The organism is Streptomyces odontomachicola (assembly GCF_039605595.1).
Lineage (GTDB): Bacteria > Actinomycetota > Actinomycetes > Streptomycetales > Streptomycetaceae > Streptomyces.
This window is the reverse complement of sequence record NZ_JBCFOK010000007.1, coordinates 282,962-339,902: the sequence shown is the minus strand read 5'-3', so window position 1 is coordinate 339,902 and position 56,941 is coordinate 282,962. Positions and strand designations below refer to the sequence as shown.

Sequence of the window (56,941 nt, the reverse complement as noted above, 5' to 3'; positions counted from 1 at the left end):
CCGGTCCCGGGAGGGGACGCCCGCAGCGCGCGCTGGGCGCCCGTCGGGGAGCTCCTCGAAAACGGCGAGACCGCAGGAGGCGGGCGTGAGGGCGAGCTCGCGCCGTCCCTCGCCTTCGACCACGGGCGGATCCTGGCCGACGGGGTGGACCGGGCGAGATCGAAGATCGAGTATTCCTCGCTGGCCACCGCCTTCTGTCCGCCGGAGTTCACGGTGGGGGAGCTGCGCAGGGTGTACGAGGCGGTGTGGGGAGTCGCCCTCGACCCGCGGAACTTCCATCGCAAGGTGACCGGGACACCGGGGTTCCTGGTGCCGACGGGAGGGACGACGACCCGTCAGGGAGGGCGCCCCGCACAGCTGTTCAGGGCCGGGGGCGCCACCCTCCTCAACCCCCCGATGCTGCGCCCCGAGGTGTGACGCGCCGGGGCGGGGCCGGGCGCCGTAATGCTCCGGGCCCTCCACCGGTGAGCTGCGACGCAGCGGAAGATCGCCAACGTGGCGCCGGGGAAAGGGAGATGGAGAGGCGGGGCTGCTGTCTTTCCGATAAGGCGTCAATCGCGCGGAAGGCAGCGATCACCCTTTCGTGTGCTTTTCACCAAAGCCCTCAAGGCCGCTCCGAGGCCCGCCGACAAAGGAGGGCGTGACTACCCTTGCGCACTCCATGATGACCACGGCTCGCTCGGCCGAAGCCGGCCTCACCGGCCCGAGCGAGCTCGACCGCTACGCGTACGCCGAGTCCACGGGCGCGGCACGCACGACCACCAACGCCCCAGCCTGGGAAGGCTCCGAGGCCGACATGAGCCGAGTAGGACGGCGTACAGCCGGCAGCCGCGGGCGCGGACTGCACGGTCAACTGGTCCAGCAGCTCGGCCAGATGATCGTCTCCGGCGATCTCGGGGCCGACCGTCCGCTCGTCCCCGAGGAGATCGGGCAGCGCTTCGAGGTGTCCCGCACCGTCGTCCGCGAGTCCCTCCGGGTTCTCGAGGCCAAGGGCCTGGTGAGCGCCCGCCCCAACGTCGGCACCCGCATCCGCCCCGTCAGCGACTGGAATCTGCTCGACCCCGACATCATCGAATGGCGCGCCTTCGGCCCCCAGCGCGAGGACCAGCGCCGCGAGCTGTGCGAACTGCGCAGCGCCATCGAGCCGCTGGCCGCCCGGCTCGCGGCGGAGGGCAGCCGGGACGAGGTTCCGCAGCGTCTCGTCGACATGGTCGAGATCATGACCCACGCGCTGTCCCAGGGCGACAGCCTCACGTTCTCGCGCGCGGACGCGGAGTTCCACGGGCTGCTGCTGCAGGCCGCGGGCAACCGCATGCTCGAGCACCTCGCCGGAATCGTTTCCGCAGCGCTCCAGGTGTCCGGCGGCCCCGCCTGCGGGTGCGAGCGGCCCACCGAGGCCTCGCTCGGCCACCACCGCAGGGTCGTCGAGGCGATCAGCGCGGGCGAGGCGGCCGCTGCGGAGACCGCCGTGCGGCAGCTGCTCGCACCGCACACCGAGGAGGAGCAGCGCGAGCCCCGGGAGACCAGGGCCGCGGCGTCCACCGCGTCCGGCGGGGCGGAGCACGTGGTCCCGCCCCCGCGCGAACACTGAAGCCGGGCGGCCTCGGGCCCCCGCCGCCCGTACCGGTCAACTCCCGTGTCAGCGAAGCCCCTGACAGCGGATACGGCCGCACCGCCCACCCGGCGGCGCGGCCGTATCCGTTTCGCCGTGCGCGTCACCGTCCGTGGCGCCGCGACGCCGCGTCCGGGCCGAAGATCCGTGAGTTCAGAGGGGATTCGTCCGGTTCTCGGTGCATACATTCCGGTACAGGGTGTGACTCGGGCCACGCGGATGGGGCGTAACGCTTCCCGTTCCCGCGCGATGACTCAAGAGGTGACAGCCGAGGAGGGAATACCGGGGCCGCGCGTGGCGCTCACGCAAAGCACCGTTTTTTCTCCAGTGCTCAGCCCGCGCCGTCGGTTCATCCCCGCCGACGGTCCGCCATTTCCATCGTTCCGAGAGGTTGTTCGTGTCGGCCAGCACATCCCGTACGCTCCCTGCGGAGATCGCCGAGTCCGAGTCTGTGATGGCGCTCATTGAGCGGGGAAAGGCTGAGGGGCAGATCGCCGGCGACGATGTGCGTCGGGCCTTCGAGGCTGACCAGATTCCGCCAACCCAGTGGAAGAATGTTCTGCGCAGCCTCAACCAGATCCTCGACGAGGAGGGTGTGACGCTGATGGTGAGTGCCGCAGAGGCGCCCAAGCGCACCCGGAAGAGCGTCGCGGCGAAGACCCCGGCCAAGCGCACCGCCACCAAGTCGGTCGCGGCCAAGAGCGCCCCGGCGAAGAAGGCCCCTGCCACCCCGACCGCCGCCCCGGCCACACCTGCCGCCCCGGTGGGCGCCGCCGCTCCGGCCCAGCCCGAGACCCCGCCAATGGTCACCCCCGAGGCCGCAGACATGGACGACTCCGCCACGTCTTCCGCCAAGAAGACGGCCGCCAAGAAGGCCGCGGCAAAGAAGGCCGCCCCGGCGAAGAAGGCCGCCGCCGCGAAGAAGACGGCGACCACCACCACCGCAGCCGCCAAGAAGACCACGACCAAGAAGTCCGTGGTCGAGGAGCTTCTCGAGGAGGAAGACCTCGTAGAGGAGCTCCCGGCGAAGCCGGCCACCAACAAGCCGGGCGCCGAGGACGGCCCCACGGCCGAGGCCAAGGAAGAGGGCTTCGTCCTCTCCGACGACGACGAGGACGACGCGCCGGCCCAGCAGGTCGCCGCCGCGGGCGCCACCGCCGACCCGGTCAAGGACTACCTCAAGCAGATCGGCAAGGTCCCGCTGCTCAACGCCGAGCAGGAGGTCGAGCTCGCCAAGCGCATCGAGGCCGGCCTGTTCGCCGAGGACAAGCTGGCCACCGAGGAGAAGCTCGCGCCGAAGCTGCACCGCGAGCTGGAGATCATCGCCGAGGACGGCCGCCGCGCCAAGAACCACCTGCTGGAGGCCAACCTCCGCCTCGTGGTCTCGCTGGCCAAGCGCTACACCGGCCGCGGCATGCTCTTCCTGGACCTGATCCAGGAGGGCAACCTGGGTCTGATCCGTGCGGTCGAGAAGTTCGACTACACCAAGGGCTACAAGTTCTCCACGTACGCGACCTGGTGGATCCGGCAGGCCATCACGCGTGCCATGGCCGACCAGGCGCGCACCATCCGTATCCCGGTGCACATGGTCGAGGTCATCAACAAGCTCGCCCGCGTGCAGCGCCAGATGCTCCAGGACCTGGGCCGCGAGCCCACCCCGGAGGAGCTGGCCAAGGAACTCGACATGACCCCGGAGAAGGTCGTCGAGGTGCAGAAGTACGGCCGCGAGCCGATCTCCCTGCACACCCCGCTCGGCGAGGACGGGGACAGCGAGTTCGGCGACCTGATCGAGGACTCCGAGGCGGTCGTCCCGGCCGACGCGGTCAGCTTCACGCTGCTCCAGGAGCAGCTGCACTCCGTTCTCGACACGCTCAGTGAGCGCGAGGCAGGCGTGGTCTCGATGCGCTTCGGCCTCACCGACGGTCAGCCGAAGACCCTCGATGAGATCGGCAAGGTCTACGGCGTGACCCGTGAGCGCATTCGCCAGATCGAGTCCAAGACGATGTCGAAGCTGCGCCACCCCTCCCGCTCCCAGGTCCTTCGCGACTACCTGGACTGAGCCGGACTGATCAACAGCGCGGCACAGCGCGGCGGTTACGGCGGCGGCCGACACCCTCTCCGGGTGCCGGCCGCCGCCGCGTATGTGCGCGACCGGTGCGCCGACAGACCGCCTGCGGATGCGGACGCGCCGGGCGGGGATCACGCTGGGTGGTCCCGGAGTCCCGTACGGTCAGGAGGCTGTATGCGTACCCTTCGTGCTCTCCGTGTCCTGGTCCCGCTCCTGCTGGGGGCCCTGCTCGCCGCGCTCATCGCGCCGCAGGCCGTCGCCCGTGAGCGGCGGATCGTCGGCGGACAGTCCGTGTCCTCGGCCGCCCATCCGTGGACGGTGGCGCTCTCCAGCCGGGACCGCTTCGGCAGTGGGCGGTCCGGACAGTTCTGCGGCGGCGCCCTGGTCGGCACGCGGACGGTCGCCACCGCGGCGCACTGTCTGAGCAGGGAGATCCTCGGAATGAGCCATAAACGGCTCAACGATCTGAAGGTGATCGTCGGCCGCGGCGACCTGAACGGCAAGACGGGCCGCGAGGTGCGGGTCGCCAAGATGTGGGTGAACCCGAAGTTCGACAGCAAGACGAACTCCGGCGACGTCGCCGTCCTGACCCTCGCCAAGGCGCAGCCGAAGCGCTCGGTGATCGGCATGGCGAACAAGGGCGACAGTGCGTACGCGGCAGGGACGCCGGCGCGGGTGTTCGGCTGGGGCGACACGAGCGGTAACGGCGACTACTCGGCCACATTGCGTGCCGCGAGCGTGCAGATGCAGAAGGACTCGGACTGCCAGCGCGCGTACCCGGGCAATGCCGACGGGAAGTTCGAGCGCGCCACGATGGTCTGCGCGGGGGTGCCCCAGGGTGGCAAGGACGCCTGTCAGGGCGACAGCGGCGGTCCGCTGGTGGCGAAGGGACGGCTGGTCGGCCTGGTGTCGTGGGGCACGGGCTGCGGCGAGAAGGGCCGGCCCGGGGTGTACACACGGGTGTCCGCCGTCGCCGATCTGATCCGGGCGCACGGCGCAGGCTGAGCGCCCCCAGAAGCCGAGGGGCCGCCAGGGCCGGATCCGGGGCGGGCAAGGGGAAATCCGGACAGGCAGAGAGCCGCACACAGGCGTGAGCAGGCGCCAGGCGGTAAGCGCACAAAACAGTGCACGCACAAGCAGGAAGCCGGACGAGGGGGAGAAGGCAGAACGGGCGGCCACCCGCTGGATCGGGTGGCCGCCCGTCGTGGTCCGGCTCCTGTCGCCGGTCCGAGCTCGTCTCGGACTTCCGCTAGCCGCGTCAGGTCAGCGGCTCTCTGCGGAGCGGCTCAGCGCTCTTCTTCCGCTGCCGATTGGGGAGTAGCGGTGAGCTTCTCCGTCTCGTCCTGTATCTCCGCGGCGATCTTCTTGAGCTCCGGCTCGAACTTGCGTCCGTGGTGGGCGCAGAACAGCAGCTCTCCGCCGCTCAGCAGAACGACGCGCAGGTAGGCCTGAGCGTTGCAGCGGTCGCATCGGTCGGCGGCCGTCAGCGGGGTCGCGGGGGTCAGAACTGTAGTCACGTCGCCTCTTCTCTAGCTCGACGAGCTGTCGTACCAGGGTCAACATCCAACCCGGCCGAAAACGTTCCCGCTCTCGGCGATTCCTCGGAAATTTTTCCGCGAGGCGGCCGGACGTTGCCGGGTGGCGGCGAATGAGCCGTATTGCGTCTGGTGATCGCGGTGGATCGGGTCGGGGACTCGGTGGCTTGGTGTGTTGTCCGTGTGTCCGTCTTCTGTTGTCTTCAACGTCTTCCGCTGTGTTGAGGAGGACGTGCCCGGAGCCTAAATGGTTCATGCCCCGATGTGAACGTGATGTACGCGTCACCGGACCGAGTTATCGAACAGGTGAGCGAGTATGGTTTACCATACCCCTCACGCTGGTGTCGCCGTGGTCACAGCCCGGGTGGCGCGAGACGCCCCGTTCAAAGGCTCGGTACCCTCTGATCCGGCAACACAGCCATCAGCGAGCCGAATTCAGCGAGGAGCGAACCGCGTGACCGCCGAGACGTCCGTGCCGTCCACCGCAGTGCTGACCGGGGCAGACCGGGACGGCGGGTCCAATTACACCGCGCGGCATCTGCTCGTCCTGGAGGGACTGGAGGCGGTGCGGAAGCGGCCCGGCATGTATATCGGGTCCACCGACAGCCGCGGGCTGATGCACTGCCTGTGGGAGATCATCGACAATTCCGTCGACGAGGCGCTGGGCGGCCACTGCGACGACATCGCGATTACGCTGCACGCGGACGGCTCGGTCGAGGTCGCCGACAACGGCCGCGGCATCCCGGTGGACGTGGAGCCCAAGACCGGCCTCTCGGGCATCGAGGTCGTGATGACCAAGCTGCACGCCGGCGGCAAGTTCGGCGGCGGCTCGTACGCGGCGTCGGGCGGCCTGCACGGCGTCGGCGCCTCCGTGGTCAACGCGCTCTCCGCGCGGCTGGACGTGGAGGTGGACCGCAACAGCCGTACGCACTCGATCAGCTTCCGGCGCGGTGTGCCCGGGATCTTCACCGAGTCCGGGCCCGACGCCCCGTTCGACCCGTCCACCGGCGTACTCAAGGGCAAGAAGATCCCCAAGACCCGCCAGGGCACCCGCATCCGGTACTGGGCTGACCGGCAGATCTTCCTCAAGGACGCGCGGCTGTCCCTGGAGACGCTGCACGCGCGGGCCCGCCAGACCGCCTTCCTGGTGCCGGGGCTGACCCTGACCGTGCGCGACGAGCGCGGCCTGGACGGCGCCGACGCCAGCCAGGAGGTCTTCCACTACGACGGCGGGATCAGCGAGTTCTGCGAGTACCTCGCGCAGGACCGGCCGGTCAGCGACGTGCTGCGGCTCCAGGGCAAGGGCAGCTTCAAGGAGACCGTGCCCGTGCTCGACGACCGCGGGCACATGATCCCGACCGAGGTGCAGCGGGAGCTGGGCGTGGACATCGCGCTGCGCTGGGGCACCGGCTACGACACGACCCTGAAGTCCTTCGTCAACATCATCGCCACCCCCAAGGGCGGCACCCACGTCTCCGGCTTCGAGCGCTCCATCGCCAAGACGGTGAACGAGGTGCTGCGCTCGACCAAGCTGCTGCGGGTCGCCGAGGACGACGTGTCCAAGGATGACGCGCTGGAGGGGCTGACCGCGGTCGTCACGGTGCGGCTGGCGGAACCGCAGTTCGAGGGCCAGACCAAGGAGGTGCTCGGCACCTCGGCGGCCTCGCGGATCGTGGCGCAGGTGGTGGCCAAGGAGCTCAAGGACTTCCTGACCTCCACCAAGCGGGACCACAAGGCGCAGGCCAGGGCCGTGCTGGAGAAGGTCGTCGCGGCCGCCCGCACGCGGATCGCGGCGCGGCAGCACAAGGAGGCGCAGCGCCGCAAGACCGCGCTGGAGTCCTCCGCGCTGCCCGCGAAGCTGGCGGACTGCCGCAGCGACGACGTGGACCGCAGCGAACTGTTCATCGTGGAGGGCGACTCCGCGCTGGGCACGGCGAAGCTCGCGCGGAATTCGGAGTTCCAGGCGCTGCTGCCGATCCGGGGCAAGATCCTCAACGTCCAGAAGTCCTCGGTCTCGGACATGCTGAAGAACGCCGAGTGCGGGTCGATCATCCAGGTCATAGGAGCCGGGTCCGGGCGGACCTTCGACATCGACCAGGCGCGGTACGGCAAGGTGATCTTCCTCGCCGACGCCGACGTGGACGGCGCGCACATCCGCACGCTGCTGCTGACGCTCTTCCAGCGCTACATGCGGCCCATGATCGAGGAGGGCCGGGTCTTCTCCGCTGTGCCGCCGCTGCACAGGATCGAGCTGGTCAACCCCAAGAAGGGGCAGGACAAGTACATCTACACCTACTCCGACAACGAGCTGCGGCAGACCCTGCTGGAGCTCGAGCGGACCAAGGTGCGCTACAAGGAGTCGATCCAGCGCTACAAGGGCCTGGGCGAGATGGACGCCGACCAGCTCGCGGAGACCACCATGGACCCGCGGCACCGCACGCTGCGGCGCATCAACATCAGCGACCTGGAGTCGGCCGAGCAGGCGTTCTCGCTGCTCATGGGCACCGAGGTGGCGCCGCGCCGCGAGTTCATCAGCTCCTCGGCCGCGACCCTGGACCGCTCGCGCATCGACATCTGACGGCCGCGGCCTGCGGCTGCCGACCGCCGCCGGCCACCGAAGCTGCCGCCAGGCACCCGTCGCCGCCGCCTGCCGTACGGGGATGCGTACGGGGACTGCGTGAGCCGTACGTGACGGTGCCCCGTACGGGGTTCCGCGAGCCGTAATTGATGAGGGCTCTCCACCCACGGGTGGAGAGCCCTCGCCGTTGTGGCCTCCGGTTTTCCACCCGGAACCAACCCGTGCTCCGATCCGGTGACCGGGTCCCGCTCCGTAGCGTCGGGTGCGTTGTCCGCATCCTCGTTCGTGGAGTCGCCGATGTCCGGTCCGGAATCCGTCCTGGTGCTTGTCGCGGTCCTCGCGCTGGTGCTCGTACGGCAGGTCAAGCCGCAGCAGATCAGCGCGGGCGCCCGGATCTGGGTGCTGCCCGCCGTGCTGGCGTACTGCGCGCTGAGGCAGCCGGGGCTGCTCGATCCCGCCCGCCCCGTGGCCTCGGGCTGGCTGCTCGCCGCCGAGTTCGCGGTTGGTCTCGGCACGGGGGCGCTGTGGGCATGGTCCATGCGGGTGTGGGCCGGCGACGACGGGACGGCCTGGGTGCGCGGCTCCATATCCACGGCGGCCGTCTGGATAGCCGGGATAGCCGTGCGCGGCGGTCTGGTCGCCCTCGGCGCGGTGCTCGGCATACGCCTGGGAGGCTCCGGCGGAGGGGCTCTCCTGCTGGGCTTCGCCGTCACGCTGCTGGTGCGCAGCGGGCTGCTGGCGTGGCGGGCCGGGCTTCTGGCCCCGGCGTACGGTGGTCCGGTCGGCGGCCGGAAAGCGGCCGCGGGAAAGGACTGCTGAGGGTGACGTCGGCCTGGACCCGGTGGCCCGGCAGGGAGGCGCTGGCCCACGAGGGGCGCAGCGGTGCCCGCCTCTGGCTGGGCCGGATCGTGCGAGTCCTGGGGCTGGTGCTGCTGGTCGTGGCCGTGCTGTCGGAGGTGCACGGCTGGTCGGGCGGCGTGTGGCGGGGGACCGCGGGGGTTGCCGGTATCGGTTTCTGCGCGGCGGCGTTCTGGGCCTATCACCGCACGACCTTCGAGCACCGGCTGTGGCCCTCGCTCGGTCTGCTGGGGCTGATGTTCGCGGGGGCGCTGGGGTATGCGGCAGTGGACCTGCGGGTTCCGGGGCTGGTGGTCTTCTGCGCCTGTGTGCTCATCGCGGTGGAGCGGCTGCCGCTGGCCGCAGCTCTGCCCGCCGCCGGTACGGCGCTCGTGGCGTACACGGTCTTCACCGCCGGCTCTTGGACGGCCACCGCCGCCACCACGGTGGGACTCGGACTGGCCGGCTATGTGTCGCGGCTGGACGCCGAGGCCCGGGGCAGCACGATCCGGTTGCTGGCGCAGGAGCGGGCGGCCCGTGCCGCTGAGGCGGAGTCGGCGGCGCTGGCCGAGCGGGCCAGGATCGCGCGGGAGATCCACGACGTGCTGGCGCACAGCCTCTCGGCGCAGCTGGTGCATCTGGAGGCGGCGAGGCTGCTGGCGGAGCGGGACGGGGACGGTTCGGAGCGGGCGCAGGTGCTCGAGCGGATCGTCGCCGCACGGCGGATGGCGAGGGAGGGGCTGGCGGAGACCCGGCAGGCACTGTCCGCGCTCCGGGGCGAACTGGTGCCGGTCGCGGAGTATCTGGAGGAGCTGGCGCGGGAGCACGGCGCCCGGCTCGACACCGGGGGCACGGCCAGGGCGCTGGGCCCCGAGGCAGGCCAGGCGGTGCGACGGGTCGCACAGGAGGCGCTCACCAATGTGCGCAGGCACGCGGCGGGAGCGGAGACCCGCGTCCGGCTGGTGTACGAGGAGGGGGAGACGGTCCTGGAGGTGCACAACGACGGGGTGCCGGAGGGTGCCGGGAGGAAGGGGGTTCAGGAGGGAGAGGCGGCGTCGGGCGGCGGTTATGGGCTGCTCGGCATGCGGGAACGGGCCGAACTCCTCGGTGGCACGCTGGAGGCCGGACCCGAAGGGGGAGGATTCACGGTGCGGTTGAGGGTGCCCGAGTGAGCGGTGGAGTGGGCCTCGGCGCGGGCGGCGCGGGTGGGGCGGAGGGCTCCGGGGGAGCGAGCCCGATCCGTGTGGTCGTGGCGGATGATCAGACGGTGGTGCGCGAGGGCATCGTGATGCTGCTCGGGCTGCTGCCGGGGATCGAGGTCGTCGGTTCGGCGGCGGACGGTGAGGAGGCCGTGCGGCTGGTGGCCGAGCTCGCCCCCGAGGTGGTGCTGATGGATCTGCGGATGCCTCGCTGTGACGGGGTCGAGGCGACGCGGCGCATTCGTTCGGGGCATCCCGGGACGGAGGTGGTCGCGCTCACGACGTATGCCGATGACGACTCGCTGTTCTCGGCGCTGCGGGCGGGGGCCCGGGGCTATCTCACCAAGGATGCGGGAGGGGAGGAGATCGCCAAGGCCGTCGCCGATGTGCGTTCGGGGGCCGCGGGGCTCTCGCCCGAGGTGCAGCGCAGGCTGCTCGACCGGGTGGTGGCCGAGCCCCAGGAGCCGGAGCCAGAGCCGGAGTTGGGATCGGAGGCGGAGAGCGGGGGCGAAGTAGACCCTGAGGCGGGGGAGTTGCCGGATGGGCTTACCTCGCGGGAGGCGGAGGTGATCTCGTTGATCGCCGGCGGGCTCAGCAACGCGGAGATCTGCCGGGTGCTGCATGTGAGTCCCGCGACGGTGAAGTCGCACATCAACAGCCTTTTCGCGAAGACCGGTTCGCGGGACAGGGCGCAGGCGGTGCGGTATGCGTTCCGGAACGGCCTCGCACGGCCGCGCGACGACGACGTCACCTGATGGGGTGGTCGGTCAGGAACGCCGCGTCCGGGCTCTTGTGCTCTGCCCATGCTGAGGCATGTCCACCGATTCCACCGACTCCTCAGGGACCCCGGGTTTCCCCTCCGTCGCCCCGGGTTCCTCCGGCGACCCCTGGTATGACGTCGTCGGCTCGGGACCGCCGCAGGCGGCCCGGGCGCCCCATGTGCCGCAGCAGGAACGATGGGTGACCGCTGAGGACGCGCGGTCGGCCGTGTATCTGACGGTTCACCGCAGTCCGGCCTTTCAGCAGGTGCGCAGCCGGTATCGGCGCTTCGTGCTGCCCGCCAGCGCCGCCGCGCTGGCCTGGTATCTCGCGTATGTGGTGACCGCGACGGCGGCGCCGGGGCTGATGGCGCGCCCGCTGGTGGGCGTGTTCAACGTGGCGATGGCGGCTGGGCTCGCTCAGTTCGCCACGGTCTTCCTGCTGACCTGGGCGTATGCGCGGCATGCGCGACTGCGCCGGGACCGGCTGGCGCTCGAACTGCGCTGGGAGGCGCAGGACATGGCGCGTACCGGCGTCGCCTCGGCCCTCGGCGAGCGGGAAGGCGCGCGGTGACCGGGAGCCATCAGACGCTGACGATGCTGCTGTTCACCGCGATCGTGGCGGTGTCGCTGGCGATCACGAGTTGGGCGGGGAGGCGGCGGCACGGTTCGCCGGAGGAGTTCTATGCGGGGGGACGGCTGTTCTCGCCCATGGAGAATGGTTTCGCCCTCGCCGGGGACTACATGTCGGCCGCCTCCTTCCTGGGCATCGCCGGGATGATCGCGCTGTTCGGCTACGACGGCATGCTCTACTCGGTGGGCTTCCTGGTCGCCTGGCTCGCCGTGCTGCTGCTCGTGGCCGAACTCGTGAGGAACTGCGGGCGGTTCACGCTCGCGGACGTGGTGGCCGCGCGGATGCGGGAGCGGCCCGTACGCATCGCCACCGGTGTTTCCTCGGTGACCGTTTCGGTGCTGTATCTGGTCGCCCAGATGGTCGGCGCGGGCAGTCTGGTCGCGTTGCTGCTCGGCGGCGGTACGGGGAGCGTGGCGCGTTCCTGGACCGTCGTCGGGGTCGGGGCGCTGATGGTGATCTACGTGTCCTTCGGCGGCATGCGGGCCACCACCTGGATCCAGATCGTGAAGGCCGTACTGCTCATGGGCGGGGCCGTGGCGCTGACCTGCATGGTGCTGGTGAGGTTCCACGGCGACGCGGGGGAGCTGCTGTCCAGCGCGGCCCAACGCAGCGGCCACGGGCGGGACTTCCTCGCACCGGGACTGCAGTACGGCGGCGGCTGGGCGCACCGGCTGGACTTCATCAGCCTCGGCCTCGCGCTGGTGCTGGGCACGGCCGGACTGCCGCACATCCTGTCCCGCTTCTACACGGTGCCGACCGCGCGCGCTGCCCGCCGTTCCGTGGTGTGGGCGATCGGGCTGATCGGCGCGTTCTACCTGATGACCATCGTGCTCGGCTTCGGCGCCGCGGCGCTGGTCGGTCCCGACGCCGTGCGGGCCTCGGACGCGGCGGGCAACACCTCGGTGCCGCTGCTCGCGATGGAGCTGGGCGGCGGTGGCGGTTCGGCGGGCGGGGCCGCGCTGTTCGCGCTGGTGGCAGCGGTGGCGTTCGCGACGATCCTGGCGGTGGTCGCGGGCATCACGCTCGCCTCTTCGGCCTCGGTGGCGCATGATCTGTACGCCTCGCTGAAGCGTTCCTCCACCGCTGGCGGCAAGGGCGGCAAGGTCCGTACGGAGGTCGGAGTCGCACGTGTCGCGGCCGTCGGCGTCGGGGCGGCGGCCATCGGACTCGGGCTGCTCGCGCAGGAGTTGAACGTAGCCTTCCTCGTCGGCCTCGCCTTCGCGGTGGCCGCCTCGGCGAATCTGCCGGTGCTGCTGTACGCGATGTTCTGGCGGCGCTTCACTACGCGGGGCGCGGTGTGGTCCGTGTACGGGGGCCTGGTGCCGGCGGTGTTGCTGGTGGTGTTCTCGCCCGTGGTGTCGGGGGTTCCCGGTGCGCTCTTCCCCGGGGTGGACTTCGCGGTGTTTCCGCTGGAGAACCCGGGGCTTGTGTCCATTCCGCTGGGGTTTCTCGCGGGGTGGGCCGGCACGGTGAGTTCGCGTGAGCGGGGGGATGAGGTGCGGTATGCGGAGACGGAGGTGCGGGCGCTTACGGGGGCGGGGGCGGTGTAGGTGCGCGCTGTGTGTGGGTGCTGTGCGCGTGCGTTGGGTGCGTGGGGCTGTGGCCTCGCGGCCGGCGGTTCCGGTGTGCCCACCCTCCCCCAAGCTCTCCGGCTTCGCTCCGAGCAGGGAGGTACCCCCCTCGCCCCTGCGGAACGACTGCCCACACCTCAGCGGGGGGGGCTTATCGGAGTGCGTGGGGCAAGTTCACTGTGAAGACTGCTCCGCCGGTCTCGGCGCCTGTCACCTGGGCCGTGCCGCCGTGGCGTTCTGCCAGGCGGCGTACCAGGGCCAGGCCCAGGCCGCGGCCGCGGTGTGCGGGGGCGTCCTTGGTGGACCAGCCCTCGGAGAAGACGCTTTCGCGCTGCTCAGGGGGTATGCCGGGGCCGCTGTCCCGTACCCGCAGCAGCACCTCCGTACCGGCATCGGAGCCCGGCGCCGACAGCTCGACCTCCACCCAGGCGTCCTGCGAACCGGCCGCCGCGTCCAGTGCGTTGTCCACCAGGTTGCCGACCACGGTGGCCAGTTCGCGCGGGTCGAGGAGGCGGTCGGGGAGCGCGCTGCCGGGCGCGATGCGCAGGGCCACGCCGCGCTCGGCGGCGACCGTCGCCTTGCCGACCAGCAGCGCGGCGAGCAGCGGGTCCTGCACCCTCTCGGTGATCTGTTCGGCGGTGTCCCTGCGTACCCCGACCACCTCGCTCAGGTAGTCCGCCGCCTCCTCGTACATCTCCAGCTCCAGCAGGCCGAGGAGGATGTGCATGCGGTTGGCGTGTTCGTGGTCCTGGGCGCGCAGGGCGTCGATCAGGCCGCGGGAACCGTCGAGTTCGCGGCCCAGCAGCTCGACCTCGGTGCGGTCGCGGAGGGTGGCCACGGTGCCGCCGTCGCCGGTGGGCATCCGGTTGGCGATCAGTACCCGCTCGCCGCTGACCGTCAGCAGGTCCGAGCCCGTGACCCGGCCGGAGAGCACGTCGGTGGTGCGGCCGGGGCCCAGGGCGTCCTCCAGCCCGCGCCCGGTGTCCTCGGGGCGCAGCCCGAGCAGCCGCTGGGCCTCGTCGTTGGCCAGCCGGATGCGGCCCTTGCGGTCGAGCGCGACGACGCCCTCGCGGATGCCGTGCAGGATCGCCTCGCGCTCGGACAGCAGCGCGGAGATATCGGAGAAGGCCAGGTCATGGGTGCGCCGCTGGAGCCTGCGGGACACCAGGTAGGCGGCCAGCGCGCCGAGCGCGAGCGCGCCGCCCGCGTACGTCAGCACCACCGGCACCTCGCCGAGCAGCCGGTCGCGGACGCTGTCGTACGCGATGCCCACGGACACCGCGCCGACCGTCCTGCCCTGCGCGTCGTGCACCGGGACCTTGCCCCGCGCGGAACGGCCCAGCGTGCCGTTGTCGATCTGCCGCACCTGGTGTCCGGCCAGCGCCTGGCTGGGATCGGTGGAGACGTGTTCGCCGATTCGCGCGGGGTTGGCGTGTGACCAGCGGATTCCCCGGTGATCCATGATCACGACGTAGGCCGCCCCGGTGGACTTCCTGATGCGCTCCGCCTCGCGCTGCACCGGTCCCGCGTGCTCCGGCGGCCCGTCGGAGGCCAGCCGTCCGGCGAGGCCCGGCTGCTGCGCGGTGGTCTGGGCGATGGCGAGGGCGCGGTCCATGGCCTGGTCGTCCAGTTCGTCGCTGAGCGGCGCGAGGAAGAGCCCGGTGGCCAGCACCGTGACCCCGGTCGTGATCACCAGCTGTACGAGGAGGACCTGCGAGAACACCCGCCGCGGCCAGTGCACCCAGCGGGGCAGCCAGCGCGGCCGGCGCAGGGAGCGGGGGCGGCGTACGCGGCCGGCGCGCGGCCCGGGCTGCGGCGCGGACCGCTCCGCGGCCTGGTCTGCGGCCTCTGCGCTCATGGGGTCCTCGGGCGGTACGGGGGAGGGGACTGGAGTGGTCCCGGTGCGGGTGCGAGGACGGTAACCGCTGACCGGCCCCGGGCGCTGTGACCTGAGGCGCTGAGAGCTGTGGCACCGTGACCTGTTCGTCCGGGGCCGCCGCCCGTTCGGCTACGATCGGCAGCCAGTCTCCGGCACCACGCGCGCAGCGCGCGCCCCGCACACCGGGCCGCGCGCCCCGCCGCACGGTGCCGTACCTCGTACGTACCGCAACCACATCTCCGGCAGGGGGCGCCTCCTTGGGCACGCGACGCATCCCGGTCATTGTTCTCGCGGGGTTCCTCGGCTCCGGCAAGACGACCCTGCTCAACTGGCTGCTGCGGCGCGGCAGAGGCACCCGCATCGGCGCCGTCGTGAACGACTTCGGCAGCATCGAGATCGACGCCATGACCGTGGCGGGACAGGTCGACTCGATGGTCTCGCTCGGCGACGGCTGCCTGTGCTGCGCCGTGGACACCAGCGATCTCGACGGGGTGCTGGAACGTCTCGCCGAGCCCTCCGCCGGCATGGACGTGATCGTCGTGGAGGCCAGCGGGCTCGCCGAGCCCGAGACGCTGTTCCGGATGATCCTGGCCAGCGGCAGCGAGCACATCGTGTACGGCGGCCTGGTGGAGGTCGTGGACGCGGCGGAGTTCCACGCGGTGCGCGAGCGCCATCCCGAGCTGGACCGCCATGTGCGGGCCGCCGACCTCGTGGTGCTCAACAAGACGGACCGGGTCGCCGACCAGCAGCGGGACGACCTGTACGCGGAGCTGTCCGCGCTCAGCCCCGGCACCCCGGTGGTCCCGGCCTCGTACGGGCGGGTCGATCCCGCGCTGCTCTTCGACCCGGCGGTGCGGGAGCGGCCCGCGGTCGAGCAGCTCTCCTTCGACGCGCTGCTGTACGAGGACGAGGAGGAGGAACACCAGGGCCACGGCGGAGAAGCGGACCACGGGGGCGCGTGCGGCGAGGAGTGCGCCCACTCGGCGCATCTGCACGCGGCGTACCAGAGCGTGGAGTTCACCTCGGAGCGGCCGATGGACCCGCGGCGGCTGCTGGAGTTCCTGGACGCCCGCCCGGACGGGCTCTACCGCATCAAGGGCTTCGTCGACTTCGGCGCCGTGGACCCGGAGCAGCGGTACGGGGTGCACGCGGTCGGCGGTTTCCTGCGCTTCGCGCCGGGCGCATGGGAGCGGGGGGAGGAGCGCCGTACGCAGCTTGTGCTGATCGGTACGGGGCTGGAGGCGGAGGCGCTGCGGGCCTCCCTGGCGGCGTGCGTGGCACCCGACGGCGCGGTGCCGGACGAGCGGGCGGAGCGCGCGCTGTGGAGCGTGCAGCGGTACGTGGACGCGGAGCGGCCCGAGGAGCCTGAGGAAGAGGACCGCGACGGGGACGAGCCCGGCGAGGGCGATCCCGACGGGCGCGACCCCGACGAGGGCCGTTACGGCGAGGACGACCTCGAACCGCTGGCCCCCGAAGACGACTTGGACCCCGTGCGATAGCGGGGCCCGGCGAAGGGTGCCCGCGGGAACCGTCCCGCGGACACCCCTCCAGCGTCACGCGCCTCCGGTGCCCGGCGCCTCCAGCGCCGGGCACCGGACTACACCGGCCCCGCCACCACCGAGACCTGCTTGGCCAGCGGCACCCCGGAGCCGTCGCGGCGCGGGTCGGGCTCGGGGAGCTCGACGGGGGCGCCGCTCTTGTTCGCCGCGCGGGCCGGTGTGGGGCCCGCCCAGGCGAGGGTCAGGCAGTCCTCGCCCTTCAGGAAGCGCTGGCAGCGCACGCCGCCGGTGGCCCGGCCCTTGCGCGGGTACTGGTCGAAGGGCGTGAGCTTCGCCGTGTGCTCGGCCATCCCGGACAGCGCGCCGCGCGAGCCCGCGACCGTGAACACCGCGGCGTCGGCCGAGGGATCGACGGCCGTGAAGCAGATGACCTTGGCCTCGCCGGTCAGCTTGACCCCGGCGACGCCGCCGGCCGCCCGGCCCTGCGGGCGCACCTGGGAGGCCTGATAGCGCAGGAGCTGGGCCTCGTCGGTGATGAAGACCAGGTCCTCCTCGCCGGTGCGCAGCTCGGCCGCGCCGACGATGCGGTCGCCGTCCTTGAGGGTGACGACCTCCAACTCGTCCTTGTTGGACGGATAGTCCGGCACGACGCGCTTGACCACGCCCTGCTCGGTGCCGAGCGCCAGCCCCGGCGAGGACTCGTCGAGCGTGGTCAGGCAGATCAGCTCCTCGCCCTCCTCCAGCGGCAGGAACTCCGAGACCGGCGCGCCGCCCGACAGGCTCGGCGCCGCCATCGACTCGGGGAGCTGCGGCAGGTCGACCACCTGGAGCCGGAGCAGACGGCCGGCCGAGGTGACCGCGCCGACCTCGCCCCGGGTCGTCGCGGGCACGGCGGAGACGATCACATCGTGCTTCACGCGCTTGGCCTCGGCGTCGAAGGTGGTCCCGCCGTTCGCCGTACGCGCCAGCAGGCCCGTGGAGGAGACCAGCACGCGGCACGGGTCGTCGGCGACCTCCAGCGGCACGGCCGCCGCCTGCACCTCGCCGTGCTGGAGGAGCTCGGTGCGGCGCGGGGTGGCGTACTTCTTGGCCACGGCGCCGAGTTCGGAGGAGACGAGCTTGCGCAGCTCGGAGTCCGATTCGAGGATGCGGGTCAGCTCCTCGATGTCGGCCGTGAGCCTGTCCCGCTCCTGCTCCAGCTCGATGCGGTCGAACTTGGTGAGCCGGCGCAGCGGTGTGTCCAGGATGTACTGCGTCTGGATCTCGCTCAGGCCGAAGCGCTCCATGAGCGCCGTCTTGGCCTCCGCCGCGTTCTCGCTGGAGCGGATGATGCGGATGACCTCGTCGATGTCGACCAGGGCCACCAGCAGGCCTTCGACCAGGTGCAGCCGGTCCTGGCGCTTCTTGCGGCGGAACTCGCTGCGCCGCCGCACCACGCGGAAGCGGTGGTCGACATAGACCTCCAGCAGCTCGCGCAGGCCCAGGGTGAGGGGCTGGCCGTCCACCAGCGCCACGTTGTTGATGCCGAAGGACTCCTCCATCGGCGTCAGCTTGTAGAGCTGCTCCAGCACGGCCTCGGGGTTGAAGCCGTTCTTGAGCTCGATCACCAGGCGGAGGCCGTGCTCGCGGTCGGTGAGGTCCTTGACGTCCGCGATGCCCTGGAGCTTCTTGGAGTTGACCAGGTCCTTGATCTTGGAGATGACCTTCTCGGGGCCGACCGTGAAGGGCAGCTCGGTCACGATCAGGCCCTTGCGGCGCGGGGTGACCTGCTCGACCACGGCGGTGGCGCGCATCTTGAAGCTGCCGCGGCCGCTGGTGTACGCGTCCTTCACGCCGTCCAGGCCGACGATCCGGCCGCCGGTGGGCAGGTCGGGGCCCGGCACGAAGCGCATCAGCGTCTCGAGGTCGGCGTTCGGATGCTTGATCAAGTGCCGTGCGGCGGCGATGACTTCGCCGAGATTGTGCGGCGGCATGTTGGTCGCCATGCCGACCGCGATGCCGGAGGCGCCGTTGACCAGCAGGTTCGGATAGGCGGCCGGGAGGGTGGCCGGCTCCTCCTCGCTGCCGTCGTAGTTGGGCCCGAAGTCGACGGTCTCCTCGTCGATGGACTCCACCATGAGACCGGCGGCGGGAGCGGCGCGGCACTCGGTGTACCGCATGGCGGCGGGCGGGTCGTCGTTGCCCAGCGAACCGAAGTTGCCGTGGCCGTCCACGAGGGGGAGGCGCATGGAGAAGGACTGCGCCATGCGCACCAGCGCGTCGTAGATGGCGCTGTCGCCGTGCGGGTGGAGCTTACCCATCACCTCGCCCACCACCCGGGCGCACTTGACGTACGAGCGCTCGGGCCGCAGCCCCATCTCGTGCATCTGGTAGAGGATGCGCCGGTGCACGGGCTTCATGCCGTCGCGGGCGTCCGGGAGTGCGCGCGAGTAGATGACCGAGTAGGCGTACTCCAGGAAGGAGCCCTGCATCTCGTCGACGACGTCGATGTCGAAGATGCGCTCTTCGAAGTCGTCGTCCGGCGGCGGGGTCTTCGTACTGCGGGGGGCCATCGCGGCTGCGGCTCCTTCGGTGCGTGTGCGGTGCGAACCTGCGGCTCTGCCTGACAGAGGAACGCGGACCATTGTGGACCGCGCCACCGACAGCGGGCGCCCCGACCCGGCGGAGCGCGGGCTGCCGACCGCTTCAGCGGCCTGGGAAGCCCGCTTCCGCCGTCCCGGGAGCCCGCTTCCGCCGGCCAGAACGGCGCCTCCGTGACCGGTGCCGTGACCGGCCCCGTGAACGGGCCGCTGCCCGGCGTCGGCGGCGGGACTCCGTAGACGGTACGGGAACTTCGCCCTTTGTCGGCGCGGTTGCATACAGTGACAGGATCGCCTGACGCCAGACGACCACCAACTCCCGCGAGCGAAGGGACTGCACGCCCATGGGTCACACGGCCACGCCCCCGCCTGCCACCGGCGGGCTGACAGCGACCGAGCACAGGCTGGCCAACGGACTGCGGGTGGTGCTCTCCGAGGACCACCTGACGCCCGTCGCCGCGGTCTGCCTGTGGTACGACGTCGGCTCCCGCCACGAGGCCGCGGGCCGCACCGGCCTGGCCCACCTCTTCGAGCACCTGATGTTCCAGGGCTCGGCGCAGGTCAAGGGCAACGGGCACTTCGAGCTGGTGCAGGGCGCCGGCGGCTCGCTGAACGGCACCACGAGCTTCGAGCGCACCAACTACTTCGAGACCATGCCGGCCCACGAGCTGGAGCTCGCGCTGTGGCTGGAGGCGGACCGGATGGGTTCGCTGCTGACCGCACTCGACGACGAGTCGCTGGAGAACCAGCGGGACGTGGTCAAGAACGAGCGCCGCCAGCGGTACGACAACGTGCCCTACGGCACCGCCTTCGAGAAGCTGGCCGCGATGGTCTACCCCGAGGGCCATCCGTACCACCACACGCCCATCGGCTCGATGGCCGACCTGGACGCCGCCTCGCTCGAGGACGCCCGCGCCTTCTTCCGTACGTATTACGCGCCCAACAACGCGGTGCTCTCCATCGTCGGCGACATCGACCCGGAGCAGACGCTCGCCTGGGCGGAGAAGTACTTCGGCAGCATCCCCGGCCACGAGGGCAAGCACCCGCCGCGGGACGGCTCGCTGCCCGAGACCCTGGGCGCCGAGCAGCGCGAGGTCGTCGAGGAGGACGTCCCGGCGCGCGCCCTGATGTCCGGTTACCGGCTGCCGCACGACGGCACCCGCGAGGGCGACGCGGCCGACCTGGCGCTCACGGTGCTCGGCGGCGGCGAGTCCTCCCGGCTGCACAACCGCCTGGTGCGCCGCGACCGGCTCGCGGTCGGCGCCGGGTTCGGGCTGCTGCGTCTTGCCGGCGCGCCCTCGCTCGGCTTCCTGGACGTGAAGGCGTCCGGCGGGGTCGAGGTGTCCGCGATCGAGGCGGCCGTCGACGACGAGCTGCGCCGGTTCGCGGAGGAGGGCCCGACCCCGGAGGAAATGGAGCGCGCCCAGGCCCAGTTGGAGCGCGAGTGGCTGGACAGGCTCGCGACCGTCGGCGGCCGCGCCGACGAACTGTGCCGGTACGCCGTCCTGTTCGGCGACCCGCAGCTCGCCCTCGGCGCGGTCTCCCGCGTCCTGGACATCACCGCAGACGAGGTGCAGGCGGTCGCCGCTGCCAGGCTGCGCCCCGACAACCGCGCCTCGCTGGTGTACGAACCGACCGCCGAAGCCGCCGACGAGGCCGAAGAGACCGAGGCCGACGAGAACGAGGAGCACGGCCAGTGAGCGACGCCGAAGCGCCCACCCCGGAGATGACCTTCCACCCGCAGCCGCGCGGCGGTCAGCCGAAGCCCTGGGCGTTCCCCGCCCCGGAGCGCGGCACGCTGCCCAACGGCCTGACCGTGCTCCGCTGCCACCGCCCTGGCCAGCAGGTCGTGGCCGTCGAGATCTGCCTCCAGGCGCCGCTGGACGCCGAGCCCGAGGGCCTGGACGGCGTCGCGACGATCATGGCGCGGGCCTTCTCCGAGGGCACGGACAAGCACGACGCCGAGGAGTTCGCCGCCGAGCTGGAGCGCTGCGGCGCCACCCTCGACGCGTACGCGGACCACCCCGGCGTCCGGGTCTCCCTGGAGGTCCCGGCCTCCCGGCTGCCCAAGGCGCTCGGGCTGCTCGCCGACGCGCTGCGCGCGCCCGCGTTCCCCGACGGCGAGGTCGAGCGCCTCGTCGCCAACCGCCTGGACGAGATCCCGCACGAGCTGGCCAACCCGGCGCGCCGCGCGGCCAAGGAGCTCTCCAAGGAGCTGTTCCCCGCCGAGTCCCGGATGTCCCGGCCCCGGCAGGGCACCGAGGAGACCGTCGCGCGGATCGACGCCGCCGCCGTGCGCGCCTTCTACGAGGCCCACGTACGCCCGGCCACCGCGACCGCCGTGGTCGTCGGCGACCTGGAGGGCACCGACCTGGACGCGGCGCTCGCCGACACCCTCGGCGCCTGGACCGGTTCCTCGGCCGAGCCGCTCCCTGTGCCCCCGGTGACGGCGGACGACAGGGGCCGTGTCGTCATCGTGGACCGGCCCGGCGCCGTGCAGACCCAGCTCAGGATCGGGCGCATCGGCCCGGACCGGCACGACAGCGCCTGGCCCGCGCAGGTGCTGGGCACCTACTGCCTGGGCGGCACGCTCACGTCGCGGCTCGACCGGGTGCTGCGCGAGGAGAAGGGCTACACCTACGGGGTGCGCGCCTCGGGCCTCGTGCTGCGCTCCACCGAGGACGGCGCGGGCGGCGCGGCGCTGCTGTCCGTCTCGGGCTCGGTGGCCACGGACGTGACGGGCCCGGCGCTCGCCGACCTGTGGAAGGTGCTGCGCACCCTCGCCGAGGGCGGGCTCACCGACGAGGAGCGCGACGTCGCCGTGCAGAATCTGGTGGGCGTCGCGCCGCTCAAGTACGAGACGGCGGCGGCCGTCGCCGACACCCTGGCCGACCAGGTCGAGCAGCACCTCCCCGACGACTACCAGGGGCAGCTTTACGCCCGCCTCGCCGAGACCGGCACGGTCGAGGCCACGGCGGCCGCGGTGAACGCCTTCCCGGCCGACCGCCTGGTCACGATCCTGGTCGGCGACGCGTCGCAGATCGCGGAGCCCGTGCGCGAGTTGGGCATCGGCGAGGTCACGGTGGTCACCGGGGGCTGAGGCCGTACGGGATCCCGTACGCGGCGCACCGAAAGGCGCATAGCGGGCAATTCGGATGGCTCGGCCAGAAGGGGCCGGGGGCGGAAGCAGTCGCCCCCGGCCCCTTCGCGTGCCGCGCCTGTGGTGATCCTGTGTTCGTTCACGGCCGCTTTCGTGCCTGGCCCCTGCCGTTCGCGTGCCGAAACCTGACCCCTCCTGAGCTGAATGTCCGCCATGTCCGGCGTTATGCCCGAAATGGCCCGTGGTGCCCGGGTGGTGGGTGTGGCAAGGCCAACAAAAACCCGGATCGGCTTGGTGGTCCGTTGATGGCCCGTTTAGCTTCGGTGCCGCTCCTCGTCAGAAGTGACCGCGCCCGCGGCCGACGGAGAGCCATCGCCGAGTCCCCGTACGGCGCGAGCCAGGGGAGCCGGGGACCCACACGTCCCTTGGGGTGAATCGGCCGCCTTCGCGCGAGCGGTGGCGACCGTAGGAGACCTTCCTGCTCCGAACCCGTCAGCTAACCCGGTAGGCGAGAAGGAAGGAAAGGAGTCGCGCCGACTCATGGCGTTCATCCGTGCCACCGGGAAGCACCGTGCGCCCAGCCGCACCCGCCGCAGGGTCTCCTCCGGCGCCGCAGGCATCGCGGGCATAGCCGCCGTCGGCGTCGTCGGCGCCGTCGCCTCGCCCGCGCTCGCCGACGCCGGCTCGCCCTCCCCCGACGACACCGGGCTGACCCGGGCCATCGACCTGGACGGCTCCGTCGCCGACACCGTCGCGCACCAGGCCGACGCGCAGCAGACCGCCGCCGAGAAGGCCGAGGTCGAGGCCGCGGCGAAGAAGGCCGCAGCCGAGGCCAAGGAGAAGGCCAAGGAGGCCAAGAAGAAGGCCGAGGAGGCCAAGCGCAAGGCCGCGGCCGAGAAGGCGAAGAAGGAGCGCGAGGAGCGCGAGCGCTCCGCCCGCGCGGCCGAGTCCAAGCGCGCGCAGCTCAGCGGCTACATGGCGCCCGTCGCCAACCCGCAGCTCTCCACCCCGTACCAGTCCTCCAGCGGCCTGTGGTCGTCCGGCAGCCACACCGGCGTCGACTTCCACGCCGACATGGGCACCAAGGTCAACGCCGTCGCCGCGGGCGAGGTCGTGGAGGCCGGCGACGGCGGCGCCTACGGCAACAACATCGTGATCAAGCACAAGGACGGCCACTACAGCCAGTACGGCCACCTGTCGTCCATCGGCGTGTCCGTCGGCCAGACCGTGAGCGCGGGTCAGCAGATCGCGCTCTCCGGCAACACCGGCAACACCACGGGCCCGCACCTGCACTTCGAGATCCGCACCGGACCGGACTACGGCTCGGACATCGACCCGGTCGCGTACATGCGCAGCAAGGGCGTCTCCCTCTGAGTCCGAGTCTCCGAGACCGGCCCCTGAGTCCGACTCGCTGAGAAACGGCCCCCGACCGCATGACGGCCGGGGGCCGTTTTCACGCCGTATTCACGGGAATTGACCTCGGCGCATCGGAATTCCCGCGCGCTTGCCATACAGTCCATGCCATGCGAATTTCCGCGCACGCGGTCTGTTCGGCGATCCGCGACGACATCGTCGGCGGGGCGTTCCCGCCCGGCGCGCGGCTCACCGAGGACGCTCTGGCCCGGCGGTACGGCGTGTCCCGGGTGCCGGTGCGCGAGGCGCTGCGCACCCTGGAGTCGGAGGGCTTCGTGTGCACCCGCAGGCACGCCGGCGCCTGCGTGGCCGAGCCCACCGCGCGGGAGGCCGCCGACCTGCTGGAGGTGCGCGCGCTGCTGGAGCCGCTGGGCGCGGCCCGCGCGGCGCAGCGCCGCAGCGGCGCGCACCTGAAGGTGCTGAGCGGGCTGGTCAGGCTCGGCCAACAGCGGCTTGACCAGGGGCAGTTGTCGGATCTGCGGTCACTGGAGCAGTGGTTCCACGAGACCCTGGCGCAGGCCACAGGGAGCCCGGGCCTGACCTCGCTGCTCACCCAGCTCCGCCGCAAGATCGCCTGGCTGTACGCGGTGGAGGCCCCGGCCCGTACGGCAGCGGCCTGGCAGGAGTACGGCGCGCTCACGGACGCGGTGGCGCGCGGCGACGCGGAGCGCGCCCGTTCCCTGATGGCCCGGCACACCGAGCGCACGGCCGCGCTGCACCGGCTGCGCGGACCGCACGCTGAGCCCCCGGGGCGGCCGTACGCGGAGTCCCCGAAAGGGCCGCGGGCCGAATCCACGGAAAGGGCATCCCCGAAAAGCGCCGTGAGCGAAACGAAACCTGCCGTCAACACGGCACGCGACCGCATTTAACAGCCGTCGTATAGAGCGCGGCACAGAGGGGCCGAAAAGCAACAGGAGGGAATTCCCGCGTGCGGCGCGGGAATTCCCTCCGGTCGTCTGCGAAAGGCGCGTCCGGGGGTGCGGCCCCGGACGCTGAGCGGTCGGCTCAGACGGTCTCGGGGAGCTCCTCGAGACCCTCGGCGACCAGCTTCGCCAGGCGGTCGAGCGCGGACTCCGCGTCGTCCGACTCCGAGGCCAGCACGATCTCGTCACCGCCCTCGGCGCCGAGGCCGAGGACGCCGAGCATGGAGGCGGCGTTGACGGGGTTGCCGTCCTCGCCCTTCTTCACGGTGACCGGCACGCCCGCGGCGTTCGCGGCACGGCAGAAGATCGAGGCGGGGCGGGCGTGCAGGCCCTCGGCCCAGCCGACGGTGACACGGCGCTCAACCATGGTGTTGCCCTTCGGTTGCTGCTGGTGTGACTGTGACGGTTGTCTGGACCAGTCTTGCACGGGACGGCCGCACACCCGTGCCCGCCTCCGCCAGGGAGGGAAGGGCCGGCGGCGCCGGTCCCTCCGGTGCCCCGAGGGGCCTCACGGCCCTCTGTCCGCATCCGCCGCAGGGCCTACCCTGAGGCCATGCAGTCCCCCGCGGAACGTGCGTACCCCCAGCACTGGGAAGCCGACGTCGTCCTGCGCGACGGCGGCACCGCCCTGGTCAGGCCCATCACCGAGGACGACGCCGAGCGGCTGACCCGCTTCTACGAGCGGGTTTCCGACGAGTCGAAGTACTACCGCTTCTTCGCCCCGTATCCGCGGCTCTCCCACCGGGACGTGCACCGTTTCACGCACCACGACTACGTGGACAGGGTCGGCCTCGCGGCCACCGTCGGCGGCGAGTTCATCGCCACCGTCCGCTACGACCGCATCGACGCCACGGGCCGCCCGGCCTCCGCGCCCGCCGAGGAGGCCGAGGTCGCCTTCCTCGTACGCGACGACCAGCAGGGACGCGGGGTGGCCTCGGCGCTGCTGGAGCACATCGCGGCGGTCGCGGGGGAGCGGGGCATCCGCAGGTTCAGCGCCGAGGTGCTGCCCGCGAACAGCAAGATGATCAAGGTGTTCACGGACGCGGGCTACTCACAGCGCCGCAGCTTCGAGGACGGTTCGGTCCACCTCACCCTGGACCTGGAGCCCACCGAGCGCTCCCTCGCCGTGATGCACGCGCGCGAGCAGCGGGCCGAGGCCCACTCCGTGCGGCGGCTGCTCGCCCCGCGCTCGGTCGCCGTGATCGGCGTGAGCCGCGGCCCGGGCGGCGCGGGGCGCACCGTGCTGGAGGGGCTGCGCGCCGGGGGCTTCACGGGGAGTGCGTACGCGGTCAACAGCAACCTTCCGGCGGCGAGCGAGGCGGAGTCGGGCGGCGCGGAGGGCGGCGCCGAGCTGGGCGGCGTGCCCGCCTACCGTTCCGTTGCCGAGCTGCCCGAACCGGTCGACCTGGCCGTCGTCGCCGTGCCGGCCGCGCAGGTCAGCAGCGTCGTGCGGGAGTGCGGCGAGCACGGCGCGCAGGGCCTGGTCGTGCTCTCCGCCGACTTCGGCCGCGACGAGCAGCGCGAACTCGTGCGGCTCGCCCGCTCGTACGGGATGCGGCTCATCGGTCCGAACGCCTTCGGGCTGATGAACACCGCGCCGGACGTGCGGCTCAACGCGACGCTCTCCCCCGAGCTGCCGCAGCGGGGCGGCGCGGGCCTGTTCACCCAGTCCGGGGCGATCGGCATCGCGCTCCTCGAAGGGCTGCACCGGCGCGGCACCGGCCTGTCCACGTTCGTCTCGGCCGGCAACCGCGCGGACGTCTCGGGCAACGACGTGCTCCAGTTCTGGGACGACGATCCGGACACCGAGGTCGCGCTCCTCTACCTGGAATCCATCGGCAACCCGCGCAAGTTCACCCGGCTCGCCAAGCGCATCGCCGCGCGCAAGCCCGTGGTGGTGGTCAAGGGGGCGCGGCACAGCGGCAGCGCGCCGCCGCCCGGTCACGCCGCGCCGGTCTCCCGCACCCCCGACGCCACGGTCACGGCACTGCTCAGGCAGGCCGGAGTGATCATGGTGGACACGGTCACCGAACTCATCGACGCGGGCACCCTGCTGGTCCACCAGCCCCTGCCCTCAGGACCGCGGGTCGCCGTGCTCGGCAACACCGAGTCCCTCTCCCTCCTCTCCTACGACGCCTGCCTCGCGCACGGGCTGCGCCCCGGCGGGGTCACCGACCTGACCACCTCGGCCACGCCGGAGGACTTCCGCCGTGCGCTGTCCGCCGCGCAGGCCGACCCGGAGACCGACGCGGTGGTGGTCACGGTGATCCCGTGGGTGGGCAGTACGCCGGTGGACGAGCTCGCCGACGTACTGGCCGGCGCGGCGGGGGAGAAGCCGGTGGCCGTCGTGCACCTCGCGATCGAGGGCCTGGACGCGGCGCTCGCGCGCCGCGGCATCCCCTCCTACCCGGCGCCGGAACGCGCGGTCCGCGCGCTCTCCGAAGCGGTGGCCTACGCGCGCTGGCGGCGGGAGGCGGAGAGCCCGGGCCGGGTGCCCGAGTTCGAGGACATCGACGAGCAGGCGGCGTCCGAGCTGCTGACGTCCGCCGTACGGGGCGGGGCCGAGGGCGAGGCGCGCGAGGACGCCTCCGTGCCCTCGGCCGGGCCCCGCGAGGTGCGGCCCACCACGGTGTCCGCCACCACGCGCGAGCGGCACCGCAGCCATCCGCTGGCCCCGGACGAGGCGGCCGCGCTCCTCGCGCACTACGGCATCGCCGTGCAGCCCACCAGCCCCGCGCACACGCCGGACGGCGCCGCGGACGCCGCCGCGCGGCTCGGCTATCCGGTCGCGCTCAAGGCCACGGCCCCGCATCTGCGGCACAGGGCCGATCTGGGCGGCGTACGGCTGGACATCTCCGGCGAGGCGGAACTCCGCCGCGCCTGGAGCGAGTTGACCGGCGAACTCGGCCGGCCCGAGGAGCTGCGCCCCGTCGTCCAGCCCATGGCGCCGCGCGGCGTGGACACGGTGATCCGCGCCGCGGTCGACCCCGCGATCGGCGCGGTCCTCTCCTTCGGCCTCGCCGGTCCGCCCTCCGAGCTGCTGGGGGACACCGCGCACCGCCTGGTGCCGGTCACCGACAGGGACGCGGCGGGGCTCGTACGGGCGATCCGCACCGCACCCATACTGTTCGGCTGGCGCGGCGCGCAGCCGGTGGACACCGGGGCGCTGGAGGAGCTCCTGCTCCGCGTCTCCCGCCTCCTGGACGACCACCCCGAGACGGTGACGGTGGACCTGGAGCCGGTGGTGGTGGCCCCGCGAGGCCTGACGGTCCTGGGCGCCACGGTCCGCGTCGCCGACCCCCCACCCCGAGCCCAGATGGGCCCACGAAGCCTCCCGGCATACTGACGGGCACGGCCACCCTGGTCGGAGCAGCACCCCTTGCCCGCCGTAGGCAGGGGGCGGTGCGTGCCAGGGTCCGGTACCCCCGTGTCCGCCGCAGGCGAGGAGCGTCCCCGCTCGGGGTCCGAACACCCCTGTCCGCCGCAGGCGAGGCGCGTCCCCCGCCCAGGGACCGGAAACCCCGTGTCCGCCGCAGGCGAGGAGCGGCACCCACCCAGGGATGTGGTCCTGCGACGCCGACCGTCGCTCGCGGCGCAGCCGAAGCGCCGGGCCGCACGGTGCCAGGGCCCCGGTGCGGGCCTCCCTCGCGGGGGAGGGCCCGCGGCGTGCCCCGTGAAGGGGACGGGGACCACCCCCGTCCCCGCCCCGTAGGATGGCGGGCATGGCGAAGACCGGTACGACGACCCAGGGGCTGCGCTCCGCGATCGAACGCAGCGGCTACTACCCGGCTCTCGTTGCCGAGGCCGTCGAGGCGGCGGTGGGCGGCGAGGCCGTGGCCTCCTACCTCGTGCACCAGGAGACCACGTTCGACTCGAACGAAGTGCGCCGCCACGTCACCGTCCTGGTCCTCACCCCCACCCGCTTCATCGTCAGCCACACCGACGAGCAGCCGGCCGACGGCACCTCGCCCTCCCCGTACGCCACCACCTCGACGGAGTCGGTGAAGCTGCAGCGGATCTCCTCGGTCGTGCTCTCCCGCGTGGTCGCCAACCCGGAGTCGTACACCCCCGGCACCCTCCCCCGCGAGGTCGTGCTGACCATCGGCTGGGGCGCGGTCTCGCGCCTCGACATGGAGCCCGCCACCTGCGCCGACCCCAACTGCGAGGCCGACCACGGGTACACGGGCTCGGCCACGGCCGACGACCTCTCGCTGCGCGTGAGCGAGGCGGCCGACGGCCCGGACACGGTCCGTCAGACCCTCGCGTTCGCCCAGTCCCTCTCGGAGGCCACGGCGGAATCCCGCCCGGCCTCTCCCCGGTGACCAGGACCAGGAGACCTCCCCACCGCCATGGCTCAGCCCGCCACCGATCATTCCTCGCCAGGTGAGGAGCCCGCGCCCCTCGATCCGCGCACCGCGCCCGTACCGGAGTACGGCGCGGCCTCCCTCGCCGATCTGCTCCCCGCCGTCGTCGCGGGGCAGGGCGTCCCCGTCCCGGCGACCGGGCTCAGCCTCGAACCAGCCGACCGCGCCTGTGTGTTCCTGGTCGACGGCATGGGCTGGCAGCTCCTCCAGCGGCACCCCGACGAGGCCCCGTTCCTGGCCTCGCTGATGCGGTCCTCGCGGAACGGCGCGGGCCGCCCGATCACCTCGGGCTTCCCCTCCACCACGGCGACCTCACTGGCCTCGGTCGGCACAGGACTGGTCCCCGGCGTGCACGGGCTCCCCGGCTACAGCGCGCTCAACCCGGAGTCCGGCGAGCTGATGAACCAGCTCCGCTGGCAGCCCTGGACCGACCCGTACGCCTGGCAGCCCTATCCGACCGTCTTCCAGCTCGCCCAGGCGGCGGGCGTGGAGACCTGCCAGGTGTCGGCCCCGCACTTCGAGCACACCCCGCTCACCAAGATCGCGCTGTCCGGCGGCACCTTCCTCGGCCGGCTCGCGGGGGAGGAGCGGATGGACCTCGCGGCCCAGCGCCTCGCCGCCGCCGACCGCACCCTGGTCTACACGTACTACGCCGACCTGGACGGCAACGGCCACCGCTACGGCGTCGACTCGGACGCCTGGCGCGGCCAGCTCATGTACGTGGACCGGCTCGCCCAGCGCCTCGCCGAGCAGCTCCCGCCGCGCAGCGCCCTCTACATCACCGCGGACCACGGCATGGTGGACGTCCCGGACTCCGACGCCGCCCGCTTCGACGTGGACGAGGACTGGGAGCTGGGCGCCGGCATCGGCACGCTGGGCGGCGAGGGCCGGATGCGGCATGTGTACGCGGTGCCGGGCGCGGCCGCGGACGTGTACACCGTGTGGCGTGAGGTGCTGGCCGACCAGGCGTGGGTGGCCACCCGCGAAGAGGCCGTGGAGCTGGGCTGGTTCGGGCCGCGCGTGGACGACCGCGTGCACGCGCGGATCGGCGACGTGGTGGCCGCCATGAACGGCGACGCTGCCGTGATCGCCACCAAGCGCGAGCCCAAGGAGTCCGCGCTGGTCGGGATGCACGGCTCCGCGACCCCCGCCGAGCAACTGGTGCCGCTGCTCGAAGTCCGTACGTGATCCCGGCACTTCACCCCCGAAGCCCGCACACCCACCGCAGCCCCACGGCGCGCCGCGCGCCTCCCCTTACCAACCGTGAAAGGCCCAAGTCCCCATGCCTGAGCTGGTGTTCTTCTCCGGAACGATGGACTGCGGAAAGAGCACGCTCGCCCTCCAGATCGAGCACAACCGCTCGGCGCGCGGGCTCCAGGGCATGATCTTCACCCGCAACGACCGCGCGGGCGAGGGGCGGCTCTCCTCCCGGCTCGGGCTGGTCACCGAGGCCGTGGAGGCGGCCGACGGGCTGGACTTCCACCACCATCTGGTGCGGCACCTGACGGCGGGCGAGCGGGCCGACTACGTGATCGTGGACGAGGCCCAGTTCCTCACGCCCGAACAGGTGGACCAACTCGCCCGCATAGTGGACGACTTGGGCCTGGACGTCTTCGCCTTCGGGATCACCACCGACTTCCGCACCAAGCTCTTCCCCGGCTCCCAGCGGCTGATGGAGCTCGCCGACCGCATCGAGGTGCTCCAGGTCGAGGCGCTGTGCTGGTGCGGCGCGCGGGCCACGCACAACGCGCGCACCGTCGGCGGCCGCATGGTCGTCGAGGGCGCCCAGGTCGTGGTCGGCGACGTCGGCGAGCCCACCGGCGAGGTCGGCTACGAGGTGCTGTGCCGCCGACACCACCGGCGCAGGCTCACCGCCGCCACAGCGGGCGCGGGCCCGATCTCCCCCGACATGCTGCCCGTCGACGCGCCTAGCCGTCGCTCCGCTTCCACCGCGTCACCGTGAACTCCGCGCCCTCCGGGTCCGCCAGCTCGGCGTAGCGGCCCATCGGCCCGTCCTGCGGGGGCTCCAGCACCCGGCCGCCCAGCTCGGCGGCGAGCCGCGCGGTCGCGTCCGGGTCCTCGACGGTGAAGTACGTCGTCCAGTGCGGGCCCCTGCCGCGCGGCAGCGTGCTCCCCATCCCGCGGATCCCCGCCACGGGGACGCCGTCCACCCGCAGGACGACCACGTCGCCCGCGTCGTCCTTGCTCTCCTCGGCGCTGTGCCCGAACGCCATCGGGTAGAAGGCGGCGGCCACCGCGGAGTCCGGCACCACCAGCTCGTACCAGACCGGGGTGCCCGTCGCCTCCCCGCCGCCGGGCCCCGCGCCCACATGCTCGCCGGCCTGCCACACGCCGAAGGGCGCACCGGCCGGGTCGGACGCGATGGCCATCCGCCCGGCCTCCTCGGCGTCCAGCGGTCCGACGCCCACGGTGCCGCCGCACTCGCGCACCAGCGAGGCGGTGCGGTCGGCGTCAGGGCTCGCGAAATACGGGAGCCAGGCGACGTGCAGGGACCTGCCCGCGGGCATCTCGCCGAGCCCGGCGACCGCGCGGCCGTTCACGGTGCCGCGTACGTAGGGGCCCAACTGCTGTGGCCCGTCCCGGAATTCCCAGCCGAACAGCCGCCGGTAGAACTCCCGGGCCGCGGCCAGATCGTGCACCATCAGGCTCGCCCAGCAGGGCGTGCCCAGGGCATGCCCCTCGTACGCGTCCCGATCCGCTGCCTCGGTCATCTGCTTCTCTCCTCCGGACCATCATCGATGCGGTCGTGCAGTGGAGTCGCCGTCGACTTCCCCTGGCCTGTCGTGCCCGGTGCAGATGCTCGCACCACCTGCCGCCTCCCGCTCCCGGGCCGCGCCGGATTTTCCGAACACCTGGGCCGGGGAGCCGCCCCGCGGCCCCGCGCGCACCCGCGCCCCTTCCCGCGTCCACCGCGTCGAACACGGCCGCGCACCGCGGCAGTACGGGGAACGTGGGACGGCGCCGATGCGCGAGGATGGCGTCATGACTGCCATCATCTCCGCAACCCGACTGGCGGGCGAGCTGACCTCCGAACGGCCTCCCGTCCTCCTCGACGTCCGCTGGAGCCTCGGCGGCCCGCCCGGACGCCCGGAGTACGAGGCGGGGCACCTGCCCGGCGCCGTGTACGTCGACCTGCCCAGCGACCTCGCGGCCGATCCTGGCGGTGCGGCCGGGGGCCGCCACCCGCTGCCGGACCCGGAGGAGTTCGCCGCCGCGATGCGCCGCGCCGGAGTGCGTGAGGACCGCCCCGTGGTGGTGTACGACAACGCGCAGGGCTGGGCCGCCGCCCGCGCCTGGTGGCTGCTGCGCTGGGCCGGGCACCCCGACGTCCGTGTGCTGGACGGCGGACTGGCCGCCTGGGACGGGCCGTTGACGCAGGAGGAGCCGGCCCCCGAGGAGGGCGACTTCACCGCGCGGCCCGGCGGCATGCCGGTGCTGGACGCCGATGCGGCGGGGGCGCTCGCGCGCCGGGGAGTGCTCCTGGACGCCCGCGCGGGGGAGCGTTACCGGGGCGAGCTGGAGCCCGTCGACCCGGTCGCGGGCCACATCCCGGGGGCCGTCTCGGCGCCCACCACGGAGAACCTGACGGAGAGCGGCACCTTCCGCGACACCGGCGAACTCCGCGCGCGCTTCGAGGCGTTGGGCGCCGGTACGGGCGCCGAGGTCGGGGTCTACTGCGGCTCGGGCGTCTCCGCTGCCCAGCAGGTCCTGGCCCTCGCCGAGGCGGGCGTGGACGCGGCGCTCTACCCGGGCTCGTGGAGCGAATGGGCCGCTTCGGGCCGCCCGGTGGTCACCGGACCCGGGCCCGGCTGAGCCGCGGCACGGTCACCCGAAGGGAGGGCGCGGGCCGGTCCCGGGGGCCCGGTCCGCGCGCCCGTCTCCGTCCGCGGGCCGGTCCTTCTTCGGGCCGGCCCTTCTTCGGCTCTTCTCCGGGTCAGTCCTTCTTGCGGCGGGTGCCGAAGACGATCTCGTCCCAGCTCGGCACGGCAGCGCGACGGCCGGGGCGGACGCCGTCCGCCTCGGCCTGCCTGTCGGTCGTGCCCTTGAGCCGGTCCCGGTGCGCGGCCACCGAACGCGGCATCAGCACATCCGCGTACGCCGCTCCCGCACTGGCCGCCGGGGCCGGCGGCTCCACCGGCTCCTCCTCGGCCGCCGGCTCCTCCGGCTCGGGCTCGGGACGCTCCCTGTCGGAACGATCCCTCTCGGGCCGGTCACGGTCGGGGCGATCCCGGTCGGGACGGTCACGCTCGGGCCGGTCGCGGTCCAGGCGGTCCCGGTCGATGCGGTCGCGGTCGGGCCGGTCGCGGTCCAGCCGCTCCGGGTCCAGGCGCTCGGTGCGGTCCCGCTCGGGGCGCTCCCGCTCGGTGGTCCGGTCGCGGTCACCGCGGTCCCGCTCGGTGTACGCGGCCGGCTGCGGCTCCTCCTCCGCGGGCTCCTGCGCCTGCTGCTCGGGCACGACCATGTCGCCCCGGAAGTTGGGCACGGCCTCCAACAGGCTGGTCAGCGAGTCCGGTTCGCCCTCGTCGGCCGCGGCCACGGGCTCCTCGCGCACCGGCGCTGACGGCAGCGCGCCCGCCTCGCCGCGGGGGCCGCGCTCCTCCTGGGGCTCGCCGTCGGTGTGCTCGCGGGGCAGCCGCGCGATCCGCGGGACGAACGGGAAGCTGGGCTCCGGAGTGTCGTCGGACTCCCCGATGAGCGCGCGCGCCTCGTCGTCCACGGCCTGCACCAGGCGCCGCGGCGGATCGTACGTCCAGGTCGCGGAGTGCGGACGGCCCGCCACCCGGTAGGCGAGCAGCACCTCCCAGGTGCCGTCGTCCCGGCGCCAGGAGTCCCAGTGCACCGTGTCCTTGTCGGCGCCGCGCACCAGCAGCCGCTCGGAGACCGCCTCGCCGAGCTGCGGCCCGGCGTTCTCACCCGGCCTGCGGACCGGCGTCTTGCGGGCGCGCTCGGCCATGAAGGCGCGCTCCGCGAGCACGGGGCCCTCGAAGCGGCGCACGCGGTCGACGGAGATCCCGGCGAGCTGGGCGACCTCCTCGGCGGAGGCACCGGCCCGTATGCGCGCCTGGATGTCCCGCGGGCGGAGGTGGCTCTCGACCTCGATCTCGATCTGGCCCAGCCGCGCGCGGTCGTTGCGCACGGCGGCGCGCAGCCGCTCGTCGATCGGCAGCGTGTATTCCGTGGAGTCGGCAGCCTTGAGCACCAGCCGTGTGCCGTCGTTGCTGACGGCCACGACACGCAGTTCGGGCATGGGGACCTCCCGGGTGGTGCCTGCCGACGTCACGTGCGTCGCTGCTCCCGCTAGACGAGTGTGGCTTGCCCCGGGCGCAGGCTGCCACAACCTTGCCGACTTCCCCGGCCCGCCGGGGCGTTCCCGGGGCCGCCGCAATGGCACCGTCACCACTGCGCAACGCAAAGTGACGAATGGAGTCACCTGTGCTGCCTGCGCCAGGCCAGAGCCGAGGCCAGGGCTCGCCACACTACTCCATTAGGGCCACCTGGGTGGACCGCCGCGCCGTCGAAGTTGGTCGGGGGCAAGGGAGTTGAGGCACAAGCCTCTCATGCCGCAGGAGTCCCTCGCGTGCCCGGGGTCACAGAACCTCCTGAACCGGAACCATCTGCTTCGCTCAAAAGTCTCTAAACGGTGCACAGTGGTGGAAGTGCGTCGAAGTGCGGGAGCGAAGGCAGGTAATGGACGAGAAGGACAAGGCGTCCCGGGGCGGCGAGGGCGAACCCAGGTCGAAACGCATCGACTTGAGCTTCGCGCAGGTGGCGGGGAGTGCCGTGGCGGCGGTGGTGGCCGCGGTGCTGGCGGGTCAGCTCGGTGTCTACGGGACCTTCATCGGGGCGGGTGTGGTCAGCGTGGTCGCCACGACCGGCGGCCCCCTCTTCCAGCACTTCTTCCGGCGTACCGGCGAAGAGATCAAGGTGAAGACCTCGCAGGGCAACCCGCGTGTGCGGCAGGTCTCGGTGAGGAATCGCGACGGGTCCGGTTACCGCGACGTGACGGTGACGACCATGGAAGATCCGGGAGAGAGGTCCTCACAGGATCAGGACGAAAGTCCCCCGGAGGTGGCGGCCACCGCACAAATACCGGAAGGAGTACGGGAGTCGGACGAGGCGACGCGGCTCCTGGACATATCCGGCACTGAGGGTGATCCCGAAAACACGGACGGTACGCGGAAGTTGGACCCGGACCCCGGCCGCACCCGGACCGGCAACGGCCTGACCGGCCACACCCGGCGCGATGTGGACCGCGTGCAGATGGTCAGCACCGACGAGGTGACCCGGATGCTGGGCCGCGCGGAGACCGGCACCGGTGCGGGTGCGGCGGCCGGGGGCCCGGCGGCCGGCGACGAGACCGCGCTGATGCCGCAGGCCGGAGCGGAGCGGACCGGTGCGGCGCAGACCGGGGCGGCCGACGGTGAAGAAGGCGACGACGAGTTCACCGATCCGACCACGCACGGCACCAAGTGGCGGGGCTGGAAGCGAACGCTGGTGCCCGCGCTGCTGGTGTTCCTGATCGCGGTCGGCGGGATCTCCGCGTTCGAGCTGATCTCCGGGGACAGCGTCTCCGGCGGCAAGGGCACCTCGGTCGGCCGGGTCTTCCACGGCGGGGGCTCCGGCAGTGAGCAGTCCCCGGGCGACGGTACGAACGAGCAGCCCGGCGGCTCCGGCGGCTCCGGCGAGCAGGGCACGACGGGCGGCTCGCACGACGGCACGGACCCCTCGCAGGCCCCCGGTCAGGGGAGCGCGGGGGAGCGCGACGGCGGCGCGGGCGACGGCGGAACGAGCGGCGACGGCAGCAGCACCGGCGGCTCGGGAACCACCGGCGGCAGCACGGGCGGCGACAGCGGCGGCTCCTCCGGCACGACCGGCGGCAGCACCGGGGGCGACTCGGGGGGCACCTCGGGCGGCGACTCCGGGAGCACCACCGGCGGGGACAGCGGCGGCACGACCGGCGGCGACGGCGGCACCACCGGGGGAGACACCGGCGATCCGGGGAGCACGTCGGACGGCGGCTCCGGCGACCAGAGCGCGCAGTCCGGCACAGGGCAGCCGCCGCGCGACGCGCCGAGCCCCAGCTAGGCCGAGCCCGGGCCTTCCCCGTACGGGAACTCCGTACGGGCCCCGGGACCCCGGCCCCTCAGGCGTACGGAGTGGTCACGCCCCCAGGACCCGGCGCAGGTAGTCGTTCGCGAACATCCGCGTCGGGTCCAGGCGGTCCCTGAGGCGCTGGAAGTCGGCGAAGCGCGGGTAGAGGTCCGCGAGCTGGCCGGCGTCGCGGGAGTGCAGCTTCCCCCAGTGCGGGCGGCCGCCGTGCGCGGTCATGATCCGCTCGGCGGCGGTGAAGTACCCCTCGTGCGGGGTCCCGCGGAACATGTGGACCGCGATGTAGGCGGTGTCCCTGCCGTGCGCGGTGGACAGGTGCACCTGGTCGGCGGGCGCCGTGCGCACCTCCACGGGGAAGCTGACCCGGAAGTCCGACCGCTCCACCAGGGCCTTCAGCTCGCGCAGCGCGTCCATCGCGGCCTCGCGGGGCACTGCGTACTCCATCTCCAGGAAGCGCACCCTGCGGGGCGAGGTGAAGACCTTGTAGGGGATGTCGGTATACGTGCGGGCCGACAGGGCCCTGCTGGAGACGCGGGCCACCGGTGGCACCGTCCCGGGCACCGCGCGGCCCAGCGAACAGAGCGCCTGGAACATCCCGTTGGACAGCAGCTCGTCGTCGATCCAGCCGCGGGCCCGGGGCAGCGGCTGCGCGGGGCCCATGCTGCGGTTGTTGCGCTTGGTGTTGCAGCCCTCGGCGTGCGGGAACCAGTAGAACTCGAAGTGCTCGTTCTCGGCGACCAGTTGATCGAACTCGGCCGTGACCCGGTCGAAGGGCATCGGCTCCTCACGCGCCGTGAGCAGGAACAGCGGCTCCACCGCGAAGGTCAGCTCGCTGATCACGCCCAGCGCGCCGAGGCCCAGCCTGGCGCCCTCGAAGACCTCCGGGTTCTCCTTGTCCGAGCAGCGCAGCACCGAGCCGTCGGCGCACACCAGCTCCAGGCCGCGTACCTGCTCCGCGAGGGAGGCCGAGTCGCGGCCCGTGCCGTGGGTGCCGGTGCCGACGGCGCCGGAGACGGTCTGCTCCATGACGTCGCCCATGTTCGTGAGCGACAGGCCCTCCTCGGCGAGGGCGCGGTTCAGCACCTTGAGCGGCGTACCGGCCGCGACCGTGACGGTGCCCGCAGCGCGGTCGATCCTCCGTACGCCGGTCATCCTGTCCGGCCTGATCAGCACCCCCTCGGTGGCGGCCGCCGCGGTGAAGGAGTGCCCGGTGCCCGCGGCCTTCACGGTCAGCCCGTCCTCCGCCGCGCGCCGCACCACCTCGGCGAGGCCCTCCGTGGTGGAGGGGCAACTGGTGCGCACCGGGCTCACGGACACGTTGCCCGCCCAGTTGCGCCATGTCGGGGCCGCCGCGCCCCGCTGTCCGGCCCGCACCGCCGTGCTCCGCACCATGGACCTCCGGCCCCCTCCGCTCGGTTGGTGGGGGATCATAAGCACGCGGCCCGCACGGAGATCCATAGTCCGGAGCCTGCGAAAACACGGCGTCCGGATAGTGGTTACGCGGCGGTACGAGGAGGGCGGCCGCCGGTCCGGCGCACCGGATGGCAGGATCGGAGATATGTCCGAAGCGCTCGCCGCCGGAGTCCCCGGCGACTCTCCCTCCCCCCTCCCGTACGACGCCCTCCTGCTGCTCTCCTTCGGCGGCCCCGAGGGTCCCGAGGACGTCGTGCCCTTCCTGGAGAACGTGACCAGGGGACGCGGCATCCCCCGCGAGCGGCTGGAGGAGGTGGGGCAGCACTACTACCTCTTCGGCGGCGTGAGCCCGATCAACGCGCAGAACCGCGCGCTCAAGGCGGCGCTGGAGGAGGACTTCTCCGAGAACGGCCTCGACCTGCCGGTCTACTGGGGCAACCGCAACTGGGCGCCCTACCTCACGGACACCCTGCGGGAGATCAGCAAGGCCGGGCACGAGCGGGTGCTGGTCCTGGCCACCAGCGCGTACGCCTCGTACTCGGGCTGCCGCCAGTACCGGGAGAACCTCGCCGAGTCGCTGGCCGCGCTGGAGACCGAGGGCGAGCGGCTGCCGCGCGTCGACAAGCTGCGGCACTACTTCAACCACCCGGGCTTCCTGGAGCCGGTGATCGACGGCGTCGTGGAGTCGCTGGGCGAACTCCCCGAGTCGGTCCGCGACTCCGCGCACCTGGCCTTCACCACCCACTCCATCCCCACGGCGGCGGCCGACACCTCGGGCCCCGTGGAGGACCACGGCGAGGGCGGCGCCTATGTGGCGCAGCACCTGGACGCGGCCAGGGTGGTGGCCGACGCGGTACGCGAGCGCACCGGGGTGGAGCGCCCCTGGACGCTGGTGTACCAGTCGCGCAGCGGCCCCCCGCACATCCCGTGGCTGGAGCCGGACATCTGCGACCACCTGGAGGAGCTGCACGGCGGGGGCACGGCGGCGGCCGTCATGATCCCCATCGGCTTCGTCTCGGACCACATGGAGGTCCTCTACGACCTCGACACCGAGGCCACGGACAAGGCCAAGGAGCTGGGCCTGCCCGTGGTGCGGTCCGCCACCGTCGGCGCCGACCCGCGCTTCGCCGCCGCCGTGCGCGAACTGGTGCTGGAGCGCGCCGCCACCGAGCGCGGCGGCCGCCCGGAGCGCTGCGCGCTCGGCGCCCTGGGGCCCAGCCACGACCTGTGCCCGGTCGGCTGCTGCCCGGCGCGGGAGCCCAAGCCCGCGGCGGCGGGTGCCGACAGCCCGTACTGACCGGGTGCCGACCGGGGCGCACCACCCCTGTGCCCGGCGGCCGCGTACGTACGGACCCCAGCACGTACCCAGCAAGGAGAAACGTGAGCGACCAGCTCGACCAGCAGGATCAGCTCGACCAGCTCAAGGCCGAACTCCTCGAACTCGCCCTGGAGGCGGCCTCCCGCGCCGGAGCGCTGCTGCGCGACGGGCGCCCCGACGACCTCGGGGTGGCCGCGACCAAGAGCAGCGCCGTCGACGTGGTGACCGAGATGGACCTCGCCTCGGAGAAGCTGATCACCGGCTATCTCGCCGAACGCCGCCCCGAGGACGGCTTCCTGGGCGAGGAGGGCTCCTCGTCGGAGGGCAGCAGCGGCGTCCGCTGGGTGATCGACCCGCTGGACGGCACCGTGAACTATCTGTACGGGCGCCCCGACTGGGCGGTGTCCATCGCCGCCGAGTACCGGGGCGAGACCGTGGTCGGCGTGGTCGAGGCCCCGCCGCTGCGCGAGACCTACCGCGCGGCGCTGGGCCACGGCGCCTTCCGCAACGCACAGCCGCTCACCTGCCGCCCGGCACCGCCGCTGGACCAGGCGCTGGTCGGCACCGGGTTCAACTACGTGACCGAACGCCGCGAGGCACAGGCCGAGGTGGTACGGCGGCTGCTCCCGCAGGTCAGGGACATCCGCCGCTCGGGCTCCGCCGCGATCGACCTGTGCGCGGTGGCGGCCGGACGCCTCGACGCCTTCTACGAGCGGGGGCTGCACGCCTGGGACCGGGCGGCCGGCGAACTGGTGGCGCGCGAGGCGGGAGCGGTCACCGGCGGCCGGCCCGGAGAGCCCGCCGGCGAGGGGCTGACCCTCGCGGCCTCACCCGGCGTGTTCGCGGAACTCCAGCCGGTGCTGGACGCGTTGGACGCCTGAGGGGGACCCCGTACGCGAAGGGGGAGACCCCGGACGCGAAGGGGCCCGGGAAGCGTGTGCTTCCCGGGCCCCTTCGCGTCTGTATGCGGGTGCCGGTGTGCGGGGGTCGCACACCGGGTCGGGGAGTCGGGGTCAGGAGCAGGCGGCCGAGGGGGCGCCGGAGACCTCGACGCCGTGTTCGGCGGCGAGCCGGTGCAGATCCTCCAGCTCCGCCTGCTCGACCTCCGCGAGGAAGTCGTCGCCCGACTGGCGAGCGCGGTGCAGGTCGGACTCGGTGTTCCTTATACGCTGCAGCAGCCCTGCGGTGAACGCGTCCATGGTGCGCCCCCTCGTCGTGGGTCGGTGGCACGGGGGTGTGCCAGGGTCGGGACGGTCCGATCACGGCGTGAGCCCCTTGGGGCGGAGGACCACGCGCGGCTCCCGTGGCATTCCGCCTACAGGGCGTGATCGCGGGTGTGCAGTCGTACTCCCCGCGCCGGTGCCGCCGGAAACCTCCAACACCCCCGGAATTTGCGGGATTCCCGCCGGGGGCGCACAGGGGGCGCCCGGATGCCGCCCCGTATGCCGCGCCGGGAGCCGCGCGCAGGGCGCCGGGCCCGCGCTCTCTTACAGCCGGTTTACCGGCATTCCAGGCAGGATGGGGGCGACCGCCGTACCCCCGCTGACCCCTGCCCGGGACACCGGCCGCCGGCAGCAGACCGCCGGCCGCGCCGACCGGGTACCGCGGGACCGGGAACCGCAGAAAGGACAAGCGCCGTGCGCGTACTCGTCGTGGAGGACGAGAAGCTGCTCGCCGATGCCGTCGCCACCGGGCTCCGCCGGGAGGCCATGGCCGTCGACGTGGTCTACGACGGCGAGGCGGCCCAGGACCGCATCGACCTCAACGACTACGACGTGGTGGTGCTCGACCGCGACCTGCCCGTGGTCCACGGCGACGACGTCTGCCGCAAGATCGTCGAACTCGGCCTGCCCACCCGGGTGCTGATGCTCACCGCCTCCGGCGACGTCAGCGACCGCGTGGAGGGCCTGGAGATCGGCGCCGACGACTATCTGCCCAAGCCCTTCGCGTTCTCCGAGCTGATCGCCCGGGTGCGCGCGCTCGGCCGCCGTACGACCACCGCGCTGCCCCCCGTGCTGGAGCGGGCCGGGATCAAGCTGGACCCCAACCGCCGCGAGGTGTTCAGGAACGGCGAGGAAATCCAGCTCGCGCCCAAGGAGTTCGCCGTGCTGGAGGTCCTGATGCGCGGCGAGGGCACGGTGGTCTCCGCCGAACAGCTCCTGGAGAAGGCCTGGGACGAGAACACCGACCCGTTCACCAACGTGGTGCGGGTCACGGTGATGACCCTGCGCCGCAAGCTCGGGGAGCCAGCCGTCATCGTCACCGTCCCGGGCGCTGGATACCGGATCTGACCCGATGGCCGCCTCCACCACACCGCACGAACCCGGCCCGTCCGCCGGGCGGCAGCAGCAGGTGCAGACCCCGCCGCCCAAGCCGACCTGGGACCCGCGCCAGCCCACCCGCCAGTACCCGTGGCTGCGCCCCACCATCCGGATAAGGCTCACCCTGCTCTACGGCGGGATGTTCCTGATCGCCGGCATGGTGCTGCTCACGATCATCTACCTGCTCGCCGCGCAGGCCCTGCACGACGGCAGCCAGCTCCCGTTCCGCATCCTGAGCGCCAACGCGCAGCTCACCTCTGACTCCTGCCCGGGACTCTCAGGACAGCTCTCCAGCCAGGACTTCATGCAGCGGCTCTCGCGCTGCACCGACATCCAGCGCGCCATCGCCCTGGACCAGCTCCTGCGCCGCTCGCTGCTGGCGCTGCTGGGCCTCGCCGTGGCCGCCTTCGCCTTCGGGTACGTGATGGCGGGGCGGGTGCTCGCGCCGCTCGGCCGCATCACCCGCACCGCGCAGCAGGTGGCCGGTTCCGACCTGCACAAGCGGATCGAACTGGAGGGCCCGGACGACGAGTTGAAGGAGCTCGCGGACACCTTCGACGAGATGCTGGACCGCCTCGACCGCGCCTTCACCGCGCAGCAGCGCTTCGTCGGCAACGCCTCGCACGAGCTGCGCACCCCGCTGGCGATCAACAGAACGCTGCTGGAGGTCCAGCTCTCCGACCCGGAGGCCTCGCCGGAGCTCCAGCAGCTCGGCAAGACGCTGCTGGCCACCAACGAGCGCAGCGAGCAGCTCGTGGAGGGCCTGCTGCTGCTCGCCAGGAGCGAGAACGAGCTGATCGACCGCAAGCCCGTCGACCTCGCCGAGGTGGCCGGGCAGGCGGTGGAGCAGGTACGCGGAGAGGCCCAGAACCAGGGCGTCGAGCTGCGCGGAGTCCGCCAGCCATCGTATCTCCAGGGCAACGGGGTACTCCTGGAGCGCGTCGCGCTGAACCTGGCGCAGAACGCCGTCCGCTACAACCTGCGGGAGGACGGATGGGTCTCGGTCACGACGGAAGCCCAGCCGGGACAGGCGGTGCTGGTGGTGGAGAACACCGGACCCGCGGTCCCCGCGTACGAGGTGGACAATCTCTTCGAGCCGTTCAGGAGACTGCGCAGCGACCGCACGGGCAGCGACAAGGGCGTCGGCCTCGGCCTGTCCATCGTGCGCTCGGTGGCCCGCGCGCACGGCGGCGCCGTCTCGGCGGAGCCGCGCGAGGAGGGCGGACTGATCGTGCGGGTCTCGCTGCCCGTCTGAGACCCGGCCCCGCGCGGGCCCGGGATCTGCGATCATCCGTCGTCGGCCGGGGTGCCGGAGTTCGCCGTATGCGTAATTGGTACGGTTTCGAGCCCCGCTGCGCATCCCTGTGAGCGATCGCACAGCCGAATTTTCGGCCATCTACCGAGCGTGACGGTACACAGGGAAGAAATCCGGGTACGTCCAGGTTTCCCCTGCCGGAGATCCTGGGCACTACCCGTGATGGCGTGCGCGGAGCGCGATCAGCGGGGGTTTATGGTTCTCCTCGGCCCCGGCCGCGATCACCTCTTCAGAGGCGCGGTTGGGTGTCGATTGAGTAACAGACCTTGAAGTGCGGCAAAATCTCCGCCTCAGGTCGGGCACCTGTCCGGCCTCCCACGCGTTACGTGCGCTGGAGACACCGCAGACACCCAGAGGGGGAGAGCGAAATGGCAACGGATTACGACACCCCACGCAAGACCGACGAAGACGCCAGCGAAGACAGCATCGAAGAGCTGAAGGCCCGCCGTAACGACAAGTCCGCCTCCAATGTGGATGTGGACGAGTTCGAGCAGGCCGAGGGTCTCGAGCTGCCCGGCGCCGATCTCTCGAACGAGGAGCTCTCCGTCCGCGTGCTGCCGCGGCAGCAGGACGAGTTCACGTGCATGAGCTGCTTCCTGGTGCACCACCGCTCGCAGCTCGCCGACGAGAAGAACGGCCAGCCGATCTGCCGCGACTGCGCGGCCTGACCGGGGCCCGTCCGTGGCGGCCGGTGACGAGCGCGACGCGGAGCGGGACGAGCACGACCGGCCCGTCCCGCTCTCTCCGCCCACCGCCCCGTCGGCGCCGGACGGCGCACGCGGGCGCGGCCTGGCACGGCGGCTGCGCGGCAGACGCTCCGGTTCACGGGGCGGAGCTCCGCAGGCGCAGCGTTCTCCCGGGGACCCGTGGTCCCCGGGCGCAGAGGACTCCGTGACCACACCGGAGCCCCATGAAGGTGCGGGCGGGGGCCGCACCGACAAGGCGGGCAGGGTCCGCGCCTTCCTCGGCGCGGTCGCGGACCGCGTCATCGAGACGGCGCCCAGGATCCCCGTGCGGGACCTGGCGACGCTGCGCCGTCAGTTCCCGGGGCTCGGCCCCGAGGAGATCGCCGACAAGCTGGTCTCCGGCGCCATGCACGGTTCCGCGACCGTGGGCGCCGGGGTCGGCGCAGCGGCGATGCTGCCGGTGCCTCCGGCGATGCCGGCCGAGCTGGCCACCGAGATCGCCGGGGTCGCCGCGGTCGAGGTCAAGCTCATCGCCGAGCTGCACGAGGTGTACGGACGGCGCCCGCCAGGCAACGCGGGGCAGCGCGCCTCCGCGTACCTCGGTTCCTGGACCTCGGAGCGGGACATCGACCTGGCCGTCCCCGCCACGGTGAACGCGGCGCTCGGCGGCCAGATGAAGCGCGAGCTGCGCCAGCAGATCACGAAGCGGCTGGTCCGCGGCCTGCCCAACCTCACGCCGTTCCTGATCGGCGCGACGGTGGGCGCCGCGATGAACAGGCGGGACACGAAACGGCTCGCCGCCAAGGTGCGCAAGGGCCTCCGCGCGCGGCAGATCCCCTGGGAGGAGCTGCCGGCGTCCGCGCAGGAGCTCCCGCAGGGCGACTAGAGCCCGCGGGTCAGGTAGAGCCCCGCAGGTCAGGCGGCCGCCTCGCGTGCCGCGCCCAGCGCCTCGACGAGCCGCTCCGGATCGCGTGTGGACACATAGACGTACGGAGTGGGGTCCTCGGGGTCGGTGATCTCCACGCGGACCGCCGTCGGCACATAGGCGCGCAGCACCATGTGCGCGCGGGGATCCGCCTTGAAGCTCCGCCAGGCGCGGGCCTCCTCCTCGTCCAGCACATGGGCCTCGCCCAGCGCCCGGACCGGGATGCGCGCGTCCCCCGCGACGAGGGACCCGGCGACGACCCGTACGCGCAGCGCGCCGTAGGCGCTGACCAGCACGGCCGACAGGGCCGCCGCGCCGACCAGGCCGCCCAGCGCGGGCAGCGGTCCCAGCGGGAGCAGCATCAGGGCGCCGGCGACCCCCACCAGGGCGCAGATGAGCCACCAGGAGCGGGGCGCTGTGAGGCGTTCGTCGTACGGCGGGACCTGAGGAACCATGCCTCCAGCTTGGCACGCCGCACTCACGCCCCGTGCACGGCGGTAGGGTCTGCACCCGTGAGTGCTGCCGAACCAATCAAGACCCCGCTGGCGCCGCCGGAGGATGCCGCCGCACCCGTGCGGCACCCCGACGCACCCGCCCCTGGAGAGCCGCTGGGCTCGCACTACGAGCACTGTTTCGGCTGCGGCGCGGGACAGCCGCACGGCCTGCACCTGGAGGCGCGGGCCGGCGAGGGCGTCGACGTCACCGCCGAATTCACGGTGAAGCCCGAGCACCAGGGCGCCCCTGGCCTCGCGCACGGCGGGGTGCTGGCCACCGCGCTGGACGAGACGCTGGGCGCGCTGGGCTGGATGATGCACACGATCGCGGTGACCGGGCGCCTGGAGACCGACTTCACGGCTCCGGTGCCGGTCGGCTCCGTGCTGTATCTGGAGGCCCGGGTGACCGGGGTGCACGGCCGGAAGATCTTCTGTTCGGCCACGGGACGCGTGGGCGGCCCCGAGGGGCCCGTCGCGGTACGTGCCGACGCGCTGTTCATCGAGGTGAAGGTCGAACACTTCCTCAAGAACGGACGCGGCGAGGAGATCCAGGCCGCGATGGACGACCCGGACACCGTGCGCCGGGCCCGCGCCTTCGAGGTGAACCCGTGACCGGCGGCCCCAGCATCGACCAGAGCCGTGAGCAGGATATGGGCCAGAGCCCCGAGCAGGGCCCCGAGCGGAACGCCGACCAGATCTCTGACCAGGGCCTCGACGTACAGCTCGTGCGGCTGGACCCCGAGGTGCCGGTGCCGTCGTACGCGCGGCCGGGGGACGCCGGGGCCGACCTCGTGACCACCGAGGCGGCCGTGCTCGCGCCCGGCGAACGGGCCGTGCTGCCCACCGGGATCTCGATCGCGCTGCCGGACGGCTACGCGGCCTTCGTACACCCGCGCTCCGGCCTGGCCGCACGCTGCGGTGTGGCTCTGCCTAATGCTCCCGGGACGGTCGATGCCGGGTACCGTGGGGAAATCAAGGTGATCGTGGCCAATCTTGACCCGCGCGAGTCCGTGCGGTTCGAGCGGTTCGACCGCATCGCCCAGCTCGTCGTCCAGCGGGTGGAGCGCGTCAGCTTCCGGGAGGTCGGTCAGCTGCCCGGTTCCGTGCGGGCCGCAGGGGGATTCGGGTCAACCGGCGGCCATGCCGCAGCCGCCGCACAGCACGTACAGCAGAATGATTACGTTCCGGTCGGAGCCGACGACCGGCCATCCGACCCGAGAGGACAGTGACGTGTTCGGACGTCGTCGCAAGAAGAGCGAAGAGCCTGAGACGGGCGCCTCGGACGGGTTCGAGACGGAACAGGACGCCGCCGGGGACGAGGGCGCCGACGCCGTGACCGAGGCGGAGGCGGCCCGTGTGAAGCTGCCGCCGCCTCCCCGCCCCGACGGCCCCTGGGACGTCGAGGAGGTGACGGACCCGACGCAGGGCCGCGTCGACCTCGGCGGGATGTTCGTCCCGGGTGTCGAGGGCATGGAGCTGCGGGTCGAGGTCGCGGGCGACGCGATCGTCGCGGCCACCATCGTGCTCCAGGACAGCGCGGTGCAGCTCCAGGCGTTCGCCGCACCGAAGCGCGAGGGCATCTGGGACGAGGTGCGCGAGGAGATCGCCTCCGGCATCACCCAGCAGGGCGGCGTGATCGACGAGGTCGAGGGCCCGTTCGGCTGGGAGCTGCGCGCGCAGGTGCCGGTCCAGCTTCCGGACGGCACCAACGGCGTGCAGGTCGTGCGCTTCATCGGCGTGGACGGCCCGCGCTGGTTCCTGCGCGGGGTGATCTCCGGGCAGGGCGCGGTGCAGCCGGAGACCGCCGGGCTGCTGGAGCAGATCTTCACGGACACCGTGGTGGTGCGCGGCGAGTCGCCGATGGCGCCCCGCGACCCGATCGTCCTGAAGCTCCCCGAGGACGCGCAGATGGTTCCCGACGGTGTCCAGCAGGAGACCGTCGAGGAGGGCTCCCGCTTCGCGGGCGGCCTGGACAAGCTGCAGCGGGGGCCGGAGATCACCGAGGTCCGCTGAGCGCTGCGCGGCTGTAGCCCGCTGCCGAATGCCGAGCCCCATGAGGGGCTCGGCATTCGGCATTTCAGGGGCCCTGTGCCGCGCGTCCCCGACGGCCTGTCCGGGGCGCGGCCGCGGGCGTGCGCGATGCGGCCTCCAGTTCGGCGCAGGCGCGGACCAGCTCCGCCGGGCCGTCCGCTGTGCCGGTGACGATCAGCCGCACCTGCTCCGTGCGCTCCCGGGCGAGGCGTACGGCTGTGCGGTGTCCGATCCACACCCGCGCGACGAGCCCGAGCGCGGGCACCGCGGCGAGTACGGCGAGCAGCGGGGCGGGGAGGGCGTCCAGCGGGCCCATGGAGGTCTCCTGTCGGTCGGCGGCCGGTATGACACAAGCCTCCTGCGAGTGGGGAGTTTCCTTCTAGGCTGGTGAAACAGCGGGAAACTCGGGGCAGTTGGCGGAGCAGGGGGAGATGCATGCCAGGTGGGCGTCCTGCGAAGGACGGAGGGCCGGAGCGCTATCCGGAGCTGGGCGAGCTGGCCGAGTGGTTCCGCCAGGCGATGGCCGACGCCGGCTATGAGAGCCCGAACGCCGTCGTGCGCGCCGAACTCGCCCAGCGCAACGTCGTCTACGGCATCCACAACGGCACCCGGTTGCTCAAGCGGGAGATCCTGCGTGCCCTGGCCATCGGGCTGGGCCGCGACCCGGCCGAGGTCGAGCCCCTGTGGATCCGCGCCAAGGAGGCCATGGACCGGGCGGCGGCGGCGCGTCAGGAGGAGGCCACCCGGCGGCTGGTTTCCTGGGCCCAGCTTCCGCTCCCCGCCCTCGCGGCGCGCAACCTGGTCGAGGCCCAGAGCAGGGCGGTGGAACGGCTGCCGTACGACGTCCTCGGAGTGGAGGAGCCGCCGCTGTCCGCGGTCTATGTTCGGCAGCACATCCGTATGCCTGTGCATGATGAGGACGGCTCATCGCGCGCCGCGAGCCGTGCGGGAGGCGAAAGCGGGGAGAGTCCGGCCGGGTTCGACCGGGGCGAGGCGGGGGACGTCCGGGAATCCGTGCTGCCGGTGCCCGACGCCCTGGCGCGTCATGAGCATCTGCTGATCACCGGTGAGCCGGGAGCCGGGAAGTCCACCCTCTCCAGCCATCTGGCCTGGACGGTGTCGCGGATCTGGCTGCGCGAGGACAGCAGCCTGGAGTCGCCGCTGACGGAGCCTGTCATTCCCGTACGGGTCTCCGCACGCTCGCTGATCGGGGAGGGCGGGTCCTGGAGTTCGGTGCTGTGCGCGGCCGTACGGGCCAGCCTGGGGCGGAGCCTGGTGTGCGACCCGCCGTCCGGGCTGTTCGGGGGACGAGTACAGGGAGCGCGTTGGCTGGTGATGGTCGACGGCCTCGATGAGATCGCCGACCGCCAGGCGCGGACCGGAGTCATCCGCACGATCGCCCAGCACGCCCGTACGGGCAGTGACTACCGCTTCGTCGTCACCACCCGGCCCTTGCCCGACACCGAACTGGCCCCGCTGCGCGGCTCGCTGACCGGTTCGTACGTCATGGAGCCCTTCGGGGACGCGGAGCTGCGGGACTTCGCGGGCAAGTGGTTCGCCGCGCAGCACTCCGGGGACAAGGAGCGGGCCCGCTCGGCCGCCGACCGCTTCCTGAAGGAGACCGAGGACGGCCGGCTGCACGAGCTCGTACAGAACCCGCTGCTGGCCACGATCGCGGCGGTCAACGCCACCGTCGACCCGGCGAAGCCGCTGCCCACCAGCAGGCTCAGCCTCTACCAGGGGTTCTGCGAAAACCTCCTCAGCCGCGGTGTCAGCACGGGCAGTTCGCGCACGCGACTGCGCCGTCGCTACCAGGACGACCCCGAGCGGCGCGACTTCCACGTCTGGCTCGACGCCCGGAAGGCCGCGCTGCTGGGCGCGCTGGGTCGGCGGAGGGTCGAGGCCGAGGGCTCGCTGATGGAGGCGGCGAGGGTCTGGGTGGGGGAGCACGGCGAGGGAGACCTGTTGGGAGGGTGGGAGGCGGAGCTGCGCGAGTTCCTCTCCGGGACCGGCATGGTCGTCCCCGACGGGGACGACTTCCGCTTTCTGCACCATTCCTTTGCGGAGTTCATGGCCGCGCGGTCGTACGCGGAGGAGATACCCGAGGACTTCCCGGAGATGGAGACCTGGGTGCGGCGGGCGTTCCAGGGGGACGAAAGGACCTTCGCGCTGTTCGTGTTCTGCCTGTGGTCCGAGCGGGCGGAGTGCGAGGCGGACCGGATCGCCCTCCAGCTCCTGGACGGTTCGGCGGGCGGCCACCAGCGGAAGCTTCTGGCCGGCGTGCTGATGGCCGAGGGAGCGCGGTTCAGCGAGGAGAACCACGAGCGGGTGCTCGACCACCTGGAGGCCATCGGGTTGCACGCCCTGGACCCCGACGACCGTGACGCGGCCTTCGAGGCGCTGGGGGCGCTCGGCCAGCACCCGGGTGTGCTGGTGCGGCTGGAGCGGATCGCCGCGCGGGAGACGCTCAGCGAAATGACGCGTCTGCGAGCCGTTGAGGCTTTCAGCCGGGCGGGGGCCCGCGAGGACGCCGAGCGGCTGCTGCTCGAGGTGATGGACGCGATGTGGGGAGCCCTGCCACGCGCCACTCGGGTGGCGTGCGGGGTCAGCGACACCGCACGGGAGGCCGCCCGGCGCCGGGCGCACGCGCTGGTCCGGGGCCCGGCCGTGGACGCCTTCGAACTCTCCGTGGCGGCGGAGGCCCTGGAGTGCCTGGGGGACCCGGAACAGACGGAGGCGTACGCGGCACGAGCGATCGAACATCCCGGTGCGCGACGAGACCATCTGAAGCGCGCGGCAGAGGCCTGGCTGAAGGCACGCCCCGCCACCGCTCCGTACGCCATCGAGCGGTGCGCGGCCGGGCGTCCGCCGACCGACCAGGTCGGGCGGGCGACCATAGCCGAGGCACTCGATGCGGTGGGGGAGACCGAGCCCGCGGGCAGGATCGCCCGCACTGTGCTCCGGAGCGGTGTGGGATACAGGGATGTGCTCGACACCGCGGCACGGATCTGGCTCAAGGCCCAGGGCGAGGAGGGGCGCTCGGAGATCGTCGCGGCGATAGGGGCGAGCGACGCTCAGCTCGGCCACGGGCTGTGGGTGCCGGGTGTGCTGATGGAGGCGCTGGCCAAGGCGGGGCTGGAACCCGACGGCCTCGAGTGGGCGCCCGATGTGGTGGGTGACCACCGGTGGGGCGTGTGCGGAGGTGGCGACGTCATAGCGGCCTGGCTGGCGGCGGAGGGCAGCGCGGCCGTGCCGGCCGTGATGGAACGCACGCAGCGGGGCCGTGCATTGGCACATGTGGACCGGCTCGACGTGGCGAACGCGCTGTTGGACGCCGGGGCCAGGGCCGAAGCGGGCGAGGTCGCGGAACTCACCCTGCGTACTCCCCTGCTCCGGGCCGACTCCTACGAGGAGGCCGCCGGCGTGTTGCTGAAGGTGGAGGACGACGGCGTGGGCGAGCGGCTGGAGCGTGTGTGGCGCACGACACCCCTGCTCGCCGCGGACAGCAGATGGCTGCGCGGCATGATCGACGCGTTGAAGCAGGGCGGAGAGGAAAGTCTGTCCCGGTTGCGCTGCCGCTTCGCGCGCGAGCTGGTGGCTCTGGGGCAGGCCCAGGGAGACGACGTCTTCCATGCCCTGCGGGTGCTCGCCGACAGCGAAGGGCACGAGGCGGTGCCGGAACTGGTGCGGCACCTCGAGCAACACCCCAAACTCACCTGGCACCGACGCAGGGATCTCGCCCAGCAGCTCGCGTCCATGCGCGCTGATGCCGCCGCGAGGGACGCATGGCGGCATCTCCTCCGGCGTCCCTCGGCTCCCGAGCGGTGGGAATTGTCGTTGCTCCTGGACGTCCAGGCGGCCGGCGCAGTCGACGACGCGCGGGAGTGGCTCCAGGAGCTGATCGCGGATCCGGAGACCTTCGGGGCCCGGAGGCTGAGGTTGCGGCAACTGCTCGCGTGGCTGGAGGCGGGCGAGGCCAGTGAGGCCCAGAAGACCGGCTCGGCGGCCGAAGGCGCTGACCAGGTGCCCGTATAGACCCCGTCAAAGGCCGTGCTCAGGGCGTATCGGAGGCGTTAACGGGAGCCGTTGCGGGGGTGTGGCGGGGGTTTTCTGGGGCGGTCAGTGAAATACCGGACTACCCGTTGGGAGCCCCTCGATGGCCGATCTGGCCTTCGTCGCCGTCGCCTGCGCGGTCTTCGCGCTCGTGGCGCTCGTCGCCAAGGGAGTGGACAGGCTGTGAGCGCCGAGAACGTCATCGGCCTCGTGGTCGCCCTCGCGCTGCTGGGCTACCTCGCCCTCGCCCTGGTCTTCCCGGAGAGGTTCTGAGCGCCCGTCATGAGCACCGTCACCGCTGATGTGCTCCAGATCGGCGCGCTCGTCGCCGTGCTGGTCCTGGTGCACCGCCCCTTCGGCGACTACATGGCCGCCGTCTACAGCTCCCGCAGGCATCTGCGCGCCGAGCGGTGGATCTACCGCTGCATAGGCGCCGACCCCGATGCGGAGATGCGCTGGACCGCCTACCTGCGCGGGGTCCTGGCCTTCTCCGCCGTCGGCGTGCTGTTCCTCTACGTACTCCAGCGGGTGCAGGACAAGCTCCCGCTGTCGCTGGGCTTCAAGCCCATTTCGCCCGACCAGGCGTTCAACACCGCCGCCTCGTTCGTCGCGAACACCAACTGGCAGTCGTACGCGGGCGAGTCCGCCATGGGCCACCTCGTGCAGACCGGCGGGCTCGCGGTGCAGAACTTCGTGTCCGCCGCCGTGGGCATGGCCGTCGCGCTCGCCCTCGTACGGGGCTTCGCGCTTCCCCGAGCTCTCGGCTCCGCTCGAGCAGGGGAGACCCCATTCCGCACCGGGGAGCTCGGCAACTTCTGGGCCGACCTGGTGCGCGGCACCGTCCGCATCCTGCTGCCGGTCGCGGCCGTGGCCGCCGTCGTGCTGGTGGCCACCGGCGCCATCCAGAACTTCGCCGCGCCGCACGCGGTGCACACCCTCTCCGGCGGCACCCAGCACATATCCGGCGGCGCCGTGGCCTCGCAGGAGGCGATCAAGGAGCTGGGCACCAACGGCGGGGGCTTCTTCAACGCCAACTCGGCGCACCCCTTCGAGAACCCCACGGGCGTCTCCAACCTGCTGGAGATCGCGCTGATCCTGGTCATCCCGTTCTCGCTGCCGCGTACCTTCGGCCGGCTCACCGGCAGCCTGAAGCAGGGGTACGCGATCGTCGCGGCGATGGGCGTGATCTGGCTCGCGGGCGTGATCGCGGTGACGGTGACCGAGTACGCGCACCCGGGCACCGCCGCGCAGCTCGCCGGCGGGGCCATGGAGGGCAAGGAGCAGCGTTTCGGCGAGGGCTCGTCCTCGCTGTTCTCGGTGTCCACGACCATGACCTCGACCGGCGCCGTGAACTCCTTCCACGACTCCTTCAGCGGCCTGTCCGGCGGGGTGCTGCTGCTCGGCATGATGCTGGGCGAGATCGCGCCGGGCGGTGTGGGCTCGGGGCTGTACGGGATGCTGGTCATGGCCGTGATCGCGGTGTTCCTCGCGGGCCTGATGGTGGGCCGTACCCCGGAGTTCCTCGGCAAGAAGATCGGCACCCGCGAGATCAAGCTCGCGGCCTGCTACATCCTGGTCACCCCCGCGCTGGTGCTCGGCGGCACCGCGCTGGCCATGGCCCTCCCGTACGGCAAGGAGGCGATGACCAACACCGGCGCGCACGGCTTCTCCGAGGTGCTGTACGCGTACGCCTCGGCGGCCAACAACAACGGGAGCGCCTTCGCGGGGCTGAGCGCGGACACGTCGTTCTTCAACACGACGCTCGGCATCGCCATGCTGCTGGGCCGCTTCCTGCCGATGGTGTTCGTGCTGGCGCTCGCGGGGTCGCTGGCCCGGCAGGCGCCGGTCCCCGCGACCGCGGGCACGCTGCGCACCGAAAAGCCGCTGTTCGCCGGGTTGCTGGTCGGGGCGATCCTGATCATCACCGGGCTCACCTTCTTCCCGGCGCTCGCGCTCGGGCCGCTCGCGGAGGGACTGTCCTGATGAGTACGACGACACGGGGCACGACCCCGGACACCACGACGCCGGGTGCGACCACACCGGCAGGGCCGCACGAGGAGGGGCAGGGGGACGTCCCGGACGCGCCCGGTGCTGGACCCCAACGGGCCGTCGGCGGCGGGCTGTTCGACCCGCGCCAGATGCTGGCCTCGCTGCCGGACGCGTTCCGGAAGCTGGACCCGCGGACCATGGCGAAGTCGCCGGTCATGTTCGTGGTGGAGGTCGGCTCCGTGGTGACCACGGTGCTGGCCGTCGCGAACCCCGGCGACTGGTTCGGCTGGGTGATCACCGCGTGGCTGTGGCTGACGGTGCTGTTCGCCAACCTGGCGGAGGCCGTGGCGGAGGGCCGGGGGAAGGCGCAGGCGGACACGCTGCGCAAGGCGAAGACCGACAGCGTGGCCCGCAAGCTGGTGGACGGCGTCGAACACCGCGTACCCGGCACCGAGTTGTCCATCGGCGATCTGGTGGTCTGCGAGGCCGGCGATGTCATCCCCGGCGACGGCGACGTGGCCGAGGGCGTGGCCTCGGTGGACGAGTCCGCGATCACGGGCGAATCGGCGCCGGTGATCCGGGAGTCGGGCGGTGACCGCTCGGCGGTGACCGGCGGCACCCGGGTGCTCTCCGACCGCATCGTCGTGCGGATCACGACCAGGCCGGGCGAGACCTTCATCGACCGCATGATCGGCCTGGTGGAGGGCGCGGCCCGGCAGAAGACGCCCAACGAGATCGCGCTGAACATCCTGCTCGCCTCGCTCACCGTCGTCTTCCTGCTCGCCGTGGTCACCCTCCAGCCGTTCGCGGTGTACGTGGGGGCCAGGCAGTCCCTCGTGGTGCTGGCCGCGCTGCTGGTGTGCCTGATCCCCACCACGATCGGGGCGCTGCTCTCGGCGATCGGCATCGCGGGCATGGACCGCCTCGTACAGCGCAACGTGCTGGCGAAGTCGGGCCGCGCGGTCGAGGCCGCGGGCGATGTGTCCACGCTGCTGCTGGACAAGACCGGCACCATCACGCTGGGCAACAGGCAGGCCGCCGCCTTCGTCCCCGTACGGGGCACCAGGGCGGCGGAGGTCGCGGACGCCGCGCAGCTCTCCTCCCTGGCGGACGAGACCCCGGAGGGGCGGTCCGTCGTGGTGCTGGCCAAGGAGGAGTACGGCCTCAGGGAGCGGCACCAGGGGGAGCTGGAGCACGCGGAGTGGGTGCCCTTCACCGCGCAGACCCGCATGTCCGGTGTGGACGTGGACGGGGTCAAGGTCCGCAAGGGCGCGGCCGGTTCGGTGATCACCTGGGTGCGGGAGCGCGGCGGAGAGGTCGCCGAGGACGCGGAAGCGCTGGTCAACGAGATCTCCGAGGCGGGCGGCACTCCGCTGCTGGTGGCCCGCGAGGACGCCGAGGGCGCCCGTGTCCTGGGCGTCATCCACCTCAAGGACGTGGTCAAGGAGGGGATGCGGGAGCGGTTCGACGAGCTGCGCGCGATGGGCATCCGCACCGTGATGATCACCGGTGACAACCCGCTGACGGCGAAGGCCATCGCGGAGGAGGCGGGCGTGGACGACTTCCTCGCCGAGGCCACTCCCGAGGACAAGATGGCGCTGATCAAGCGGGAGCAGTCCGGCGGGCGGCTGGTGGCCATGACCGGGGACGGCACGAACGACGCCCCGGCGCTGGCGCAGGCCGACGTGGGTGTCGCGATGAACACCGGGACCTCGGCCGCCAAGGAGGCCGGGAACATGGTGGACCTCGACTCCAACCCCACCAAGCTCATCGAGATCGTGGAGATCGGCAAGCAACTGCTCATCACCCGCGGCGCGTTGACCACGTTCTCGCTGGCCAACGACGTGGCGAAATACTTCGCGATCATCCCGGCGATGTTCGCGGTGGCCTACCCGGGGCTGGACAAGCTGAACATCATGCACCTGGCCTCGCCGCAGTCCGCGATCCTCGCCGCGGTCATCTTCAACGCGCTGATCATCGTGGCCCTCGTGCCGCTCGCCCTGCGGGGCGTGCGCTACCGGCCGCTGAGCGCAGACCGGATGCTGCGGCGCAACCTCGCCCGGTACGGACTGGGCGGGCTGATCGCCCCGTTCCTCGGCATCAAGCTCATCGACATGCTCATCACTCTGATCCCCGGGGTGGGTTGACCGTGAACAACTCCGTACGCAGCACTGCCCGGCTCGCCTGGGCCGCGTTCCGCGCGCTGCTGGCGCTCACCGTGGTCTGCGGTGTGCTCTACCCGCTCGCCGTGACCGGCGTGGCGCAGGCCGCCTTCCCCGGCAAGGCCAACGGCTCGATGGTGAAGGCGGACGGCAAGGAGGCCGGCTCCTCGCTGATCGGCCAGTCATGGAACGGGAAGGACGGGAAGCCGGACCCGAAGTGGTTCCAGGGGCGGCCGTCCAACAGCGAGTACAACGCCCGGGAAACCGGCTCCAGCCAGCTCGGCGCGAGCGATCCGCGGCTGGTCAAGAGCGTGAGGGAGGCGAAGCGGCAGGTCGCCGACTTCAACAAAGTGCCCGAGTCCCGGGTGCCCAAGGACGCGGTGACCGGCAGTGGTTCGGCGGTCGACCCGCACATCTCGCCGGAGTACGCGCGCCTCCAGGCCGACCGCGTGGCCCGCGCCAACGGGCTCTCCGCGGGTGCTGTGCGCAAGCTGGTGGACCGGCACACCGAGGACCGCTCGGCGGGCTTCCTGGGGCAACCGCACGTGAACGTCCTGGAGTTGAACATCGCCGTGCACAAGGCGGCGCGGGGCTGAGCCGAGGGTTCGTCGCGGGGCCGGTCAGCGGGCGAGCCGCGCCAGCTCCGTACCCGCCAGGAGGAACGCGCCGACGCCGAAGTCGGCCGTGCTCTCCCGGGTGACCGGCCGGCCCGACTCCGGCCGGTCGCCCTCGCCCTGCACAAAGCCGAGCAGCCCGTCGGCGTGCAGGGCCTTCGCCGTCATGCCGTGCCAGGCCGCGGCCGCCGACCGCAGATACGGGTCGCGCGGCAGCAGCCCCGTACGGACCGCGTACGCCATCCCGTACGCGAAGAAGGCGGTGCCGCTCGTCTCGGGGCCCGGGAGGTGCGCGGGGTCGGCGAGGTTGACGTTCCAGAAGCCGTCGGGGCGCTGCGCCCGCAGTACGGCGCCGAGGAGCCGGGCGAGGGTCGCGCGGTATTCGGCGGCGTGCGCTGCGGTGCGCGCGCTGCCCCGGGAGAGTGCCGCGAGGGTCTTCACATGGCCGCCGGCCACCCAGCCGTTGCCGCGCGACCACAGCACGGGGCGGCCGGTGGGCGAGAGCACCGGCTTCCCGGTGGGCGAGTACGTGCCGCCGGGGAGGAACCTCTTGTCCCGGTACCAGAGCCCGCGCCCGGCGTCGTACAGGCCGGTGCCGCCCTCGGCGTGCTTGGTGTGCGCGTACAGCCGGTGCAGCTTCCGCGCGTAGCCGGGCTCGTCGCGCAGGACGGCCAGCCGGGCGAACGGGGGCATGGCCATGTGCAGGGCGTCGTCCCATGACCAGTCGTCGTCCTTTTCCGGCCGGTCGGTGAACACCATGCGGTGCAGGGACGTCTCGATCGCGGCGATCTGCGACCGGTCGCGGCCGCCGTCCGCCTCGTACAGGTCCAGATACGCCTGGCCCGCCGCGTGGTCGTCGGGGTGCCGGGTGGTGACGCCGTGGAGCAGGCCGTACGCGTGCGACTCCGCCCAGCCGCGCGCGTACCGCAGGTGGCGGGGCTCACCGGTGAGGCGGTGCAGCGCGAGCAGGCCGCTGAAGAAGGTGGCGCGGGCCCAGCCGTTGTCGCCGGGCTCGCGGTGCGCGGCGATCCACTGGCCGGCCGCCCGGTGCAGGGCCTCGGCGATCTCCGCGCGGGAGGGGAGCGCGGCGGCGGTCGCGGGGGAAGCCAGAGCCGTCGCGAGCGCGGCGCCGCCGGCCCCGGCGAGGAAGCGGCGCCTGGACATGCCGGGGCCGGTGTGTCTGCTGTGCACGCTGCTCATGATGCGGCGGGCCATGGCGGGGCAAAACCTGGGTGAAGCGGTCGCCAATTGTCCGGATCCTGCTCGTATCGGGGAATGAGCGGTGCGCCTGGGTGCGTTGTGAGCCCTCAAATGACCGCTGTTGAGGGGGAGTTGTCGATGTACGTCGTATCCGGTGCCACCGGGAATGTCGGCCGCCATCTGGTCGCCGAACTCGCCGCGGCGGGCGCACCCGTCCGCGCGCTCACCAGGAACCCCGGCGCCTCCGTCTTCCCCGCGGGCGTCGAGGCGGCCCGCACCTCCGACCTGCCGCTGGCCGGCGCCGAGGGGCTGTTCCTGAATCCGGCCGCCTTCTGGGACGGAACGGAGGAGGTGCTGCGCCGCGCGGTGGACGAGGGCGTGCGGCGCGTGGTCCTGCTCTCCTCGGAATCGGTGAGCAACCAGCTGGCCGGCAACGCCATCGCCGAGCACCACGCGCGGCTGGAGCGCGCCGTCGAGGCCACGGGGCTGCGGTGGGTGCACCTGCGGCCCGGCGCCTTCGCCGCGAACGCCCTCAACTGGGCGGGCATGCTCGCCGAGGGCGACACCGTGTACGGGCCGTACGCGGACTCCCGCACCGCGCCCATCCACGAGGCCGACATCGCCGCCGTGGCCGCCCGCGCGCTGCTCTCCGGCGAGCACGACGGGACGACACCCGAGCTGTCAGGGCCCGAGTCGCTGAGCTTCACCGACCAGGCGCGCATCCTCGGCGCCGCGCTGGA

47 protein-coding genes and 1 riboswitch (2 of these 48 cut by a window edge) are annotated in these 56,941 nt (G+C 72.5%); of the genes, 36 read left to right on the top strand and 11 right to left on the bottom strand.

Going from position 1 to position 56,941, the window contains the following annotated elements:
* From ABEE00_RS15965 to ABEE00_RS15950, 4 genes are all read left to right on the top strand, one after another.
* A protein-coding gene (locus ABEE00_RS15965) for an NUDIX hydrolase (protein WP_345746123.1) crosses the window boundary here: on the top strand, nt 1-417 show its 3' portion. Its footprint begins 345 nt before the window's first position; only the last 417 of its 762 coding nucleotides appear in the window; its start codon lies off the left edge, out of view; its stop codon occupies nt 415-417.
* Between the two features lie 247 nt (nt 418-664).
* Complete coding sequence (locus ABEE00_RS15960) at nt 665-1,591, top strand: FadR/GntR family transcriptional regulator (RefSeq protein ID WP_345746211.1); 927 nt, start codon at nt 665-667, stop codon at nt 1,589-1,591.
* Between the two features lie 412 nt (nt 1,592-2,003).
* On the top strand, nt 2,004-3,671 hold the full coding sequence (locus ABEE00_RS15955) for an RNA polymerase sigma factor (protein ID WP_345746122.1): 1,668 nt from the start codon (nt 2,004-2,006) through the stop codon (nt 3,669-3,671).
* Between the two features lie 183 nt (nt 3,672-3,854).
* Nucleotides 3,855-4,685 (top strand): S1 family peptidase, encoded by an 831-nt coding sequence (locus tag ABEE00_RS15950; RefSeq protein ID WP_345746121.1) that lies wholly within the window; start codon nt 3,855-3,857, stop codon nt 4,683-4,685.
* 281 nt (nt 4,686-4,966) lie between these two features.
* Here ABEE00_RS15950 and ABEE00_RS15945 read toward each other — a convergent pair whose 3' ends face one another.
* On the bottom strand, nt 4,967-5,197 hold the full coding sequence (locus ABEE00_RS15945) for a DUF7455 domain-containing protein (protein WP_345746120.1): 231 nt from the start codon (nt 5,195-5,197) through the stop codon (nt 4,967-4,969).
* A 472-nt stretch (nt 5,198-5,669) separates the two neighbouring features.
* On the opposite strand from ABEE00_RS15945, the gene ABEE00_RS15940 reads away from it, so the two are divergent.
* The 6 genes from ABEE00_RS15940 (at nt 5,670) to ABEE00_RS15915 (ending at nt 12,771) form a co-directional block, all read left to right on the top strand.
* The gene (locus ABEE00_RS15940) at nt 5,670-7,793 is read left to right on the top strand and encodes a DNA gyrase/topoisomerase IV subunit B (RefSeq protein ID WP_345746119.1); all 2,124 of its coding nucleotides are present in this window, start codon (nt 5,670-5,672) and stop codon (nt 7,791-7,793) included.
* Between the two features lie 297 nt (nt 7,794-8,090).
* Complete coding sequence (locus ABEE00_RS15935; RefSeq protein ID WP_345746118.1) at nt 8,091-8,612, top strand: DUF1453 domain-containing protein; 522 nt, start codon at nt 8,091-8,093, stop codon at nt 8,610-8,612.
* Entirely contained in the window at nt 8,609-9,802 is a 1,194-nt protein-coding gene (locus ABEE00_RS15930) for a sensor histidine kinase (RefSeq protein ID WP_345746210.1), read from the top strand. The genes ABEE00_RS15935 and ABEE00_RS15930 overlap by 4 nt, the downstream gene beginning before the upstream one ends.
* A gap of 8 nt (nt 9,803-9,810) precedes the next feature.
* A complete protein-coding gene (locus tag ABEE00_RS15925) occupies nt 9,811-10,584 on the top strand; it encodes a response regulator transcription factor (protein WP_451918598.1) in 774 nt (257 codons plus the stop codon).
* A gap of 58 nt (nt 10,585-10,642) precedes the next feature.
* Nucleotides 10,643-11,161 (top strand): DUF485 domain-containing protein, encoded by a 519-nt coding sequence (locus ABEE00_RS15920; protein ID WP_345746117.1) that lies wholly within the window; start codon nt 10,643-10,645, stop codon nt 11,159-11,161.
* Nucleotides 11,158-12,771, top strand: coding sequence for a solute symporter family protein (locus ABEE00_RS15915; protein WP_345746116.1), 1,614 nt, complete (start codon nt 11,158-11,160; stop codon nt 12,769-12,771). The genes ABEE00_RS15920 and ABEE00_RS15915 overlap by 4 nt, the downstream gene beginning before the upstream one ends.
* 172 nt (nt 12,772-12,943) lie before the next feature.
* Here the strand turns inward: ABEE00_RS15915 and ABEE00_RS15910 are convergent, their stop codons facing one another.
* Nucleotides 12,944-14,650, bottom strand: coding sequence for a sensor histidine kinase (locus tag ABEE00_RS15910; RefSeq protein ID WP_345746115.1), 1,707 nt, complete (start codon nt 14,648-14,650; stop codon nt 12,944-12,946).
* Between the two features lie 278 nt (nt 14,651-14,928).
* On the opposite strand from ABEE00_RS15910, the gene ABEE00_RS15905 reads away from it, so the two are divergent.
* Entirely contained in the window at nt 14,929-16,170 is a 1,242-nt protein-coding gene (locus tag ABEE00_RS15905) for a CobW family GTP-binding protein (RefSeq protein WP_345746114.1), read from the top strand.
* A 98-nt stretch (nt 16,171-16,268) separates the two neighbouring features.
* On the opposite strand, the gene ABEE00_RS15900 is transcribed toward ABEE00_RS15905, so the two are convergent.
* The gene (locus tag ABEE00_RS15900) at nt 16,269-18,722 is read right to left on the bottom strand and encodes a DNA gyrase/topoisomerase IV subunit A (RefSeq protein WP_345746113.1); all 2,454 of its coding nucleotides are present in this window, start codon (nt 18,720-18,722) and stop codon (nt 16,269-16,271) included.
* A 371-nt stretch (nt 18,723-19,093) separates the two neighbouring features.
* Here ABEE00_RS15900 and ABEE00_RS15895 point away from each other — a divergent pair, with 371 nt between their 5' ends.
* The 4 genes from ABEE00_RS15895 to ABEE00_RS15880 all read left to right on the top strand — a co-directional run bounded on the left by ABEE00_RS15895 (nt 19,094) and on the right by ABEE00_RS15880 (nt 24,131).
* Complete coding sequence (locus ABEE00_RS15895) at nt 19,094-20,449, top strand: M16 family metallopeptidase (RefSeq protein WP_345746112.1); 1,356 nt, start codon at nt 19,094-19,096, stop codon at nt 20,447-20,449.
* A gap of 26 nt (nt 20,450-20,475) precedes the next feature.
* Nucleotides 20,476-21,849 carry a M16 family metallopeptidase gene (locus ABEE00_RS15890; RefSeq protein WP_345746208.1) on the top strand — a complete coding sequence of 458 codons (1,374 nt, stop codon included), beginning with the start codon at nt 20,476-20,478 and terminating at the stop codon, nt 21,847-21,849.
* 363 nt (nt 21,850-22,212) lie between these two features.
* A riboswitch (cyclic di-AMP (ydaO/yuaA leader) is annotated at nt 22,213-22,374 on the top strand.
* Nucleotides 22,375-22,389: 15 nt separating this feature from the next.
* A complete protein-coding gene (locus ABEE00_RS15885) occupies nt 22,390-23,223 on the top strand; it encodes a M23 family metallopeptidase (protein WP_345746111.1) in 834 nt (277 codons plus the stop codon).
* A 149-nt stretch (nt 23,224-23,372) separates the two neighbouring features.
* Complete coding sequence (locus ABEE00_RS15880) at nt 23,373-24,131, top strand: GntR family transcriptional regulator (protein WP_345746110.1); 759 nt, start codon at nt 23,373-23,375, stop codon at nt 24,129-24,131.
* Between the two features lie 136 nt (nt 24,132-24,267).
* Here ABEE00_RS15880 and ABEE00_RS15875 read toward each other — a convergent pair whose 3' ends face one another.
* Nucleotides 24,268-24,552 carry an HPr family phosphocarrier protein gene (locus ABEE00_RS15875; RefSeq protein WP_345746109.1) on the bottom strand — a complete coding sequence of 95 codons (285 nt, stop codon included), beginning with the start codon at nt 24,550-24,552 and terminating at the stop codon, nt 24,268-24,270.
* Nucleotides 24,553-24,738: 186 nt separating this feature from the next.
* On the opposite strand from ABEE00_RS15875, the gene ABEE00_RS15870 reads away from it, so the two are divergent.
* From ABEE00_RS15870 to ABEE00_RS15855, 4 genes are all read left to right on the top strand, one after another.
* Complete coding sequence (locus ABEE00_RS15870) at nt 24,739-27,531, top strand: bifunctional acetate--CoA ligase family protein/GNAT family N-acetyltransferase (RefSeq protein WP_345746108.1); 2,793 nt, start codon at nt 24,739-24,741, stop codon at nt 27,529-27,531.
* 376 nt (nt 27,532-27,907) lie between these two features.
* Complete coding sequence (locus tag ABEE00_RS15865; protein ID WP_345746107.1) at nt 27,908-28,507, top strand: DUF5998 family protein; 600 nt, start codon at nt 27,908-27,910, stop codon at nt 28,505-28,507.
* A gap of 27 nt (nt 28,508-28,534) precedes the next feature.
* Nucleotides 28,535-29,737: a nucleotide pyrophosphatase/phosphodiesterase family protein gene (locus tag ABEE00_RS15860; RefSeq protein WP_345746106.1), complete on the top strand. Its 1,203-nt coding sequence runs from the start codon at nt 28,535-28,537 to the stop codon at nt 29,735-29,737.
* A 94-nt stretch (nt 29,738-29,831) separates the two neighbouring features.
* Entirely contained in the window at nt 29,832-30,512 is a 681-nt protein-coding gene (locus tag ABEE00_RS15855; protein ID WP_345746105.1) for a thymidine kinase, read from the top strand.
* Here the strand turns inward: ABEE00_RS15855 and ABEE00_RS15850 are convergent.
* On the bottom strand, nt 30,478-31,281 hold the full coding sequence (locus ABEE00_RS15850) for a VOC family protein (RefSeq protein ID WP_345746104.1): 804 nt from the start codon (nt 31,279-31,281) through the stop codon (nt 30,478-30,480). The two genes, ABEE00_RS15855 and ABEE00_RS15850, sit on opposite strands and share 35 nt — an antisense overlap.
* 271 nt (nt 31,282-31,552) lie before the next feature.
* Between ABEE00_RS15850 and ABEE00_RS15845 the strand changes: the two genes are divergently transcribed.
* Nucleotides 31,553-32,383, top strand: coding sequence for a sulfurtransferase (locus ABEE00_RS15845; RefSeq protein ID WP_345746103.1), 831 nt, complete (start codon nt 31,553-31,555; stop codon nt 32,381-32,383).
* Nucleotides 32,384-32,504: 121 nt separating this feature from the next.
* Here the strand turns inward: ABEE00_RS15845 and sepH are convergent, their stop codons facing one another.
* Nucleotides 32,505-33,818 carry a septation protein SepH gene (gene sepH, locus ABEE00_RS15840; RefSeq protein ID WP_345746102.1) on the bottom strand — a complete coding sequence of 438 codons (1,314 nt, stop codon included), beginning with the start codon at nt 33,816-33,818 and terminating at the stop codon, nt 32,505-32,507.
* Nucleotides 33,819-34,258: 440 nt separating this feature from the next.
* Between sepH and ABEE00_RS15835 the strand changes: the two genes are divergently transcribed.
* Complete coding sequence (locus ABEE00_RS15835; protein ID WP_345746101.1) at nt 34,259-35,656, top strand: hypothetical protein; 1,398 nt, start codon at nt 34,259-34,261, stop codon at nt 35,654-35,656.
* A 75-nt stretch (nt 35,657-35,731) separates the two neighbouring features.
* Here the strand turns inward: ABEE00_RS15835 and ABEE00_RS15830 are convergent, their stop codons facing one another.
* Nucleotides 35,732-37,072 (bottom strand): D-arabinono-1,4-lactone oxidase, encoded by a 1,341-nt coding sequence (locus tag ABEE00_RS15830; protein ID WP_345746100.1) that lies wholly within the window; start codon nt 37,070-37,072, stop codon nt 35,732-35,734.
* Between the two features lie 166 nt (nt 37,073-37,238).
* On the opposite strand from ABEE00_RS15830, the gene ABEE00_RS15825 reads away from it, so the two are divergent.
* Together ABEE00_RS15825 and ABEE00_RS15820 are read left to right on the top strand one after the other, a co-directional pair.
* Entirely contained in the window at nt 37,239-38,390 is a 1,152-nt protein-coding gene (locus tag ABEE00_RS15825; RefSeq protein ID WP_345746099.1) for a ferrochelatase, read from the top strand.
* Between the two features lie 83 nt (nt 38,391-38,473).
* Nucleotides 38,474-39,292: an inositol monophosphatase family protein gene (locus tag ABEE00_RS15820; RefSeq protein ID WP_345746098.1), complete on the top strand. Its 819-nt coding sequence runs from the start codon at nt 38,474-38,476 to the stop codon at nt 39,290-39,292.
* A gap of 132 nt (nt 39,293-39,424) precedes the next feature.
* On the opposite strand, the gene ABEE00_RS15815 is transcribed toward ABEE00_RS15820, so the two are convergent.
* Nucleotides 39,425-39,610, bottom strand: a complete 186-nt coding sequence (locus tag ABEE00_RS15815) for a hypothetical protein (RefSeq protein ID WP_345746097.1) — start codon at nt 39,608-39,610, stop codon at nt 39,425-39,427.
* A 438-nt stretch (nt 39,611-40,048) separates the two neighbouring features.
* Between ABEE00_RS15815 and ABEE00_RS15810 the strand changes: the two genes are divergently transcribed.
* From ABEE00_RS15810 to ABEE00_RS15795, 4 genes are all read left to right on the top strand, one after another.
* A complete protein-coding gene (locus tag ABEE00_RS15810) occupies nt 40,049-40,702 on the top strand; it encodes a response regulator transcription factor (protein ID WP_345746096.1) in 654 nt (217 codons plus the stop codon).
* A 4-nt stretch (nt 40,703-40,706) separates the two neighbouring features.
* Entirely contained in the window at nt 40,707-41,987 is a 1,281-nt protein-coding gene (locus ABEE00_RS15805) for a sensor histidine kinase (protein WP_345746095.1), read from the top strand.
* Between the two features lie 428 nt (nt 41,988-42,415).
* The gene (locus ABEE00_RS15800) at nt 42,416-42,715 is read left to right on the top strand and encodes a DUF4193 domain-containing protein (protein WP_345746094.1); all 300 of its coding nucleotides are present in this window, start codon (nt 42,416-42,418) and stop codon (nt 42,713-42,715) included.
* A gap of 13 nt (nt 42,716-42,728) precedes the next feature.
* The gene (locus ABEE00_RS15795) at nt 42,729-43,619 is read left to right on the top strand and encodes a hypothetical protein (RefSeq protein WP_451918588.1); all 891 of its coding nucleotides are present in this window, start codon (nt 42,729-42,731) and stop codon (nt 43,617-43,619) included.
* Between the two features lie 29 nt (nt 43,620-43,648).
* On the opposite strand, the gene ABEE00_RS15790 is transcribed toward ABEE00_RS15795, so the two are convergent.
* Entirely contained in the window at nt 43,649-44,113 is a 465-nt protein-coding gene (locus ABEE00_RS15790; RefSeq protein ID WP_345746093.1) for a DUF3093 domain-containing protein, read from the bottom strand.
* 75 nt (nt 44,114-44,188) lie between these two features.
* Between ABEE00_RS15790 and ABEE00_RS15785 the strand changes: the two genes are divergently transcribed.
* From ABEE00_RS15785 to ABEE00_RS15775, 3 genes are read left to right on the top strand one after another with little or no spacing between them, the layout of a single operon-like run.
* Nucleotides 44,189-44,764 carry a PaaI family thioesterase gene (locus tag ABEE00_RS15785; RefSeq protein WP_345746206.1) on the top strand — a complete coding sequence of 192 codons (576 nt, stop codon included), beginning with the start codon at nt 44,189-44,191 and terminating at the stop codon, nt 44,762-44,764.
* A 38-nt stretch (nt 44,765-44,802) separates the two neighbouring features.
* Nucleotides 44,803-45,381, top strand: coding sequence for a dUTP diphosphatase (gene dut, locus ABEE00_RS15780; RefSeq protein WP_345746205.1), 579 nt, complete (start codon nt 44,803-44,805; stop codon nt 45,379-45,381).
* A 1-nt stretch (nt 45,382) separates the two neighbouring features.
* Nucleotides 45,383-46,165, top strand: coding sequence for a DUF3710 domain-containing protein (locus ABEE00_RS15775; RefSeq protein WP_345746092.1), 783 nt, complete (start codon nt 45,383-45,385; stop codon nt 46,163-46,165).
* 64 nt (nt 46,166-46,229) lie between these two features.
* Here the strand turns inward: ABEE00_RS15775 and ABEE00_RS15770 are convergent, their stop codons facing one another.
* Nucleotides 46,230-46,499, bottom strand: coding sequence for a hypothetical protein (locus ABEE00_RS15770; RefSeq protein WP_345746091.1), 270 nt, complete (start codon nt 46,497-46,499; stop codon nt 46,230-46,232).
* A gap of 119 nt (nt 46,500-46,618) precedes the next feature.
* On the opposite strand from ABEE00_RS15770, the gene ABEE00_RS15765 reads away from it, so the two are divergent.
* The 5 genes from ABEE00_RS15765 (at nt 46,619) to kdpC (ending at nt 54,983) form a co-directional block, all read left to right on the top strand.
* On the top strand, nt 46,619-50,218 hold the full coding sequence (locus ABEE00_RS15765) for a hypothetical protein (protein WP_345746090.1): 3,600 nt from the start codon (nt 46,619-46,621) through the stop codon (nt 50,216-50,218).
* Between the two features lie 201 nt (nt 50,219-50,419).
* Nucleotides 50,420-50,509 (top strand): K(+)-transporting ATPase subunit F, encoded by a 90-nt coding sequence (gene kdpF, locus ABEE00_RS15760; RefSeq protein WP_345746089.1) that lies wholly within the window; start codon nt 50,420-50,422, stop codon nt 50,507-50,509.
* 9 nt (nt 50,510-50,518) lie between these two features.
* A complete protein-coding gene (gene kdpA / locus ABEE00_RS15755; protein WP_345746088.1) occupies nt 50,519-52,219 on the top strand; it encodes a potassium-transporting ATPase subunit KdpA in 1,701 nt (566 codons plus the stop codon).
* Complete coding sequence (gene kdpB, locus ABEE00_RS15750) at nt 52,219-54,372, top strand: potassium-transporting ATPase subunit KdpB (RefSeq protein ID WP_345746087.1); 2,154 nt, start codon at nt 52,219-52,221, stop codon at nt 54,370-54,372. The genes kdpA and kdpB overlap by 1 nt, the downstream gene beginning before the upstream one ends.
* Nucleotides 54,373-54,374: 2 nt before the next feature.
* Nucleotides 54,375-54,983, top strand: coding sequence for a potassium-transporting ATPase subunit KdpC (gene kdpC / locus ABEE00_RS15745; protein ID WP_345746086.1), 609 nt, complete (start codon nt 54,375-54,377; stop codon nt 54,981-54,983).
* Between the two features lie 24 nt (nt 54,984-55,007).
* Here kdpC and ABEE00_RS15740 read toward each other — a convergent pair whose 3' ends face one another.
* Nucleotides 55,008-56,192, bottom strand: a complete 1,185-nt coding sequence (locus ABEE00_RS15740) for a glycoside hydrolase family 88 protein (protein ID WP_345746085.1) — start codon at nt 56,190-56,192, stop codon at nt 55,008-55,010.
* A 120-nt stretch (nt 56,193-56,312) separates the two neighbouring features.
* On the opposite strand from ABEE00_RS15740, the gene ABEE00_RS15735 reads away from it, so the two are divergent.
* On the top strand, nt 56,313-56,941 hold the 5' portion of the coding sequence (locus ABEE00_RS15735) for an NAD(P)H-binding protein (protein ID WP_345746084.1). 217 nt of this gene lie beyond the right edge of the window; only the first 629 of its 846 coding nucleotides appear in the window; the start codon lies at nt 56,313-56,315; its stop codon lies off the right edge, out of view.

Excerpts from the sequence above, each read along its gene's own strand:
- ABEE00_RS15960 (WP_345746211.1), top strand. The coding sequence starts at position 665 with ATGACCACGGCTCGCTCGGCCGAAGCCGGCCTCACCGGCCCGAGCGAG.
- ABEE00_RS15950 (WP_345746121.1), top strand. The coding sequence starts at position 3,855 with ATGCGTACCCTTCGTGCTCTCCGTGTCCTGGTCCCGCTCCTGCTGGGG.
- ABEE00_RS15935 (WP_345746118.1), top strand. The coding sequence starts at position 8,091 with ATGTCCGGTCCGGAATCCGTCCTGGTGCTTGTCGCGGTCCTCGCGCTG.
- ABEE00_RS15920 (WP_345746117.1), top strand. The coding sequence starts at position 10,643 with ATGTCCACCGATTCCACCGACTCCTCAGGGACCCCGGGTTTCCCCTCC.
- ABEE00_RS15910 (WP_345746115.1), bottom strand. The coding sequence starts at position 14,650 with ATGAGCGCAGAGGCCGCAGACCAGGCCGCGGAGCGGTCCGCGCCGCAG.
- ABEE00_RS15900 (WP_345746113.1), bottom strand. The coding sequence starts at position 18,722 with ATGGCCCCCCGCAGTACGAAGACCCCGCCGCCGGACGACGACTTCGAA.
- ABEE00_RS15895 (WP_345746112.1), top strand. The coding sequence starts at position 19,094 with ATGGGTCACACGGCCACGCCCCCGCCTGCCACCGGCGGGCTGACAGCG.
- ABEE00_RS15890 (WP_345746208.1), top strand. The coding sequence starts at position 20,476 with ATGACCTTCCACCCGCAGCCGCGCGGCGGTCAGCCGAAGCCCTGGGCG.
- ABEE00_RS15885 (WP_345746111.1), top strand. The coding sequence starts at position 22,390 with ATGGCGTTCATCCGTGCCACCGGGAAGCACCGTGCGCCCAGCCGCACC.
- ABEE00_RS15880 (WP_345746110.1), top strand. The coding sequence starts at position 23,373 with ATGCGAATTTCCGCGCACGCGGTCTGTTCGGCGATCCGCGACGACATC.
- ABEE00_RS15875 (WP_345746109.1), bottom strand. The coding sequence starts at position 24,552 with ATGGTTGAGCGCCGTGTCACCGTCGGCTGGGCCGAGGGCCTGCACGCC.
- ABEE00_RS15870 (WP_345746108.1), top strand. The coding sequence starts at position 24,739 with ATGCAGTCCCCCGCGGAACGTGCGTACCCCCAGCACTGGGAAGCCGAC.
- ABEE00_RS15865 (WP_345746107.1), top strand. The coding sequence starts at position 27,908 with ATGGCGAAGACCGGTACGACGACCCAGGGGCTGCGCTCCGCGATCGAA.
- ABEE00_RS15860 (WP_345746106.1), top strand. The coding sequence starts at position 28,535 with ATGGCTCAGCCCGCCACCGATCATTCCTCGCCAGGTGAGGAGCCCGCG.
- ABEE00_RS15855 (WP_345746105.1), top strand. The coding sequence starts at position 29,832 with ATGCCTGAGCTGGTGTTCTTCTCCGGAACGATGGACTGCGGAAAGAGC.
- ABEE00_RS15850 (WP_345746104.1), bottom strand. The coding sequence starts at position 31,281 with ATGACCGAGGCAGCGGATCGGGACGCGTACGAGGGGCATGCCCTGGGC.
- ABEE00_RS15845 (WP_345746103.1), top strand. The coding sequence starts at position 31,553 with ATGACTGCCATCATCTCCGCAACCCGACTGGCGGGCGAGCTGACCTCC.
- sepH (WP_345746102.1), bottom strand. The coding sequence starts at position 33,818 with ATGCCCGAACTGCGTGTCGTGGCCGTCAGCAACGACGGCACACGGCTG.
- ABEE00_RS15835 (WP_345746101.1), top strand. The coding sequence starts at position 34,259 with ATGGACGAGAAGGACAAGGCGTCCCGGGGCGGCGAGGGCGAACCCAGG.
- ABEE00_RS15830 (WP_345746100.1), bottom strand. The coding sequence starts at position 37,072 with ATGGTGCGGAGCACGGCGGTGCGGGCCGGACAGCGGGGCGCGGCGGCC.
- ABEE00_RS15825 (WP_345746099.1), top strand. The coding sequence starts at position 37,239 with ATGTCCGAAGCGCTCGCCGCCGGAGTCCCCGGCGACTCTCCCTCCCCC.
- ABEE00_RS15815 (WP_345746097.1), bottom strand. The coding sequence starts at position 39,610 with ATGGACGCGTTCACCGCAGGGCTGCTGCAGCGTATAAGGAACACCGAG.
- ABEE00_RS15805 (WP_345746095.1), top strand. The coding sequence starts at position 40,707 with ATGGCCGCCTCCACCACACCGCACGAACCCGGCCCGTCCGCCGGGCGG.
- ABEE00_RS15800 (WP_345746094.1), top strand. The coding sequence starts at position 42,416 with ATGGCAACGGATTACGACACCCCACGCAAGACCGACGAAGACGCCAGC.
- ABEE00_RS15790 (WP_345746093.1), bottom strand. The coding sequence starts at position 44,113 with ATGGTTCCTCAGGTCCCGCCGTACGACGAACGCCTCACAGCGCCCCGC.
- dut (WP_345746205.1), top strand. The coding sequence starts at position 44,803 with ATGGGCCAGAGCCCCGAGCAGGGCCCCGAGCGGAACGCCGACCAGATC.
- ABEE00_RS15770 (WP_345746091.1), bottom strand. The coding sequence starts at position 46,499 with ATGGGCCCGCTGGACGCCCTCCCCGCCCCGCTGCTCGCCGTACTCGCC.
- ABEE00_RS15765 (WP_345746090.1), top strand. The coding sequence starts at position 46,619 with ATGCCAGGTGGGCGTCCTGCGAAGGACGGAGGGCCGGAGCGCTATCCG.
- kdpA (WP_345746088.1), top strand. The coding sequence starts at position 50,519 with ATGAGCACCGTCACCGCTGATGTGCTCCAGATCGGCGCGCTCGTCGCC.
- kdpB (WP_345746087.1), top strand. The coding sequence starts at position 52,219 with ATGAGTACGACGACACGGGGCACGACCCCGGACACCACGACGCCGGGT.